Source organism: Pseudomonas izuensis, assembly GCF_002356535.2.
Taxonomy (GTDB): domain Bacteria; phylum Pseudomonadota; class Gammaproteobacteria; order Pseudomonadales; family Pseudomonadaceae; genus Aquipseudomonas; species Aquipseudomonas izuensis.
Genome location: NZ_AP017423.2, coordinates 6,585,571 through 6,642,961 on the forward strand (window position 1 = coordinate 6,585,571; position 57,391 = coordinate 6,642,961).

Annotated in this window: 53 protein-coding genes (2 of these 53 running past the window's edge); 20 read left to right on the top strand and 33 right to left on the bottom strand. The window is 58.7% G+C overall.

Annotated features, from left to right (window positions below):
* Positions 1–126 carry the 3' portion of a RidA family protein gene (locus LAB08_RS29585; protein WP_003229509.1) on the top strand. 255 nt of this gene lie to the left of the window's left edge, so the window shows 126 of its 381 coding nt (coding positions 256–381); the start codon falls outside the window, past its left edge; it ends in the stop codon at positions 124–126.
* A 67-nt stretch (positions 127–193) separates the two neighbouring features.
* Positions 194–934, top strand: a complete 741-nt coding sequence (locus tag LAB08_RS29590; protein ID WP_096514227.1) for a hypothetical protein — start codon at positions 194–196, stop codon at positions 932–934.
* A gap of 139 nt (positions 935–1,073) precedes the next feature.
* Here the strand turns inward: LAB08_RS29590 and LAB08_RS29595 are convergent, their stop codons facing one another.
* Positions 1,074–1,931, bottom strand: coding sequence for an SDR family oxidoreductase (locus LAB08_RS29595; protein WP_096514226.1), 858 nt, complete (start codon positions 1,929–1,931; stop codon positions 1,074–1,076).
* A 189-nt stretch (positions 1,932–2,120) separates the two neighbouring features.
* On the opposite strand from LAB08_RS29595, the gene exbB reads away from it, so the two are divergent.
* From exbB to LAB08_RS29635, 8 genes are all read left to right on the top strand, one after another.
* Complete coding sequence (gene exbB, locus LAB08_RS29600) at positions 2,121–3,083, top strand: tonB-system energizer ExbB (RefSeq protein ID WP_096514225.1); 963 nt, start codon at positions 2,121–2,123, stop codon at positions 3,081–3,083.
* Positions 3,084–3,089: 6 nt separating this feature from the next.
* The gene (gene exbD / locus LAB08_RS29605; RefSeq protein ID WP_008018275.1) at positions 3,090–3,518 is read left to right on the top strand and encodes a TonB system transport protein ExbD; all 429 of its coding nucleotides are present in this window, start codon (positions 3,090–3,092) and stop codon (positions 3,516–3,518) included.
* Positions 3,515–4,264: an energy transducer TonB family protein gene (locus tag LAB08_RS29610; protein WP_096514224.1), complete on the top strand. Its 750-nt coding sequence runs from the start codon at positions 3,515–3,517 to the stop codon at positions 4,262–4,264. Before exbD ends, LAB08_RS29610 begins: the two co-directional genes overlap by 4 nt.
* Before the next feature lie 267 nt (positions 4,265–4,531).
* Complete coding sequence (locus LAB08_RS29615) at positions 4,532–5,461, top strand: hydrogen peroxide-inducible genes activator (protein WP_096514223.1); 930 nt, start codon at positions 4,532–4,534, stop codon at positions 5,459–5,461.
* A gap of 9 nt (positions 5,462–5,470) precedes the next feature.
* Positions 5,471–7,546: an ATP-dependent DNA helicase RecG gene (recG, locus tag LAB08_RS29620; RefSeq protein WP_096514222.1), complete on the top strand. Its 2,076-nt coding sequence runs from the start codon at positions 5,471–5,473 to the stop codon at positions 7,544–7,546.
* A gap of 78 nt (positions 7,547–7,624) precedes the next feature.
* Complete coding sequence (locus LAB08_RS29625; RefSeq protein WP_096514221.1) at positions 7,625–9,025, top strand: aminoacyl-tRNA deacylase and HDOD domain-containing protein; 1,401 nt, start codon at positions 7,625–7,627, stop codon at positions 9,023–9,025.
* 224 nt (positions 9,026–9,249) lie between these two features.
* Positions 9,250–9,507 carry a hypothetical protein gene (locus LAB08_RS29630; protein WP_096514220.1) on the top strand — a complete coding sequence of 86 codons (258 nt, stop codon included), beginning with the start codon at positions 9,250–9,252 and terminating at the stop codon, positions 9,505–9,507.
* Positions 9,504–10,268 carry a Fic/DOC family protein gene (locus tag LAB08_RS29635; protein ID WP_096514219.1) on the top strand — a complete coding sequence of 255 codons (765 nt, stop codon included), beginning with the start codon at positions 9,504–9,506 and terminating at the stop codon, positions 10,266–10,268. Before LAB08_RS29630 ends, LAB08_RS29635 begins: the two co-directional genes overlap by 4 nt.
* A 48-nt stretch (positions 10,269–10,316) precedes the next feature.
* Here LAB08_RS29635 and LAB08_RS29640 read toward each other — a convergent pair whose 3' ends face one another.
* On the bottom strand, positions 10,317–10,700 hold the full coding sequence (locus LAB08_RS29640) for a helicase (RefSeq protein WP_096514218.1): 384 nt from the start codon (positions 10,698–10,700) through the stop codon (positions 10,317–10,319).
* On the opposite strand from LAB08_RS29640, the gene LAB08_RS29645 reads away from it, so the two are divergent.
* Positions 10,699–10,857 (top strand): hypothetical protein, encoded by a 159-nt coding sequence (locus LAB08_RS29645; protein ID WP_157755750.1) that lies wholly within the window; start codon positions 10,699–10,701, stop codon positions 10,855–10,857. The genes LAB08_RS29640 and LAB08_RS29645 overlap by 2 nt on opposite strands.
* On the opposite strand, the gene LAB08_RS29650 is transcribed toward LAB08_RS29645, so the two are convergent.
* The 16 genes from LAB08_RS29650 to tssA form a co-directional block, all read right to left on the bottom strand.
* Positions 10,845–11,855: a serine/threonine-protein kinase gene (locus LAB08_RS29650; protein ID WP_096514217.1), complete on the bottom strand. Its 1,011-nt coding sequence runs from the start codon at positions 11,853–11,855 to the stop codon at positions 10,845–10,847. The two genes, LAB08_RS29645 and LAB08_RS29650, sit on opposite strands and share 13 nt — an antisense overlap.
* Positions 11,852–12,580: a PP2C family protein-serine/threonine phosphatase gene (locus LAB08_RS29655; protein WP_096514216.1), complete on the bottom strand. Its 729-nt coding sequence runs from the start codon at positions 12,578–12,580 to the stop codon at positions 11,852–11,854. Before LAB08_RS29655 ends, LAB08_RS29650 begins: the two co-directional genes overlap by 4 nt.
* On the bottom strand, positions 12,580–16,083 hold the full coding sequence (tssM, locus tag LAB08_RS29660) for a type VI secretion system membrane subunit TssM (protein ID WP_096514215.1): 3,504 nt from the start codon (positions 16,081–16,083) through the stop codon (positions 12,580–12,582). Before tssM ends, LAB08_RS29655 begins: the two co-directional genes overlap by 1 nt.
* Positions 16,083–16,976, bottom strand: a complete 894-nt coding sequence (gene icmH, locus LAB08_RS29665) for a type IVB secretion system protein IcmH/DotU (RefSeq protein WP_096514214.1) — start codon at positions 16,974–16,976, stop codon at positions 16,083–16,085. Before icmH ends, tssM begins: the two co-directional genes overlap by 1 nt.
* 5 nt (positions 16,977–16,981) lie before the next feature.
* A complete protein-coding gene (gene tssK, locus LAB08_RS29670) occupies positions 16,982–18,313 on the bottom strand; it encodes a type VI secretion system baseplate subunit TssK (protein ID WP_096514213.1) in 1,332 nt (443 codons plus the stop codon).
* Positions 18,314–18,315: 2 nt separating this feature from the next.
* Positions 18,316–18,816: a type VI secretion system lipoprotein TssJ gene (gene tssJ / locus LAB08_RS29675; RefSeq protein WP_096514212.1), complete on the bottom strand. Its 501-nt coding sequence runs from the start codon at positions 18,814–18,816 to the stop codon at positions 18,316–18,318.
* A 5-nt stretch (positions 18,817–18,821) separates the two neighbouring features.
* A complete protein-coding gene (gene tagH / locus LAB08_RS29680; RefSeq protein WP_096514211.1) occupies positions 18,822–20,012 on the bottom strand; it encodes a type VI secretion system-associated FHA domain protein TagH in 1,191 nt (396 codons plus the stop codon).
* A 17-nt stretch (positions 20,013–20,029) separates the two neighbouring features.
* The gene (locus LAB08_RS29685; protein ID WP_096514210.1) at positions 20,030–20,170 is read right to left on the bottom strand and encodes a type VI secretion protein; all 141 of its coding nucleotides are present in this window, start codon (positions 20,168–20,170) and stop codon (positions 20,030–20,032) included.
* A 76-nt stretch (positions 20,171–20,246) separates the two neighbouring features.
* Positions 20,247–21,764, bottom strand: coding sequence for a sigma 54-interacting transcriptional regulator (locus LAB08_RS29690; protein WP_096515618.1), 1,518 nt, complete (start codon positions 21,762–21,764; stop codon positions 20,247–20,249).
* 10 nt (positions 21,765–21,774) lie between these two features.
* Positions 21,775–24,372, bottom strand: a complete 2,598-nt coding sequence (tssH, locus tag LAB08_RS29695; protein WP_096514209.1) for a type VI secretion system ATPase TssH — start codon at positions 24,370–24,372, stop codon at positions 21,775–21,777.
* 3 nt (positions 24,373–24,375) lie between these two features.
* Positions 24,376–25,392 (bottom strand): type VI secretion system baseplate subunit TssG, encoded by a 1,017-nt coding sequence (gene tssG, locus LAB08_RS29700; RefSeq protein ID WP_096514208.1) that lies wholly within the window; start codon positions 25,390–25,392, stop codon positions 24,376–24,378.
* Positions 25,356–27,140, bottom strand: a complete 1,785-nt coding sequence (tssF, locus tag LAB08_RS29705) for a type VI secretion system baseplate subunit TssF (RefSeq protein ID WP_096514207.1) — start codon at positions 27,138–27,140, stop codon at positions 25,356–25,358. Before tssF ends, tssG begins: the two co-directional genes overlap by 37 nt.
* A gap of 15 nt (positions 27,141–27,155) precedes the next feature.
* The gene (gene tssE / locus LAB08_RS29710; protein WP_096514206.1) at positions 27,156–27,566 is read right to left on the bottom strand and encodes a type VI secretion system baseplate subunit TssE; all 411 of its coding nucleotides are present in this window, start codon (positions 27,564–27,566) and stop codon (positions 27,156–27,158) included.
* 13 nt (positions 27,567–27,579) lie between these two features.
* On the bottom strand, positions 27,580–29,052 hold the full coding sequence (tssC, locus tag LAB08_RS29715; RefSeq protein ID WP_096514205.1) for a type VI secretion system contractile sheath large subunit: 1,473 nt from the start codon (positions 29,050–29,052) through the stop codon (positions 27,580–27,582).
* Positions 29,053–29,081: 29 nt separating this feature from the next.
* Positions 29,082–29,585: a type VI secretion system contractile sheath small subunit gene (tssB, locus tag LAB08_RS29720; RefSeq protein ID WP_096514204.1), complete on the bottom strand. Its 504-nt coding sequence runs from the start codon at positions 29,583–29,585 to the stop codon at positions 29,082–29,084.
* A gap of 32 nt (positions 29,586–29,617) precedes the next feature.
* A complete protein-coding gene (gene tssA / locus LAB08_RS29725; RefSeq protein WP_096514203.1) occupies positions 29,618–31,174 on the bottom strand; it encodes a type VI secretion system protein TssA in 1,557 nt (518 codons plus the stop codon).
* Positions 31,175–31,658: 484 nt separating this feature from the next.
* Between tssA and tssI the strand changes: the two genes are divergently transcribed.
* Positions 31,659–35,123: a type VI secretion system tip protein TssI/VgrG gene (gene tssI, locus LAB08_RS29730; RefSeq protein ID WP_096514202.1), complete on the top strand. Its 3,465-nt coding sequence runs from the start codon at positions 31,659–31,661 to the stop codon at positions 35,121–35,123.
* Positions 35,116–35,787: a DUF2931 family protein gene (locus LAB08_RS29735; RefSeq protein WP_096514201.1), complete on the top strand. Its 672-nt coding sequence runs from the start codon at positions 35,116–35,118 to the stop codon at positions 35,785–35,787. The genes tssI and LAB08_RS29735 overlap by 8 nt, the downstream gene beginning before the upstream one ends.
* Positions 35,788–35,930: 143 nt before the next feature.
* Here LAB08_RS29735 and LAB08_RS29740 read toward each other — a convergent pair whose 3' ends face one another.
* From LAB08_RS29740 to LAB08_RS29750, 3 genes are all read right to left on the bottom strand, one after another.
* Positions 35,931–36,206, bottom strand: coding sequence for an HU family DNA-binding protein (locus LAB08_RS29740; RefSeq protein ID WP_003195589.1), 276 nt, complete (start codon positions 36,204–36,206; stop codon positions 35,931–35,933).
* Positions 36,207–36,400: 194 nt separating this feature from the next.
* Entirely contained in the window at positions 36,401–37,549 is a 1,149-nt protein-coding gene (locus tag LAB08_RS29745) for an NAD(P)/FAD-dependent oxidoreductase (RefSeq protein ID WP_096514200.1), read from the bottom strand.
* 18 nt (positions 37,550–37,567) lie between these two features.
* Entirely contained in the window at positions 37,568–37,738 is a 171-nt protein-coding gene (locus LAB08_RS29750) for a rubredoxin (RefSeq protein ID WP_096514199.1), read from the bottom strand.
* Positions 37,739–37,938: 200 nt separating this feature from the next.
* Here LAB08_RS29750 and LAB08_RS29755 point away from each other — a divergent pair, with 200 nt between their 5' ends.
* Positions 37,939–38,502: a chorismate--pyruvate lyase family protein gene (locus tag LAB08_RS29755; protein ID WP_096514198.1), complete on the top strand. Its 564-nt coding sequence runs from the start codon at positions 37,939–37,941 to the stop codon at positions 38,500–38,502.
* Complete coding sequence (gene ubiA, locus LAB08_RS29760) at positions 38,502–39,392, top strand: 4-hydroxybenzoate octaprenyltransferase (RefSeq protein ID WP_096514197.1); 891 nt, start codon at positions 38,502–38,504, stop codon at positions 39,390–39,392. The genes LAB08_RS29755 and ubiA overlap by 1 nt, the downstream gene beginning before the upstream one ends.
* An 88-nt stretch (positions 39,393–39,480) precedes the next feature.
* On the opposite strand, the gene LAB08_RS29765 is transcribed toward ubiA, so the two are convergent.
* Positions 39,481–39,864: a COG4315 family predicted lipoprotein gene (locus LAB08_RS29765; protein WP_096514196.1), complete on the bottom strand. Its 384-nt coding sequence runs from the start codon at positions 39,862–39,864 to the stop codon at positions 39,481–39,483.
* Between the two features lie 153 nt (positions 39,865–40,017).
* On the opposite strand from LAB08_RS29765, the gene phoB reads away from it, so the two are divergent.
* From phoB to LAB08_RS29780, 3 genes are all read left to right on the top strand, one after another.
* A complete protein-coding gene (gene phoB, locus LAB08_RS29770) occupies positions 40,018–40,707 on the top strand; it encodes a phosphate regulon transcriptional regulator PhoB (protein ID WP_034149326.1) in 690 nt (229 codons plus the stop codon).
* A gap of 82 nt (positions 40,708–40,789) precedes the next feature.
* On the top strand, positions 40,790–42,076 hold the full coding sequence (gene phoR / locus LAB08_RS29775; protein ID WP_254007557.1) for a phosphate regulon sensor histidine kinase PhoR: 1,287 nt from the start codon (positions 40,790–40,792) through the stop codon (positions 42,074–42,076).
* Positions 42,077–42,200: 124 nt separating this feature from the next.
* On the top strand, positions 42,201–43,541 hold the full coding sequence (locus LAB08_RS29780) for a hemolysin family protein (RefSeq protein WP_096514194.1): 1,341 nt from the start codon (positions 42,201–42,203) through the stop codon (positions 43,539–43,541).
* A gap of 172 nt (positions 43,542–43,713) precedes the next feature.
* Here the strand turns inward: LAB08_RS29780 and LAB08_RS29785 are convergent, their stop codons facing one another.
* From LAB08_RS29785 to LAB08_RS29820, 8 genes are all read right to left on the bottom strand, one after another.
* Entirely contained in the window at positions 43,714–44,610 is an 897-nt protein-coding gene (locus LAB08_RS29785) for a peptidoglycan DD-metalloendopeptidase family protein (RefSeq protein ID WP_096514193.1), read from the bottom strand.
* 209 nt (positions 44,611–44,819) lie between these two features.
* Complete coding sequence (locus LAB08_RS29790) at positions 44,820–45,731, bottom strand: response regulator (RefSeq protein ID WP_096514192.1); 912 nt, start codon at positions 45,729–45,731, stop codon at positions 44,820–44,822.
* 168 nt (positions 45,732–45,899) lie between these two features.
* Positions 45,900–46,661: a phosphate signaling complex protein PhoU gene (phoU, locus tag LAB08_RS29795; protein WP_008030696.1), complete on the bottom strand. Its 762-nt coding sequence runs from the start codon at positions 46,659–46,661 to the stop codon at positions 45,900–45,902.
* 109 nt (positions 46,662–46,770) lie between these two features.
* Positions 46,771–47,604, bottom strand: a complete 834-nt coding sequence (gene pstB / locus LAB08_RS29800; RefSeq protein WP_096514191.1) for a phosphate ABC transporter ATP-binding protein PstB — start codon at positions 47,602–47,604, stop codon at positions 46,771–46,773.
* Positions 47,605–47,788: 184 nt separating this feature from the next.
* Positions 47,789–49,459 (bottom strand): phosphate ABC transporter permease PstA, encoded by a 1,671-nt coding sequence (gene pstA / locus LAB08_RS29805; protein WP_096514190.1) that lies wholly within the window; start codon positions 49,457–49,459, stop codon positions 47,789–47,791.
* 15 nt (positions 49,460–49,474) lie between these two features.
* On the bottom strand, positions 49,475–51,757 hold the full coding sequence (locus LAB08_RS29810; protein WP_096514189.1) for an ABC transporter permease subunit: 2,283 nt from the start codon (positions 51,755–51,757) through the stop codon (positions 49,475–49,477).
* A 165-nt stretch (positions 51,758–51,922) separates the two neighbouring features.
* Positions 51,923–52,924 carry a phosphate ABC transporter substrate-binding protein PstS family protein gene (locus LAB08_RS29815; protein WP_096514188.1) on the bottom strand — a complete coding sequence of 334 codons (1,002 nt, stop codon included), beginning with the start codon at positions 52,922–52,924 and terminating at the stop codon, positions 51,923–51,925.
* Positions 52,925–53,144: 220 nt separating this feature from the next.
* Entirely contained in the window at positions 53,145–54,443 is a 1,299-nt protein-coding gene (locus LAB08_RS29820; RefSeq protein WP_096514187.1) for an MFS transporter, read from the bottom strand.
* A gap of 362 nt (positions 54,444–54,805) precedes the next feature.
* Here LAB08_RS29820 and LAB08_RS29825 point away from each other — a divergent pair, with 362 nt between their 5' ends.
* Both LAB08_RS29825 and LAB08_RS29830 read left to right on the top strand, forming a co-directional pair.
* Positions 54,806–55,210, top strand: coding sequence for an acyl-CoA thioesterase (locus tag LAB08_RS29825; RefSeq protein WP_096514186.1), 405 nt, complete (start codon positions 54,806–54,808; stop codon positions 55,208–55,210).
* A 69-nt stretch (positions 55,211–55,279) separates the two neighbouring features.
* Complete coding sequence (locus tag LAB08_RS29830) at positions 55,280–56,179, top strand: D-hexose-6-phosphate mutarotase (RefSeq protein ID WP_096514185.1); 900 nt, start codon at positions 55,280–55,282, stop codon at positions 56,177–56,179.
* A gap of 115 nt (positions 56,180–56,294) precedes the next feature.
* On the opposite strand, the gene LAB08_RS29835 is transcribed toward LAB08_RS29830, so the two are convergent.
* The 3 genes from LAB08_RS29835 to LAB08_RS29845 all read right to left on the bottom strand — a co-directional run.
* A complete protein-coding gene (locus LAB08_RS29835) occupies positions 56,295–56,831 on the bottom strand; it encodes a DUF3299 domain-containing protein (protein WP_096514184.1) in 537 nt (178 codons plus the stop codon).
* 87 nt (positions 56,832–56,918) lie between these two features.
* Complete coding sequence (locus tag LAB08_RS29840) at positions 56,919–57,164, bottom strand: GlsB/YeaQ/YmgE family stress response membrane protein (protein ID WP_008030708.1); 246 nt, start codon at positions 57,162–57,164, stop codon at positions 56,919–56,921.
* 111 nt (positions 57,165–57,275) lie between these two features.
* Positions 57,276–57,391: the 3' portion of a 5-(carboxyamino)imidazole ribonucleotide synthase gene (locus LAB08_RS29845; RefSeq protein WP_096514183.1), read on the bottom strand. 967 nt of this gene lie beyond the right edge of the window; only the last 116 of its 1,083 coding nucleotides appear in the window; its start codon lies beyond the right edge, outside the window; the stop codon is at positions 57,276–57,278.

The following is a 57,391-nucleotide window of genomic DNA, read 5'->3' on the forward strand; positions in this document are numbered from 1 at the left end:
GCCAAGGTCAACGAGATCATGGGCAAGTACTTCGACCAGCCTTACCCAGCCCGCGCCGCCATCGGCGTAGCGGCCCTGCCAAAGGGTTCGCAGGTTGAAATGGATGCCATCCTGGTCATCGAGTAATGTGTCCGGCGCAGCCTAGGGCTGCGCCGACTGCTCTGCTGTAAAGAAAGCTTGAAAGGATTCCACCATGCGCAAAGCGCTTGCTCTCTCGCTGCTCGCCCTGCTTTTGGGCGGTTGTGCCAGCAACCCTGCCGACCGAGATATCAGCGGCACCTGGATCAATCAGGTGGCGATCGATGCTGCCTCCAAGGGCGTCCCCCTGCGTGAAGCACTCCAGGCCTATGGTCCGAACCTGGAATGGGACGTCAACACCAAGGCCGGTCAGGCCCGTTACACCAATGGTTTTGAAAATGTCGACGGCAAGTTGCTGGGCGAAGAGTCCGGCGCCTGGAAAATCGACTTTTACGGCAGTTCCGGCAGTGAGCTCAAACGCGCTGGCAAACAATTGAACCAGGCCGCGAGTGAAAACGAGCCCGCCCAGGTCTTCGATCGCGCATTGATCCCGGTACCGGATGGCGCGCCGATCGGTGCCAGTTTCGAACGCGCGCTGTACTCGGCCTACATGGGCGGTAGCTGGAAAGTCATCAGCGGCCCCGGCGAGGGCAATACCGTGCAGTTCCAGGCTGATGGCCAGGTGAGCGGTTTGCCAGGCACCGACCGTTATGCCCTGTGTCTGGCGGGTGACTGCGCCTCGATGAGCGGTGGCAATGACAACATGTGGCTGCAACTCAATGGGCAAGGCAACGCCTGGATCTTTACCCGCAAAGGTAAGGCGCTGGAAATTTTCCAGACCGTGAATACGGCGCTGGCGGACGAACAGCCTCAGTTCACACCGGGTGATCGCAAGTGGTTGCTGGAAAAGCAGTAATCCGGATCTAACTGCAAAGAAGATCCCATGTGGGAGCGAGCCTGCTCGCGAAAGCGGTGTAACACACGACAAATTTGTTGAATGTTACGGCCTCTTCGCGAGCAGGTTCGCTCCCACAGTTGTTATGGGTGATTGGGAGTCAGCAGCGTCCTTCAAGGATCGCCGCATAGCCTTCGCGGAAGCTCGGGTACTTGGGCACCCAACCCAACGCCTTCGCCCGCGCATTGCTGCAACGCTTGCTGCCCGTGCGGCGCACGCTGGCATCGTCCGCCCATTCGGTCACACCCAGATATTCGCGCAACCAGCCCACCACATCCGCCAGTGCTGCCGGGGCGTCATCGACGCCAATATAGATGTCGTCCAGCGCCACGCCACGCCGATCCGCCTCAAGCAGGCACGCCATCAAGCCGGCGGCGTCGTCGGCATGAATCCGGTTGGCGTACAACGGTGGATCGACCACCACGCGGTAACCCTGGCGCACCTGAGTCAACAGCCACTCTCGACCGGGCCCGTAGATACCGGTCAACCGCACGACGCTCGCCGGGATGCCGCTCTTCAGGGCAATCTGTTCGGCTTCGAGCATCACACGCCCTGAATAACCCGCCGCCACGGCCGGCGAAGTCTCGTCGACCCACTCACCCTCCTGCTGACCGTAAACACTGCTGCTGGAAACGAACAGCAGGCGGTCAGGCACCTGCCCATAGTCGTCCAGCCACTCCAGCACATGCTGCAGGCCCTGGATGTAGGCGGCGCGGTAACCGGCTTCGTCGTGATCGGAGGCGGCCGCGCAATACACCAGGTAATCCACCGCACCGATTGGCCAGGTCTCTGGACAGTCTTTGCTGAACAAGTCGCCAGCCACGCCAATCACGCCTTCGGGCAGGCGCGAAACATCGCGCCGCAGGCCATGAACCTCCCACCCCGCAGCCAACAATTGCGTGGCCAGGCGACTGCCGACATCACCACAACCGGCGATCAAAACAGAAGGCGCGGACATCAGAAAACTCCTCTTGGAAACGGACAGACTAGCGCTGGCAATGGACGAGCGGCTAGCAATACAGGAAAAAAAGAGACTCTATTACTTTTGTTAACAAGAATTACTTGCAATAATGCGCCCCACTTTTGTTCTCGGGCTTCGAGGCCTGGAAGAACAGCAATCGTTTTTTTCTCTCAGGTCCGGCCCAGCATGACACGTAATCAACTCTCCGCTTCGCCAACCAAACGACCTCGCGCCTGGAGCGCGGTAGCCGCCGTGTTGCTCAGCTTGATGCTGGCACCCACCGCGGCGTTCGCTGACGCCCAAGCACCCGCCACCCCGGCCGCCACCGCACCGGTCGCAGCTGACCATGCCGTTCCGGCAGCGACTGCACCAGCCCAGGCAGCACCTGCTCAGGAAGGCCTCGGCGAAGACGTTCCTGAAGTCCTCGAAGCCGACAACAGCCTGGGCATGGCTCACGACCTTTCGCCGTGGGGCATGTACAAGAATGCCGACATTATCGTGAAAATCGTGATGATCGGCCTGGCGATCGCATCGATCATCACCTGGACCATCTGGATTGCCAAAGGCTTCGAGCTGATGGGCGCCAAGCGTCGCCTGCGCGGTGAAATCGCCAACCTGAAAAAGTCGGCCTCCCTTAAAGAAGCCAGCGTCACCGCGGCGAAGGAAGGCACTCTCGCCAACTTGCTCGTGCACGACGCTCTCGAAGAGATGCGCCTCTCGGTCAACAGCCGCGAGAAAGAAGGCATCAAGGAACGCGTCAGCTTCCGCCTTGAGCGCCTGGTGGCCGCCTGCGGTCGCAACATGAGCAGCGGCACCGGCGTGCTTGCCACCATCGGTTCCACCGCGCCGTTCGTCGGCCTGTTCGGTACCGTGTGGGGCATCATGAACAGCTTCATCGGCATCGCCAAAACCCAGACCACCAACCTCGCTGTCGTGGCCCCCGGCATCGCTGAAGCCCTGCTGGCGACCGCACTGGGTCTGGTCGCGGCGATTCCTGCGGTGGTGATCTACAACGTGTTTGCCCGCTCCATCGCCGGTTACAAGGCGCAGGTGTCCGACGCGTCGGCCCAAGTCCTGCTGCTGGTCAGCCGCGACCTCGATCACCAGCCTGAGCGCAGCTCGCAACCGCACATGGTGAAAGTGGGGTAATCGGCCATGGGCCTGCATTTGAAAGAAGGGGCAGACGACGATCTGTCCGAAAACCACGAAATCAACGTCACGCCGTTCATCGACGTGATGCTGGTGCTGTTGATCATCTTCATGGTGGCGGCTCCGCTGGCCACCGTGGACATCAAGGTCGACCTGCCTGCGTCCACCGCCAAACCGGCGCCGCGGCCAGAAAAGCCGGTGTTCCTCAGCGTCAAGGCTGACCAACGCCTGTTCCTGGGCGAAGACGAAGTGAAGGCCGAAGCACTCGGCGCCACGCTCGACGCCAAGACCCAGGGCAAGAAAGACACGACGATCTTCTTCCAGGCCGATAAAGGCGTGGATTACGGCGACCTGATGAGCGTGATGGACAACCTGCGCTCGGCCGGTTACCTGAAGGTGGGGCTGGTCGGTCTCGAGTCGGCAGTCAAGAAATGATCACGACGCGCCATAAGCTGACGCGTTACAGCGGTAGCCTGGCCGTGGTGCTGGGCGTTCACGCGCTGGCCATCGCGCTGGCCGTGAACTGGACGGCCCGTCCGCCCATCCAATTGCCGCCCCAGGCAATGATGGTCGAGCTGGCACCGGTTCCAGCCCCGCCACCCCCGGCACCGCCGAAGGTCGTCACCCCACCGCAGCCGCCGACTCCGGTTGAAGAACTGCCGATACCGAAACTCGCCGAAGCGCCGAAGGCCGAGATCGCCGTTCCGAAACCGGTCAAGCCCAAGCCAAAGCCTCAACCGCCCAAGCCTGTGGAGAAAAAGCCGGAGCCGCCGAAGGAGAAACCGTCCGAGGCCAAGCCGAGCGAAGCGCCGCCGACGCCCGCGCCGACCGAGAAATCCGCCGCGCCTGCGCCTGGCCCCTCTGCTGCTCAAGTAGCCGCCAAGGCCAGTTGGGAAGGCACCCTGCTCGCGCACTTGCAGAAGTACAAAAAGTACCCGGCCAGTGCACAGGCACGGGGCAAGGAAGGCATGAACCGCCTGCGTTTCGTGGTGGATGCCGACGGTAACGTCTTGTCATTCGAGCTGGTGGGCGCCTCAGGCACTGCCGATCTGGATCGGGCCACCCTGGACATGATCCGCCGCGCCCAGCCGCTGCCAAAACCACCGGCGCACATGCTCACCAACGGCTCCATCGAAATCGTTGCACCCTTTGTCTACTCGATAGACAAACACCGGCGTTAAGCAGAACACAGGACCCTGTGGGAGCGAGCCTGCTCGCGATAGCGGTATGACAGCCGACGAAGATGTTGAATGTTATGGCCAAATCGCGAGCAGGCTCGCTCCCACATAGGTTCTCGCACCACCCAAAAGGCACCGAAAGGTGCCTTTCGCATATCTGCCAGCGGCAAACCCACATTGCCCGGTGTCACCCGACACATACCTTCTGATAACGTGCGTCTATCGATTGCAGCCGGTATGCTTGGCTCGCATCTTCATGGACGCTTTGCTATGACCCTCACAGAATTACGCTACATCGTTACCCTCGCCCAAGAGCAGCACTTCGGCCACGCGGCCGAGCGTTGCCACGTCAGCCAGCCAACCCTGTCGGTGGGCGTGAAAAAGCTTGAAGACGAACTCGGTGTGCTGATTTTCGAGCGCAGCAAAAGCGCCGTGCGCCTGACTCCGGTCGGCGAAGGCATTGTGGCCCAGGCGCAAAAAGTCCTGGAGCAGGCCCAGGGCATTCGCGAACTGGCCCAGGCCGGCAAGAACCAGCTGACCGCGCCGCTGAAAGTCGGCGCGATCTACACCGTCGGCCCGTACCTGTTTCCACACCTGATTCCGCAACTGCACCGGGTCGCCCCGCAGATGCCGTTGTACATCGAAGAAAACTTCACCCATGTGCTGCGCGACAAGCTGCGCAACGGTGAACTCGACGCGATCATCATCGCCCTGCCCTTTAACGAAGCCGATGTGCTGACCCTGCAACTCTACGACGAGCCGTTCTACGTCCTGATGCCGGCCCAGCACCCGTGGACGCAAAAAGAGTCCATCGACGCCAACCTGCTCAACGACAAGAGCCTGCTGCTGCTCGGCGAAGGCCACTGCTTCCGCGATCAGGTGCTGGAAGCCTGCCCGACCCTGACCAAAGGCAACGACGGCGCCAAGCACACCACGGTGGAATCCAGCTCACTGGAAACCATCCGTCACATGGTCGCGTCCGGCCTCGGCATTTCGATCCTGCCGCTGTCGGCGGTCGACAGCCATCACTATGCGCCCGGCGTGATCGAAGTCCGGCCGCTGTCGGCACCCACGCCCTATCGCACCGTGGCCATCGCCTGGCGCGCGAGTTTCCCGCGGCCCAAGGCAATTGAAATCCTCGCTGACTCCATTCGCCTGTGCTCGGTGGCCAAGCCGTCCGCGCAGGTGGTGGCGGGCTAAGCAAGCGTCATGACCGAGTTGTCGCAAGTGTCCGTGACGGCACTCAAGGGTGTCGGCGAAGCCATGGCCGAGAAGCTGGCCAAGGTCGGCCTGGAAAATCTCCAGGACGTGCTGTTTCACCTGCCGCTGCGCTATCAGGACCGCACCCGCGTGGTCCCGATCGGCGCCCTGCGCCCAGGCCAGGATGCCGTGATCGAAGGCACCGTCAGCGGTGCCGACGTGGTCATGGGCCGGCGCCGCAGCCTGGTGGTGCGCCTGCAGGACGGCACCGGCGGGCTCAGCCTGCGCTTCTACCATTTCAGCAACGCGCAGAAAGAAGGCCTCAAGCGCGGCACGCGGATTCGCTGCTACGGCGAAGCACGGCCCGGTGCATCGGGACTGGAAATCTACCACCCGGAATACCGCGCCATTACCGGCGACGAACCGCCGCCCGTGGATGAAACCCTGACCCCGGTGTACCCGCTCACCGAGGGCCTGACACAACAGCGCCTGCGCCAGCTGTGCATGCAAACCCTGACCTTGCTCGGTCCCTCCAGCCTGCCCGACTGGCTGCCGAACGAACTGGCCCGCGACTACCAACTGGCGCCGCTGGCCGATGCGATCCGCTACCTGCACAACCCGCCGGCCGATGCCGACGTCGATGAGCTGGCCCTCGGGCATCACTGGGCACAGCACCGTTTGGCGTTCGAAGAACTGCTGACCCATCAACTGTCCCAGCAACGCCTGCGCGAAAGCATGCGTTCGCTGCGCGCGCCGGCCATGCCGAAAGCTACGCAACTGCCGGCCAGATATTTGGCCAACCTCGGGTTCGACCCCACGGGTGCACAGCAACGGGTCGGCAACGAAATCGCCTACGATCTCAGTCAGCACGAGCCCATGCTGCGGCTGATTCAGGGCGACGTCGGCGCGGGCAAAACCGTAGTCGCCGCCCTCGCTGCGCTTCAGGCCCTGGAGGCTGGCTATCAAGTGGCGCTGATGGCGCCCACCGAGATTCTCGCCGAGCAGCACTTCATCACCTTCAAGCGCTGGCTCGAACCGCTGAGCATCGAGGTCGCGTGGCTGGCCGGCAAGCTCAAGGGCAAAAATCGCGTGGCCGCGCTGGAGCAGATCGCCAATGGCACACCGATGGTGGTCGGCACCCATGCGCTGTTCCAGGACGAAGTGCAGTTCAAGAACCTGGCGTTGGCGATCATCGACGAACAACACCGCTTCGGCGTGCAACAGCGGCTGGCCTTGCGGCAGAAAGGCGTCGGCGGGCGGATGTGTCCGCATCAGCTGATCATGACCGCCACACCGATCCCGCGCACGCTGGCCATGAGCGCCTACGCCGATCTCGACACCTCGATCCTCGACGAATTGCCGCCCGGCCGAACCCCGGTCAACACCGTGCTGATCACCGACACCCGACGCGTCGAAGTCATCGAGCGGGTGCGCAGCGCCTGTGCCGAAGGGCGCCAGGCCTATTGGGTGTGCACCCTGATTGAAGAGTCGGAAGAGCTGACCTGCCAGGCCGCCGAAACCACCTATGAAGACCTGACCGCCGCCCTTGGCGAGTTGAAAGTGGGGCTGATCCACGGGCGCATGAAGCCCGCCGAGAAAGCCGCGGTGATGGCCGAGTTCAAGGCCGGCAATTTGCAGCTGCTGGTGGCGACCACGGTGATCGAAGTCGGTGTGGACGTGCCAAACGCCAGCCTGATGATCATCGAAAACCCGGAACGCCTGGGCCTGGCGCAACTGCACCAGTTGCGCGGCCGCGTCGGCCGGGGCAGCGCGGTCAGCCATTGCGTGCTGCTCTATCACCCGCCGCTGTCGCAGATCGGCCGGCAACGGCTAGGGATCATGCGCGAGACCAACGACGGTTTTGTCATTGCCGAAAAAGACCTCGAACTGCGCGGCCCCGGCGAAATGCTCGGTACGCGGCAGACCGGCCTGCTTCAATTCAAGGTCGCCGACCTGATGCGCGATGCCGACCTGCTGCCCGCGGTTCGCGACGCCGCACAAGCGTTGCTGGAACGCTGGCCGGACCACGTCAGCCCGTTACTCGACCGCTGGCTGCGTCACGGGCAGCAATACGGCCAAGTGTGAGCACCGTCGCAGTTTCTGGAGGATGGGTTTGAGCAAGCTGGGTATACTCCTGCAATTGTTTTAGTCCGGATACAGACCATGACCGAAGTTGCCCTCGCACCCGCCTCCCCGCACGCTCCGTCGGTTATTCGGCTGCTGCTGGGCAAACTGGGCATTGCCTTTGAAGAAGTCCTCGACCATCACGGCTTGAACCCGGCGCGCAAGGTCCAGGCCGTGCTGCTCGATGATGCCGTCGGCGCGCTGATGGTGCTGTTCCCGCAGAATCAGTTGCTCGACCTCAACCGCCTCACCGAACTCACTGGCCGTCGCCTCACCGCCGTGCCGACCGAGCGCCTGGTCAAGATGCTCGGCAAGCACAGCCTGAGTTTGCTGCCGGGTCTGCCCACCCTCACCAGCTCGCCGTGCCTGTATGAAGAAAGCCTGCTGCGCGAGCCGACGGTGCTGGTCAATTCGGGCGAGCCGGGCGTGCTGCTGGAAATCACCAGCGAAGCCTTCAAGTCCATGCTCAACAAGGCCAGCGCCGCCAACTTCGGCGAAGCCCTGAGCAGCATCCGCCCCAACCTCGACCGCCCCGACGATGACCGCGAGGAAATCACCCAGGCCGTTCAAGCGTTCACCGCGCGGCGCATCCAGCAACGCCTGGAAGCGACCATCGAAATACCGCCGCTGGCCGAAACCGCACAAAAGATCATAAAGCTGCGCGTGGACCCCAACGCCACCATCGACGACATCACCGGCGTAGTCGAAACCGACCCGGCGCTGGCCGCGCAAGTGGTGAGCTGGGCCGCGTCGCCGTACTACGCCTCGCCGGGCAAGATTCGTTCAGTGGAAGACGCCATCGTGCGGGTGCTGGGCTTCGACCTGGTGATCAACCTGGCACTGGGCCTGGCCCTGGGCAAAACCCTGAGCCTGCCCAAAGACCACCCGCAACACAGCACGCCGTACTGGCAGCAATCGATCTACACCGCCGCCGTCATCGAAGGCCTGACCCGCGCCATGCCGCGCACCCAGCGCCCGGAAGCCGGCCTGACCTACCTGGCCGGCCTGCTGCACAACTTCGGCTACCTGCTGCTGGCCCACGTGTTCCCGCCGCACTTCTCGCTGATCTGCCGTCACATGGAGGTCAACCCGCACCTGTGCCACAGCTACATCGAGCAACACCTGCTGGGCATCAGCCGCGAGCAGATCGGCGCCTGGCTGATGCGCTTCTGGGACATGCCCGATGAACTGGCCACCGCACTGCGCTTCCAGCATGACCCGGGCTACGACGGCGACTACGCCGAATACCCGAACCTGGTGTGCCTGTCCGTGCGCCTGCTGCGCAGCCGCGGCATCGGCTCGGGCCCGGACGAAGACATCCCCGACGCCCTGCTCGACCGCCTCGGCCTGACCCGCGCCAAAGCGGAAGACGTCGTCAGCAAAGTCCTCGAAGCCGAAGTGCTGCTGCGCGAACTGGCCTCGCAATTCAGCCAACCCTAAAAAGCTTCGCGAGCAGGCTCGCTCCCACAGAGGTTAGGTATTCCCTGTGGGAGCGAGCCTGCTCGCGAAGAATTCAACCCGGTCTGACTGAAAGACCTCAGCCTCGGCCTTCCTCGGCGTACGCACCGGAAGGCACGCTCGCCCCCTGATCGTCGGCCACGAGCCACCAAGGACAATAATCAGGCGCCCTGCTATGATTTGACTGCAAACAGAGGGCTTTCCCGATGACTCAAACAGCAGCTGGCAGTGTTGAAAATCAGGTTCGCAAGCTTGCCAAAGATCACAGGGTCACTGCCGATCCTGACGGCATGAGCCGTATGGCCGTGATCATTACCCGCATGGCGGGCGATGTCGTCGAGCTGGATGGCGTCGAGCAATTGCTCGTGAACCTCAAGAAAAAAGGCATTCTGAGCAAGTCCGAGACCCTCGCCCTCCAAGGACGCTACCTTCAGGAAAGGCGTTCACAGAATCCTGGCGCATGACTTTCGATCCGTTCGGCGACTTCGAAGCTGCTGGATATCTTCAGAATTCGCTGCAACTGAAAGACCCCACCGAAGTAAAAGAGTCAGAGCATCTTTCGTTCGAATTGAGCATCGAGGATGCCCTCGCCTATTTGGCCAAAAAGAAGCCAATCGACTACCAGGCCGTGCTCAAGGTCCACGAAATCCTGTTCTCCGGCTTTTATCACTGGGCAGGCAAAGACCGGAACGCACTTGTACCTCACCTGGCCGTCTTCAAGGGCTCATACGACGATCCCCGAAGTACCATCTTCGAGCACCCGCACTCCATCAAGATGTCTGTCGACTATGCGCTTGAACTAGCAGCCGATAAAAAGCGTTTCAAAGAACAGCCCGGCAGAGTGATGGGCCAACTGGCTTTCGCACACCCCTTCCTAGACGGCAACGGGCGCACGATCCTGCTGGTCTTCATGGAACTCTGCTACCGCGCCAAATTCGCCATCGACTGGTCCAGGACGAACAAGGATGACTACCTGCGGGCACTCAGCGACGAGATCCGGGAGCCTCGCGAGGGGAATCTCGATAGCTACCTAAAACCATTCATTGTTGATATTTCCAGTCGTGACGAGTGGCCAGAGACCATCAGCGGCATCAAAGGCCTGGATGGCCTGGACAAGGAAGGCATCACCTACGAGAGCCTGGACAACCCGCAAGTCCAGCAGATCTACAAGACCTACCGGGCCAAGCCTCTCGACACCGGAAAGCCTCCTGAATCGAACGACTGAGGCGGCGCACTGGCTCCTTCGAAGAACCCGTGCGCGACCTGGACAACCTCAAGCCTTGGGCTTGGCCTTCTTCGGCTTCAAATACTTGGTCAACCCCTGAAACCAGATCACCAGCGCCGGGTTACCCTTGATCTGAATCGACTTGTCCTGAATCCCCGTCATGAACGCCAATTGCTTGTTCTTCGCCTGCATCGTGGCAAAGCCATACGCGGCATCTTTAAAGGCAATCGCAAACGCCGGCTCGGCATACACGCCTGACTGGCTGGTGATGCGCTGATCCTTCACCCGGAAATGCCGAGCCACTTTCCCGTCCAGGGTCTGCAGCTGAAACACCAACTCCTTGTCACCCAACTGCTGCTGAAACGCAGGGTTGGTCCGACTGGCCTTGCCCATCAACAAGCCCAGCATCCACAGCAGAAAACGAAATTTCATGCGCAAGCCTCAAAAGAAAAATGAACGGCTGGCGCAGTTTAGCGACTTAAAGCAGGAACGCCACCAACGAGTTGCGTTAGAAGAAGATCAACCCTATTACCTGCATGATGACTACCAAGTCATAATTTTCACGGACCCCACTGATCATCTGGCTTGATTAAGGGCTAACCAGCGCCGCAGCCACGACGGTTGCGTGTTGATGGCGTCATACAGCTCCTGAGCCGTGATAGTGCGTTGCGCCTCGTCAAAACTCAGGGCCGCTCTTAACGCGGGCCAACAATGCTTCGGCAAATGCCGTGGCGCGCGCAATTCACGGTCCATTTGCTCATCCCGTGCACGGGTTGAGAGCCAACGGCGGAACGGGTGTTTGCCACACGCCAATTCATACAACACACAGCCCACCGCATAGATGTCCGCTGCGGCGGTCAGCGGTTGGCCTTCAAGCAATTCGGGGGCGGCATAGCCTGGGGTCCAGGCATTGAAGCGGCGGCGACTCAGCTTTGGCAGTCCCGGCATGATGCACTCCTCGGCTTGGCCCAGACCGAAATCAAACAGTCGAACGCCCTCTTCACCGCACATCACGTTGCTTGGTTTCAAATCGCCGTGCAGAACACCACGGCTGTGGGCATGGACCAATGCGTCAAGCAATGGAAGCGCAACATCCCGCAGCGCTGGCCACGGTAACCCCAGAGGCTGGTCGCAGAGCACCTTGTCCAGGGTCAGGCCACTCATCAGCTCCATGGTGATGAAGGCTTGTCGGCAACGCGTATCCACTTCAAAGGTGTGCAAGCGCACCACGTTCGGATGACGTAAGCGCCGGGTAAGGGCGAACTCGCTGTAGAGCAAGGCACCGGCATCCTGGGAGTTGGCGAGTTCTTCACCGAGCATTTTCAGCGCGACATAAGTTTCACGGTCACCGAACTGTTCGTGCAACAGATCCCGTGCGCGGTATACCACGCTCATTCCACCAGCACCGAGCAACCGCTCGATCCGATAACGCCCCACTAACACATCTTGCAACTTAATGACGCGAGCCTGGAACGACATGACATCACGGAATGCGTCAGCTGGCTTGGCGAAAGCGAAATAGGTCAGATCGGCAGCGTCCTCATCGCTGCTCGGCAGCTTTTCGGGCACTGGTACAGGCTCACTCATTGACGGATCACTACACCGGTCAGGTTATCCCGCGCGGGACCACACAAGGCTCCCTCGAACAAACGTGTCAACGCCATTACCGGTGCGCTCAGGCTCAAGGCATTGCCCAGCTCGTTGCTGCTGAGGCACTGGTATAAACCGTCGCTGCACAGCAAAAACGCATCGCCGGGATACACCGTCAACTCCAGCACTTCGAGCGTCAGTTCTTCGCTGGCCCCCACCGCCCGGGTCAACGCACCAGCATGGGGTTGTGTACTGGCTTGTCCAGCGCTCATTAGTTGTTGGTCCATTAGCTGCTGCATCAGCGAATGATCCTTGGTCAGTTGGTACAAGCACTGATCGCGCCACAAATAACATCGGCTGTCTCCAGCCCAGACGCAGGCTGCGCGACTGCCGTCCACCAGAAGCACTACCACAGTGCTGCCAATGATGGTGTCCTGGTGTTCGGCAATGACAGTCAACTCCTGACCAAAGCGACGATTGAGCCAGTGCAGGCATTGACGCACGCCTTTGAGACGCTCATCGAAGTTTTTTTGTACCGGCAACTCCGCCAGGCTGGCGACAATCAACTGACTGGCGATGTCGCCTCCTTGATGCCCTCCCATGCCATCGGCGACCACCCAAAGCCCCTGCTGGGGACAATCGAGAAAAGCATCCTCATTGCGCAACCTGACTTTGCCTGGGTCGGTACGTGCAGCGCTGCGCCAGGAACTGACCATTGGCATCAGAGCTGCACCGGCATGCGGAACGTTCGCAGCACACTCATATCGAACGGGTTCGGCGTGCGCTGGCTCGTTAGCAAGTAATTGGCGCGCAGGCCACCCAGATCGGCTTTGAGTACGATTACATCGCGACCGATCAGGTATTCGGTCTGCATGAGGTCCAACAGACGGAACAGCGACCATGGACCGCTATTCTTTTCGATACCGATCGGACGGTCGGCCATTCTGTCGAGTACCAGGCTGGTGCGACCGTCTTCGGTATCAGTCGGCCATTTGAAGGAAGCCGCTACGATTGGGCCGTGGCGGTATTCCAAAGCCTTGTCGCCAAAGCGGAACTCGGAACGGCTTACCGATGGATCGAGGGTGTATGGCTCCAGCTTGAACTGTACGTGAGGCTCGGCGGAACTATCGACAAAGAAGCTCTGGCGGATCATATGGGCCGAAGCCATCTGATCGAGGTAGGCCCGAGAAACGGGCAGACTTTGACCATCGACACTGCGCAGGCGGTAGCTACCCGGGACGCCGCCGACAAAAGGACGCAGGTAGTTGTCGAAGAAGCGGTCACTGATGCCCTGGGCCTTGAAAAACTCACGAAAATCGCTGATTGCCACGTCACTGGCACTGTGTGCACTGAAGGGATAACGCTGGTTTATCGCCTTGCCGTAGAAACTGTACAGCTCACTCTGATAACGCTGATTCAGATACTGATAGGCTTCGTTGAGTACCAAACGCCAGGTGTCGTCGGCCAGTGCGCTAAACCAGGCACCGACCGGACGCGGCAAGCGACCTGCGGCCATGCGCAAGTGACTCAGCGCATCACGCTGGCTGGCCATGCGGGCTTTGGCCAGGTCATACGCCGCCTGATCAGGTGCGTTAGCACGAGCCAGGCTCGACAGTTGCAGTTGAAGTTCATTGAGCGCCTGCAATACCGGGGTCAAATCAGCGCCCGGACCATTATGTTCATCCAGCAAACGATGCAGGGGTTCAAAGCGACGTTGCAGGGCTTTCCTTGCAGTGTCTGGCAGATTATTGGCCAGCACGCTCGAAGCTTTTTGTGCCGCAGCGGTGACGAGTTGGCCAGATTTTCCTCCCTTCTCTGCGAACGCTTGCGCAGCTGTTGCTACTTCATCCACGCCATCGGCAACAACCGCGAAGCGAGTGTGCTCGCGAACTTGTACAAGTAGTTGCAGCACTGGTGAGTTGGCAGACGTCAGACCGGCCAGTTGATCTACCCCTTCAGCAGCGTGATGGGTGGGCTGCAATGCAACACGATCCATCGCATTGCCCCATGCATTGGCGTAGTCACGAAAATACAGTTGCTCCAGTTCGACCATCAGGCGCCGCAAGTCCATGGCACTGATATCCGAGCCCTCGCCCAATACCCAGTTATCACGCAGGATGTCAGAGACGAGTGCAGCGCCCCGGACCGAGAAATATTGCTGATATCCCTGCTGGGTGTAGAACCCCGGCATTACATGATCGGTGCCAATCAATAACGCACCCTGTGGCCCCAAGTGCTGGCTCAAACGGTATTCAGGGAGATTGCGGGCCTGCTCGCGAAGCATCCGGTAAACCACATTGGCCAGGGATTCGCTGCGCAAAATCTGGCGCGCCTGAGCCACCAGTTGATCATTAAGCGGGTAACGGAATGGCAACGCGAACAAACGTTCGGCATGGGCATTCAATCGCTCTTGCATCGAAGTGTTTCCCGCGTATCGCAGGGACCACTCGGCAGCAATACGCTCTTTCAACCATGTGGCGTCGCGGTGATCCTGTGTGCTCAACATCAGATACGCACGCAAGCTGTTGAGCAAACGCTCACGGTCTTTCATGCTGGCGCGAATCTGCCCCTCCAGCAGTGTCGCGAGGCGCGGCAAAAGGTGCCCTTCAAGCTCAAGCTCGTAGGCGCTCTTGATCACCGGATTAGCTGCTACACCTTGATACAACCCCCCGCGCTGGTGGAAAGAGACTTCGCCCTTCTCAGGGAACAACTGAGTTGCCGCGTAACTGGTGTCCAGGGGGGCGAGCACAGCCGGCCATTCATCCCCCACGACCGTGGCCGAACGCTGCTGGGTCCAGGTTTGTGCCAGTGTGCGCAGCTTATCCAATCGCTCATGGTTGGCCGAGAAGCTACCAGCCCACCAAAAACCAAACAGACTCAGGGTAGCAAGCGCTCCCACGTACAGAGCACGCTGACTCCAATTTAGGCGGCGACGCTCGCGCTTGTTCAGTTCGACAAGGCCGGACTCGGGGAAAATGACCCGACTGAACAAATGAGGGATAAACCGCGAGTACCCGGTATGCCTGACTGCCGCATCCCCCTGCCTGACACCTGCGCCAGCGTCTGTTTGGTGATCCGGCGGCTTGCCTGAGTAAATGGCACTGGTGAAGTAGAAACCGCGCAACTGGCCCGTGCGCGGGTTGTGGTTACCGGGGAATGTCTTCTCGACGAATTGACACAGCCCTTCGCCGATCAGCCCAAATTGATGCGCAAACTCGAGAATTCGGCTTCGACGCAGAGGATCGCGCTCCTGATGCATGCGCATGATCACTTGGCTGTTGAGTCGCTGAAGCAGCGCTTCGAATTCAACACGTGCCGCGGTAGCGTCAGACGTCCCTGACGTTTGACTCAGACTGGCGCCCAGCACCTGATCCCTTTCCTCTTGGGTCAGCTGATCGAAGAACTCGTGAAAGCCCGACTGTTCATCCGTTTTGCTTAACACCAGATAGATCGGCAGGTCGACGTGCAGCCTTTGCTGTACCTCTTGCAAACGTGAACGCACGTGTTTCGCCAGTGTGTCCAAAGTCCCCTGATCATGGCTGGACAAGGTTTGCACTGGGAGCGTCACCATTACGCCATTGAGCGGTCTGCTGCGATGTCGTTTTTGCAACAGGCCGAGCAAAGAGCTCCAGCCACTGGCATCGACTTCGACGTTTGATTGGGTCAGGTAGCGACCGGCCGTTTCGAGCAACACACCGTTCTCGGCGAAATACCAATCGCAATATTCAGTACCTGGGGACCCATCGCTAAGCTTGCGATCGAATGAATTGAGCGGAAACTCCAGGCCCGAGCGCTCCAGCAAACTGGTTTTGCCACTTCCTTGAGGTCCGATCAACAAATACCACGGTAATTCACGACGCCCGCGATAGAGACTCGAAGTCCTGAGGGTGGCAAGGGCGCTCTTGAAGCGCACTCTCAGCTCCCTGCGTTCTTGATTGATCTGTTGATGGCGGAGCAGACTTGCCTGACCGTCTTCGGAGCTTTCCAGTAGCTGCTCGCGTATACCGGCGCGCCAACTGACGAACACCATGGTCAGGCCCCAGACCAGAAACAACACGCTGATGCTCAGCAGCCGCGAAGTGGGACTTTCCCAGAATCGGTAATCATCCACCGCCAACAGCGGTCCGACGCGCCACACCAGCAGCGCGACAAGCAATACCGTCAGGAGGCTCCAGAGCCACGTCTTTTGCAGGAGTGCGCTGGCTCCTCTGAAGAGTTTGATCATCACCCGCGCCCCTTCAAATGCTGCGATTGCGATTGAACCGCTGCCTGATCAATTTGCTGGAACGGTTTTAAAACCGAATCGCGCTGCTCACCCAATACCCAGGCGAATCCTGAGTACATAACCACAAGGCATACCACAGTAATCAGCGCCACCATCCACCCCGGCACAATCCTTACGAGTCTGTGTCGCCGACCTTCGTCGAGGGCTTCCCTGCGAGGTGAAAGTTCACGCGGAATATCTGCACCTGACTGACGAATCTGCCGATAAAGGGCATCACGTAGATTTTCAAGTTCCTGATGACCCCGCGGCTGGATTCGGTACTTGCCCTCGAATCCAAGCGCGAGGCAGAGGTACATCAGCTCCAGCATCGGCAGATGCTTGACCGGGTTTTTCGAAAGGCGATCAAGGAACTGGAAGAATCTTTCACCGCCAGATGTCTCATTGTGGAATGTGCTGAGAAGGCTCATTCGCGACCACTCGCTCTCCTTACCCCACGCTGTGGTCACGACTGCCTCGTCGATAACTGTGCACAACACATAACGTGCCGTTGATACCTGACTACTTTCGACACCTCTGTTTAGCGCGCGATCGACAAAGTGGTTTAGCGCCGTACTCAGTCGCTTGTTAAGGGCTGGTAAATCTTCACCGGTTGCGCTCTGCTTGAGCCGCACCACTTCAGATAGCAGGCCAGACGCCGCCGCCACCAGTGAGTTGAGACTGATACTGAAAGTGTGCTCCGGCCGCTGTCGAGCGGCGTAAATCATGCGATCTTTCAACTGCTCGAAGCGCGGTGGCGCGACGGAGTCGGTCAGGTTCCCCTGTGCCGGGTCATGACCCAAACGATCGAGCAGCACGGTTTTGTCGTCCTGAAGGTGTTCCATGTCCTTGATCATGTCGCTCAGTTCCTGATGGCCCAGAATTTCAGATCGAGCTCGGCGAATTCACCGGAGACATGGAACGCGAAGCCGCCAGAGCGTTCGAGTTGTGCCTGATCTTCGGAGCTGAGGTCGAGGATGAAATAGGTTTTGCTGGCGTGGAACGCGATCTGTCGCGGGGCAACCGGTAGCGGCCTGACTTTGATACCGGGCAAATGAAGATTGACCAGTTGACGGATGCTCTCCACTGGACCGACCTTGAGGTGTGCGGGCAATCGATGGCGCAGTTCTTCGCTGTCGCATTGAGCACTGGCGGCCAGCACGAACGAGGCCGAGCCCAACAATTTATGGTCGTGCAATGGCGAGACCATGATTCCGTACTGACGCGTCTGTATCGGCAATTCAATGGCATGCTGCTCAAGAACCATCGACAACACCTGACGAATCGCCTCCATGACTTTGAGGAAACTTTTGCCTTGGTCACTGTGTTCGTAGCGACTGCCCGGACTCGGGCGTTTGCTTTCGCTGGAGAATGTAGCCAGTTCTCCCAACAGGGTCAGCAGCGTGCAGTACAGTTCCTGAGGATGAACCTGCTCCCTGGTGAGGTAATGGCGCAACAGTGGTTCGGTGCGGTTGATCAATTGCAGCATCATGAAGTCGCCTACTTCTGCCCCTCCCACTTTGCCAGTAGAGCGAATCCGCTCGGCAATGGCGTCGCCCCGATGTCCGAGCATACTGATGACCTCTTTCAGACAAGAGAGCAGAAAACTGGAAGAATGCACCTGCAGGTACGTCGCGACGTAATCCGGGTCGAGGCTGATCACGCCGTCGGGAGTGGTGTCGAGGACTTCGCAAATCTTCAGCTTCACACAGGCTTGATCGCTGTGCTCCTCGCCAAGCAGTAATCGGAAGTCCGGACGGGCACAACTGACTGCGCTGGTACAACCGTCCCCCGCATTGGAGTCGGCGACCTCCATTTCATAGGTGATGTAACGCGCAAGCACGTCGCACTGTTCCGGACGACGAGATTCGACATGGTTGCCAGTCACCAACGGCAACGCTAGATAGACGGATGTGTTGCCGGTATTGGCAGGTACATCCAGAGCCAAGGGCCTGGTGCTGCCTCCTACTTCGAAAAGGCTGCCGTCCGGCAGGACTCCCGACGCACTGTTGATAACCACTTTTCCCATATTGAGAAACTGCAAATCGATCTCCAGGCCAAGAAAACCCCAGGTGTAACCGCCCAATAACTGGGTGCGGGCTTTCAACTGATGGTCGTAATAGCGATCGTTTTGCTGGAGGTGCTGCGGACGCAGCAACATGCCCTCTTGCCAAATGACTTTATGGGTATGCATGTTCAGTCACCTGCCTTGGCGAGTACTTCATTGCTGTTGCGAATACCGGACTGATCAAGCTTCAGGTCCGTGTTGGTGACGCCCCGCGGAGTGAGTGACACGGTGTAGCGCCATCTGGTTTCGGGCAGGTCGCGGTAAGCGGCGAGGATGCCAACATACCGACTCCCTTCTTGCACACTGAGCTTGAGCTCTACGGTTTCACCTGGACGCAACTGCAGCTCTTCACTGGTTACCAGATCCGGCGTCAACGATTTCCCGGCACGCTCATAGAGGCTGAAAAAGTCGGCATTTTCGAACGCAACCGGGTGCTTGAGCTCCAGCAGGCGCACGACTATCGGCGACGGGCGCCCATGAAGGTCCGGATTCAGTTGATCGCTGGCAGTCAGCTTCAAATTGAGTTTGGTCACGCTTGAAAACGGCGATAGCACCGAGCAACCAGTCAGTAAAACCAGTGCCACAAGACCGGTAAGTACATTGATAGAAACAGTCCAACGGCGAGACATAGGCATCACCCCTGAAGGTCAGTGTGGAGGGTGGAGATCAGGCGAATCTGCTCTTCGTAGGCCCGGGCGAAGTCACGCGTCAGCAAGCGATCGCTCCAGTCGTCATCTTGGAGCAGGGTTTGGTGAAAGCGGCCGTAGGCTTTCCAACGACTGCCCGCTGTGGAAAACAGCGATTTGTTGTCACGCTCGAATCGCAGCGTCAGTTGTCGTGGTGAGCAGTGTTCCAGAGCCCCTCGAACCGCCGCGCGACTGCCAGCCAGCAAGGCCACCTGATGCGCCTGTAGATCACGAAATGCGCTGGAGATCGCTTGTTCTGCTGATAATTGACCTGGTTTGTTGGTCAGCAACATGCTCAACGCCTCTGCTGGACCGACAGCGATTTTGAGCGGATTTGTATGCAGACCTTGTACGGTCGTATGGGCCAGTCGCAGTTCGTTCTTCAGCTCGCTACGGGTACGTAGACTTTGCTGCAAGCCGCCAGCGCACTGCTTGAGTAACCGCGCAGCATCGAGCGCCACTGCTTCGCAGGCAGCAGGGTCGAAGCCTTTAAGATCCAATCCAAGCGTTGCACCGAAGCGCTCCCAGAAATCTTCATGACGTGGTTCGGCAATCTCAGACCTGACGAGTGCAGGTTCAACCGTAGGCTCAAGCAGCTGCGGTACCGTCAGATTTTCCATGTCGATTCGCGCATAGTCCGCGCGTTGGAGGGGTGCTTGAAACACCCCATCAAAGTCGCTCAGCTCGTCGAGCCCATAGAAAGCAGGCTCCTGCTGATCAACGGCCTTCAATGGGTCAAGTTCGAGGAGTACATCATCAGGAATGATGTTGCCCGTCTTGTGCGTACGGCAGGCTTCGGCATCGAAGGATGACGAGCCATGGCTCAATTGCGCGCGGATCTCGAAATCACCGAGACCATAAATGCCGCCGTTTTCGATACGTAGAGCCTCACCCTTGATAAGACGGGAACCACCGACAAGATCGTGGATACCGTTGTTGCTGATATCGGTCATGTAAAACGCGCCTTCGCAGTAGTTGATTTTCGCGTGGAGGCCGGAGACATGACGCTTGCGGTCTGGAATGACCCAGTCACACTTCTTGCTCCGGCCGATCACTCCACCGGACTCTGTGAAGGTTTTCCGGCTCGAATCTGTTGGCACGAACTGCTTGCTGCTCAGCATTTCGAAAACCAGTTCCATGTTGATGCTCCTTGCAGTTACTTGCCGCGATTGACCGCCTGCGGATCACCCAAGGGGCGATAGGTGTTGTCGTTGAATTTGTAGTTACCGCCACAGCCACCGACGCCGCATAGAACGACGAGTGCCAACAAAGCGGCCTGCCAGTGACGAACAGGCATGCGAGGTTCTCCAAAGGAAAGAGAGATTGGGTGGAGATGAAACAGATGCAGGAAATCTGTCATCGGTTGCCAGTGATTAACCATTGAGGTCTCCTGGCTTGATGTTCAAACGCCCGAAGCGATACAGCAGTGTGCGGCGTGGGAGCCCTAGTTCTCGGGCTGCCAGCGTTTGGTTGCCATTATTTTTACGCAGGCAATCAATCACCAGACTGCGCTCGAACTGCTCCACGCGTTCGCGCAAGTGCAGGCGGCTGTCTTGCTCAAACACGTCCTGTGGCAGAGAAAAATGCTCGGTCAATAATTCTTCGCCCTCACACAGCAACACCGCACGTTCGACCAGCCCTTTGAGCTCACGTACGTTGCCGGGAAAGGTATAAGCAGCCAATTGGCTCAATGCCGCCTCAGACCAACGCACGTTATCCCGTTGCAGGAATGTGCAGGCGTTGTCAGCGAAATGCCGGGCCAGATCCAGGATGTCTCCGGCACGTTCGCGCAGGGCCGGCAGCTCGATGGGAAACTGCGCAAGACGGTAATACAGGTCCTCGCGAAACTTGCCTTCCCTGACCAGCGACGCCAAATCACGGTGAGTCGCCGCGATTATGCGCACGTCGATCTTGTGGGTGTCGTTACACCCCACGGGCCGGATCTCACCCTCCTGCAAAACACGCAGCAATTTGGCTTGCAGGGATAACGGCATATCACCGATTTCATCCAGCATCAGGGTGCCGCCATTAGCCGCATCGAACAGTCCGACGCGGTCACGGTCGGCACCGGTAAAGGCACCTTTGCGGTGGCCGAACAGTTCACTTTCCAGGAGATTTTCGGCGAAGGCTGCACAGTTTTGTACGATGAGTGGCCGAGACCGCCGCGGGCTGCCCTCGTGAATCGCTCGAGCGATCACCTCCTTGCCAGTACCTGTCTCACCGTGCAGCAATATGGTGTATGGACTATGCAAGACCTTACTGATCAGCGAATAGGTTTGGCGCATAGCCGGGCTTTTACCGATCAGTCCAAAGCCACTGGCACTCGGGACGCTGATCAGTGCAGATCGCGCATTGCCAGCCGGCCGATGCAGGCGTTGCAACAGTTGAAGCTGGCCAAGTACGAACGAGCCCAATTTACCGAGGGAATCGGCGTGCCCTTGCAGGTCGATATGCCGGCGGCTGGCACAAAGCACCAAACCATTAACCACCTTTCGATTACTCAGCAGCGGCACACACAATAGCGATTGCCAAGGTTTGGCCTGAGGCGGCAAAAAACCGATTTCGTACAGACTGCCACTCAAGGAGTCGATACTCACTACGCGGTTCTGGCGCAGGGCGAATTGCAGCAGTTGCGCATCGTTGTAATCCGCCGGTGAACCCGCCATATCCCGAGGTTGCAAGATGCCATTGAGGTATTCGGTACTCAGTCCGAGGCAGCCGTGGTTCGCATCGAGCAAATACAATTGCGCCAGCTCACAATCACTGAGTTGCGCCACCCCACGAAGGAAGTCACCCAGCAACGCAGCGCTGTCCGTCGCTTGCGACAAGCTGGCGAACTGCCCCAGCAAAGCTTCGGTATAGGCTAATGGCTGCGACAGTTGAGGGGACATCGCACCCATCTCAAGCGAACTCGCAGATGACACAGGCGTCGCCATCCAGCGTCGCATGAACGCGTGTGAAGTGCTCACCAGACGCCATCGCGTCAAGCAATCGGTCAGCCACCTGGGGCAACACATGCAGATCCAGTAATTGGTCAATCAGACGGGCACCGCTATCGCTTTTAGCGCAGAGCCCGGCCAAGTGATCGACGAGGTTTTGGCTGTAGCTGAAGTCCAGCTGACGTCGGAGCAGGCGCTCTCTCAAACGGCCAAGTTTGACCTCGATCAGCTCGAGTAGAACGGGGCCACTGACCGGGTAAAACGGCACGATGCGCATACGCGCCAACAATGCCGGTTTGAAGTGTTTGATGAGGATCGGGCGAATGGCCGCTTCAAGATCCTCCATAGATGGCTGCGCAACGCTTTCGCACAGTTCGCTTATCCGCTCGCTCCCCAGATTGGAGGTCATCAAAATGAGCGTGTTGCGAAAATCGATCTGGCGCCCTTCCCCATCGTTGGCCACGCCCTTGTCGAAGATTTGGTAGAAGAGGTTGAGTACGTCCGGGTCAGCCTTCTCGACCTCATCAAGCAACACGACGGAGTAAGGCTTCTGACGTACGGCTTCAGTGAGCATGCCGCCCTCGCCGTAACCGACATAACCAGGTGGCGCACCGATCAAACGCGAAACGGTATGCTTTTCCTGGAACTCCGACATATTGATTGTGGTGATGAAACGATCACCGCCGTACAGCAAATCCGCTAAGGCCAGCGCGGTTTCGGTCTTGCCGACGCCGCTAGGGCCGACTAGCAGAAACACACCAACCGGCGCATCAGGTTTGTTGAGGCCGGCGGCCGTTGCGCGCATCGAGCGATCCAGTGCCTGAATGGCTTGTTCCTGACCACGGACACGATTGCGCAGATTGGCGGCAAAACTGGTGACCTTAATATTGTGCTCACGGGCCAATTGCGCCAACGGTACACCCGTCCATGCGCTGATCACTTCGGCCACCAGGCGCGGGCACACTTCAAAGCTCACCAGACGTTGCTTGACTTGCGTATCGGTCAAGACGCGATGGGTTTCATTGAGTGCGGTTTCCAGAACTTCGATACCAGAAGCGTGCTCCCCGGGTTCAGCGATGGCCGCTCCCCGGGCCTTGGCCAGTTGCTGACGCAGCTCCAGCAGCCGTTCTGCCAGTTTCCTTTGTTGTGTCCACAGGAGTTCCAGTTCGGCCTTTTTGTTCTCCACCAAGACAAGATGCTCTTGCAAGGCGGCCAGCGTATCGCGATCAATCGGTAATCCGGCTTCAGTATCCCGACACAACGCCTGGCGCTGGCGGTCACCCTCAGCCAGTTCACCTCGCAAACGCTCCAGACTTTCCGGCGCCGCGGCCAGGCTGATACGCACACGGGCACATGCCGTGTCGAGGACATCAACGGCCTTGTCCGGCAGCTGACGACCTGTCAGGTAGCGAGCAGACAACTCGGCAGCTGCCACCACAGCATCATCACGCAGGTAAATGCCGTGGCTCTTCTCGTACACTGGAGCTAGCCCGCGAAGAATAGTCACCGCTTCGTTGATGGTTGGCTCACGCAATTGCACAGGTTGAAAGCGCCGGGCTAATGCCGGGTCTTTTTCAAAGTATTTCTTGTACTCCGTCCAGGTCGTGGCGGCGATCGTTCGCAATTCGCCACGGGCCAATGCCGGCTTGAGCAGATTGGCCGCATCGGAACCACCGGCATTGCCTCCCGCGCCAATCAGCGTATGGGCTTCATCGATGAACAGGATCACTGGATTCGGCCTAGCCTTGACCTCGTCGATCACGCCTTTGAGGCGCCGCTCGAATTCACCTTTGACGCTCGCACCGGCCTGCAATAGCCCCATGTCCAGAGACAAAAGCTCTACATCTTTGAGCACTGGCGGTACTTCACCGGCAGCGATGCGCAAGGCCAACCCTTCGACAAGGGCTGTTTTCCCGACGCCCGCGTCACCAACCACAATCGGATTGTTCTTGCGGCGACGGGCAAGGATGTCGACCATCTGCCGGATCGCCACGTCACGGCACAACACCGGGTCCAGTTGGCCGTCACGGGCCTGTTGAGTCAGGTTGTGAGTGAAGCGCTCCAGCAGCGACTCACCTGCTACCAGAGACTTGCCGGTGGCCGGCGGTTCTATCCGGGACAACGCAAACTCTTTCAGTCGCTCGATGTTCAGTCTGGCAAGCAGCAACTGGTATCGACTACCGGCGTAGCGCAACGGATTACGCAGCAACGCGAGGATCAACGCGGCTTGCCCAATCACACTCTGACCCAACTCGAGGGTCGCCAACAGCAAGGCGTCCTGCAGCCATTGCAACAGTTCCGGAGCGAACACCGGATTGTGTGAGGCGGTGTCCTTGACTTGCAATTGCAACGCAGCCGCCAGTTCTCCGGTATCTATTTCGGCATCTTGCAGCGCACGAGCGAGCAAACCTTGAGGGAGCTCCAACAATGCCAAAAGAAAATCCTCGACGAGGATCTTGCTGCCGCCACGGGCGATGCAGCGCTCGGCTGAACTTTCCAGACCACGACGGCTTTCGGCGTCCAGCGTCTGGATAAGTTGTTGCAGGTCCACATTGATCATTGCTCACATCCTTAATGAGTTTTTGCTACTCAGGGTTACCACGCCGTCGGCATGCTCGCGTCCCAGCCAGCTGGTCCAACCCAGAAGGCAATGGTTCTTCTCACCGATGTACAGCTCGCGGATTTCTTCCCGACGCAGGACCAGACAAATGTCGTAATCGAGTGGATCTCGCAGGGTGAACTGCACCAGCGCACACAATGGTTGATAACCGAAACCGTTCGGCAGGAACTCATGAAAGCGTTGCCAGTCGAGCTTACGAATATGAATCCGAAATTTTCCGCTGCGATCACGAACGTTCTCGCCCAGCACCAGGTCTTCACCGAGGCAGCTGTTGCTATGCCCAAGGCAATTGCGTTGCTCTTCGAGAATGTCTACACGACGCTCGATACATTGCTCTATCAGCAGCTCGGCGTGCTTGAAGTAATAACGTAGAACAGCCTCGATCAATGCCGCCGAATGTGCCCGTAGACTGAGCAGGCCGAGGTACGGCAGCAGACGCTTCCAGTTCAGCTCTCGCGCCTTGCGAATCTCTTCGCCACCAAGCCCTATCAGGGCAAACAGCTGCGAAGAAAACGAGTCCAGTGCACCAATCTGGAACCCTGCGTGATATCGGTATTTGCGCCAGATCGGCCACATCAGCCGCTGTAACCGGTGATGGAATAGATCGAGGAAATGGCGGGTCGGATTGCTGTCTTCGCTGTCGCTGGAAGCCTGTTCGGCATAAAACGCCGGCAGCGGTGAACCGGCCCCCACCAGGCTCATCAGATTGAAGCGCAACCGCGCGCGCATCTGCCCGCGCTCTTCAAAAAACTCCACACGGTCCACGTCACAACCTGGAAAACCCAGGCTTGGATTGGCCTGGAACTCCAGTTGGTCATACAGATCATCTTCGCTCAGATGTGGATGTTTCTCGCGCAGCCGATCAATCACCAGTCGCACGGCCTGAAACAGCGAGTACTCACGTATTGCCCGGCTCAGCCCGCTCAAAGCAGGGGCTGAAGCCCCATGCGCGGCGTCCATTGATAGACCTCTCCTTGTGTGCTGATTACCCGTAGCTCGTGATACGAATTGAGGCTCGCGTAAAGTGCAAAAAACTCGTTGAGTACCGAAGCGAACACGAACAGGTCGCCCTCGCCGATGTACCCTTGTGGGTCGATTATCAGTTCGGTTCGCAAGCCTCGTACCGGCAGTCCGCGGTGCAATCTGTCGACGTGCCGATGCTTGATCGACTTCAGTCCGCCAAGTAGATTTTTGCTGACTTTTTCAGCCTGCTGATCGTAGTAGCGCGGCAAGTCGTATGTTTCGAGGATCAGCTTCAACGCATTGATATCCGCCAGGGACAGATAGTTGAGCGACATGTTGCTTATCAGCTTCCAGAGGAAGTCCTGATTGAGCGGCGGCGCAAAGCATGGCGTGACCGAAGTGATGTTGCGAAAACTCAGAAGCTCCGGCGTCTGCCTGCAAGACTGGGTGATGTCACCGGGCTTTAAATCGCGCGGCAGGTTCTGATTCGTGCACATCAACTCGATCGAGAGTGTTTCCTGCACCTCGGCGTGTTGAGCTCCGAAGCTCAGATAAGTATCGAGACCGCCGTGTAGCAAGGATGAGCGCTGGCGAACGCTGTAATGAGGACGGCTGACCGGTACATCGAAACTTGGATCGTGCTCGAATGATTCGAACGGCACATACTCCCGATAACCCAAATCACTCCTCCATCCGGTGACGTTTTCTACCGAGAACACTCCGCAGTGTTCCAGGCTGTACTCGGCAGGCAGGAGCAAGTGTTCATCCTGTTTTCCATCAAGTCGCACTGGCAGTGCGTCGTGCGTGAACAGGTTTACGATCGGTGTACAGTGGAGCTTTATGTTGTCCAGAGTCGGGCGCAGTCTCTGCAGTGCGCTCTTGCGAATATCAAAACGCAACTCCAGGCCTCGCACCTGCGTCATGCTGTCTGCAGATATAGTCTTGAGCAGGTCGAGTCCGTTGATATCGATAAACAGGAACTTGTCCTGAAAAGCGAAGTACTCCTGCAGGTAGCGATAACCACGGAAGGTATTCAACGGGTACGGCACCAGTGCTTCTTCTTCGGCAAAACCCACCGGCTGCACGCGATCGCCAGATAACCGGAGTGCCAACGGCATGTCATTCACCCCGGCGATCGGCTTCCCGGCGCTATCCAGAGGAATGAGCTCGATACCTTGCAGATGACGCAACAGGCTCAGGTAAAGCATCTGGCTGATGTACCGTTCACCGGTAAAATGCAGACGCAAACGATTCAACGCCAGCTCACCAAAATGGCCATCAGTGCTCATTTCCAGTCGCAGACTCAAAAGCGAACCATCGCCCTTGGGCGAATAATCCAATCCGACAAGATTCAGCGCCGTGACTTCAGTTGAGTAGCACGTACGGAAACGGCAACGCACGCCTTCGATTGGCACACTTTCCACCGGTGTATCGCGATCGACCACAAATGCCGGCTCCGAACGCAACAACGGGGAGAACTGCAAAATGCTGAACGCCGGCAGCGGCCGCATATAGTTGGGCCACAGCAACTGCATCAACGAGTGGCTCAACTCAGGCAATTCGTCGTCGAGCTTCTGCCGCAGGCGCCCGGTCAAAAATGCGAAGCCTTCAAGCAACCGCTCCACATCCGGATCACGGCCGGGCTGGCCCAGGAAAGGTGCCAAAGCAGGATTACGCTCGGCGAAACGGCGACCCAGCTGGCGAAGTGCGGTCAGTTCGCTCTGGTAGTAGTGGTTAAAGGACATGGAAAATTCCGTTTGTCATTGGCTGACCTTGACTTGGCCGCTGCCATCCAGGCATGCGGAAAAACTGACTTGGCATTTGAGGCCGTCGATTTCCAACAGACCTTCAATGCTGAAAGACAGACGAAGCTGATCGTCGCCTTGCGGCCCTGGAAAAACATGTACTTTGCTCAGACGAGGTTCGTAGGCCTCGATGAAGCGTTCGATGGCCAAACGCGCCTGACTCAGGGAGTCGTGCAGACTCAGGCGCATGTCATTGAGATCGGGTAGCCCGTAATCGGGTAGCGTCTGCACACTGCCCGCACGGGTACTCAACATCTTGGCCAGATGGGCAGCCACAGAGGCCAAGGCGGAGTTTTCGCGACTCCAACCCACACGCTTTTCCGCATCACCACCCAGGCGTTCGAAGAGGCTGCCGTATCCGGTCATGAGTCAGCTCCGCTTACTCTTTGTCCAGCTTGCCGACCAGGGACAGGGTGAAATCCGCGCCCATGTACTTGAAATGCGGACGCACCTTCAGGCTTACGCGGTACCAGCCTGGCTCACCATCGACATCACTGACGATGATCTGGGCCGCGCGCAGAGGTCGGCGACCACGGACTTCGGCGCTCGGATTTTCCTGATCGGCCACGTATTGACGAATCCACTTGTTGAGTTCCTGCTCGAGGTCCGTACGTTCCTTCCATGAACCCAGTTGTTCGCGCTGCAGTACTTTCAAATAGTGGGCCAGCCGATTGACGATCATCATGTAAGGCAGTTGAGTGCCGAGCTTGTAGTTCAGCTCTAAAACCTTGCCTTCGGCACTGATGCCAAAACTTTTCGGTTTCTGAACGGAACTGGCAGAAAAGAATGCCGCGTTGTCGCTACCCTTGCGCATCGTCAGTGCGATGAATCCCTCTTCCGCCAGCTCGAATTCACGACGGTCAGATACCAGCACTTCGGTCGGAATCTTGGTTTCGATTTCGCCCATGCTTTCGAAGTGGTGCAACGGCAAGTCTTCAACCGCGCCACCGCTCTGCGGACCGATGATGTTCGGGCACCAGCGGAACTTGGCGAAGCTGTCGGTCAGTCGGGTACCGAATGTGTAAGCGGTGTTGCCCCACAGATAGTGCTCGTGGCTATTGGCTACGGTTTCTTTGTACACAAAGGATTTCACCGGATTTTCTTCCGGATGGTAAGGATTGCGCAGTAGAAAGCGCGGAACGGTCAGCCCCATGTAACGCGCGTCTTCCGACTGGCGGAAACTCTGCCACTTCGCAAATTGCGGGCCTTCGAAGTGATCTTTCAGGTCTTTCAGGTCCGGCAAACCAGTGAAGCTCTCCAGTCCGAAAAATCTCGGACCGGCTGCGGCGATGAACGGCGCATGGGACATGCAGGCAACGCTGGACACGTACTGCATCAACTTCACATCCGGCGAGCTCGGGGACAGGAAGTAATTGGCAATGATCGCCCCGACCGGCTGTCCACCGAACTGACCGTATTCGGCGGTATAGATGTGCTTGTATAAGCCAGCCTGCATCACCTCTGGCGAATCTTCGAAGTCATCCAGCAGGTCTTCTTTGGAGACGCTGAGGATTTCAATCTTGATGTTCTCGCGAAAGTTGGTGCGATCGACCAACAACTGCAGACCGCGCCACGAGGACTCCAGTGACTGAAAGTCGGGGTGGTGGAGTATTTCATCCATTTGGTGACTGAGCTTGGTATCGATCTCGGCGATCATCCGGTCGACCATGGCCTTCTTGACCGGCTCACCACTGTTCTGTGGTTTGAGTAACTCTTCGATGAACGCCGACACGCCGCGTTTGGCTATGTCATAGGCCTCGTCTTCTGGGCTCAGACGGGTTTCGGCGATGATGCTATCGAGAATGCTGTATTCACTCTCGTTGTTATGTTGCTGCGCTGCATTCGTGTTCACGCTATTGGATTCCTTGACTGATGGCAGATTCAGGCGGATTGGGCTACGGCGATCAGTCCTAATTCACTCAGTACGCGACTGCGGGATTCGTCGTCTGCCAGCACACTTTCAATGGCTTTGCGGAACGCAGGTGCATTACCGAGCGGCCCCTTGAGTGCCACTAGAGCGTTACGCAGCTCCATCAGTTTTTTCAGTTCAGGTACTTGCTCGACCAGGCTGGCCGGATTGAAATCCTTCATGGAATCGATGTGCAGATCCACGACCAATTCTTCACTACCGCTATCACCCTGCAGTCGGTTCGGTACACTCAATGTCACTTGTAGTTCCTGCTTGGCCAGCACTTCGTCAAAGGTCATCTTGTCGATGCTGATCGGCTTGCGATCTTCAACTTTGCGTTCGTCCTTGCGTTGGGTGTAGTCACCGATTGCCAGTAGTTTCAGCGGCAGTTCGATCTCTTCCTGAGCGCCTCCGGTGGCAGGTTTGAAAGTGATGTTGATGCGTTCCTTGGGGGCTACCGAGCCTTCTTTGGCCATGGCGATTCTCCTTGCGGTTGTGGCCCTGGGGCCTAGTCGAGTGCCACTTCAAGATCGAGGTGGCACAGCCTGCGATAAATCTCTTCCTTGCATTCGCGCACTGCATGGTTCTGCGGCAACAAATCGCAGCAGCTATGCAGTAGTTGGAGCACTTGCAACGCCAGGTCCGGCTCCCAGGTGTGCAGGCCCGCGTCCCTCAGTGTCAGGTCAAGAGTCTCAAGTTGGGTCTTGGCCAATTCGTATTTCCTGGCCATGAAACACAGGCGAGCGAGCGCGAACTGCCAGAGAAATCGCGCACGTGCACCTTGGGCACTGCGCAGGCCCTGCTTGAGAATCTGCACGGCAGCCTTGAGGCCGTCCTTGCGCAGAACTGGCTGAACATCTTCCAGGGCCTGCTCCCAGGCGGGTTGGGTTTCAAGTGCTTCGACAGGACGTGATGCATGGGGATTTTGCAGATGCGGCATGACTTGGGCATTGATCCACGCTCGGGTGGCCGGGTCGGCGAAAGGAGTGCCGTCGTGAAAACGTAACTCGAGAATCCCGGGCAGACGTTGAATCAACAGTGCGAAGTGGACTTCCACTTCACGCATGGCCGTTTCTGCATTCAGCCCCTGGAGACACTCCCAGACCATTCGCTGGCCATCAAACCAGAATGGCGCCTTGGACAGGCTGGGCTCCAGCTCCACCAGCAAATCGGCGTATCGGGCTTGATCGTAATGCTCCTGAAAGAGTTGGAGCCTTTCGACAGGTAACCCGCGCAGTACTGTGATCTGTTCGGCATTTCGTTCAGGCAAAGTGTCGACAGGTAGCCAGAGCAGCGTACGGTTGAGGCGCAATGCCCGCAGATCGGTGACCTTTTGCTTGAGCCACCAGGCACACAGCGGCCGCGCACTGTCCTGCTGAGCACGCAAGGCTTTATGGGCATCTTTTTCGTTATCGATAGGTGCGCAGGGGCTGAACAGCTGCGTGGCAACCTGTTTGACCTGAGCTACAGCAGACTCCACGACACCTGGCGTCGGTTGATGATCGACGGCTCTCTGCACGAGGTTTTTCAGGCGACGGGAAATCGGTAGCAACAAAGGCGCGTCGTCACTGAGGTGTTCCGCGCAAATGGCGTCGAGCCCTTCCAGATGCTCCACCAGGCGACGGAACAGTTGCAGTTGCTCTTTTATCGCGACGTCTTCAGTGAGCACCTGCTCAAGACGCGATACCAGCCAGTTGATAGCGGCAGCGCGGGTACGGGGTTTGTTCGGGTAAATGTCGGCCCAGCGACATTGACACAAGTGATGCAGCATTCCGAGACCGGCCAACAGTCCCTGGAAGGATTCACACTGGTACAAGGCCCATGTCAGCCAGGCACTGACCCGTAAATCCTTGGACTTGGTCCGCAGCAAGTTCTCGCAGCTCTCGCGAACTTTAGGCCAGTCGATCTGACTGCATTCGTGTATGGATTGGGCTTTGCCCAGCTCGCATTCCAGCGCTTCATATTCATTCGAAAAGCGAACATCCTCGCCCGCGAAACTCTCATTGGAAACAGAGACTTTAGCGAGTTCAAGGTAATGAGCGGAAAGTTTGCTTGAGTAAGACATCCATGGCCTTTTCAATAGTTATGGTCATCGGCAATCTGAGCTTCAATGACTCCGGCCCCCTGTAATCGAAGCCGACACAAAGCATGGCAAAAATAAAAAAAGAAAAATGTAGGACGCTTCCGAAAATTCACGCGAATGAAAGCTTCCAGCTAAAAACTGTCGTACTAATGACAATTTATTGTAGGAATATTTACCGTCGTATATTTCCAACGATGTCTCACGACACATCATTAATTAGTTTAGCAACAACACTTGAAATTAAAGCACTAGGCTTAAGCCATGCCCGACTTGCCCTTATGCAACATTAAGAAATATGAGAACTTTCTGGCGAAGATAAGAGAGCTTTCCTACATAAATACCACCAACGCCTTGTTAGCGTGTTTCAGCATTTAACACAGTTTCAATCCCGACTCAGCAAGCGCCTCACATTTCGTTTTCTCATTCGGCTCAAGGACGAGCCACGGAAAAGCAAAAGGATAAGCGTATGTTCGCTCCGGCCAATGCAGCCCATTTCACGCTCGAAATCCCTTCCGTTCACAACGACTTCAAAGTGCTGGCCTTTGAAGGCACTGAGACCATCAGTTCGTTGTACTCGATTGTCGTCGAGCTGGTCAGCGAGTACCGCGATATCGATCTGGAGGGCCTGCTTGGCCAACCGGCCTTTCTGCGGTTCGGACTTGGTGGCGAAGGGTTGCATGGCCATATCGAAGGGGTGGGCGCCCATGAGGTCGGCCAGCGCCTGAGCCGTTATCGCGTTCATCTGGTGCCGGCGCTCCACTACTTGCAGTTCAGCCGCGATCAGCGGATTTTTCAGGACCTGACGGTGCCGCAAATCATCGCTCAGGTGCTCAAGCAGCATGGCATCCAGGCAGACACTTATCGCTTTCATGTGCGAACCAGCGCCAAACGCGACTATTGCACCCAGTACGGGGAAAATGATTTTGAGTTCGTCCGGCGCCTATGCGCCGAGGACGGCATCGCGTGGCATCACCAGCATTCCCGCGAAGGTCATCTGCTGGTGTTTACCGACGACCAATCTTTTTTCCCAAAATTGAGCGAAACCCCGTTTCTGGATGACTCCGGCATGGTGGCGGAGCATCCGGTCGTCAGTCATTTCTCCCTGCGTTTCAACACGCGTACCAGCAGTACCACACACCGGGAATACGACCTGAAATGCCCGAGCCATTTGCTGGAGAGTCGCTACAGCAGCTCACTCAATCCTTCGCTTGAGGACTATCGTTATCCGCTGTTCAGCGAGAGCGAAAAACACGGTAAACAGCTCGCCCGGCAGGCATTGGAACGGCACCGCGCCGACTACCAATTAGCCGAAGGCAAAAGCGACCAACCGAACCTGCGCAGCGGCCATCTTTTCGGTCTGACGCAACACCCACGTAAATCCTGGAACGATCTATGGCTGCTGCTCAGTGTGACCCACACGGGTAAACAGCCTCAGGCCTTGGAAGAGGCATTCACAGGTACCACCGAGCCTGAGGACGGATTTACCCAGGGTTACCGCAACAGCTTCAGCGCCATCCCCTGGGACGTGTTTTATCGACCACCGCTGCATAGGCAACGAACACCGCTGGTTTGCCAGACCGCCCGTGTCACCGGGCCTGCCGATGATGAGATCTACTGCGATGAGTATGGTCGGGTGAAAGTCGAGTTCCATTGGGACCGCGCCGAACTCAACAACGAACACAGTAGTTGCTGGCTACGGGTTTCCACCGGCTGGGCGGGCCAGGATTTCGGCGCGGTGACCATTCCGCGCATCGGCATGGAAGTGGTCGTCACCTACCTGGAAGGCAATCCAGACTATCCGTTGATCACCGGATGCTTGCCGAACAAGCGCACGCCGGTGCCCTACCCTTTGCCCGCCAATAAAACCAAAACCGTACTGCGCAGCCACAGCTCACCGCACACCGGCGGCTACAACGAACTCTCCCTCGAAGACCGCGCCGGACAGGAGTTGATCCACCTGCGGGCGCAACGGGATATGGAGCAGAAGATCGGACACGACAGTCGGCTTGAAGTGGGCAATGAGCGTCGAGTCACCATCAAGGGCAACAGTATTACGGTGCTGGAGGCTGAAGAGCACCTCACTGTCATGTCGGATCGCAAGGTCGAGGTCAATGCCAACGACTACCTGCATGTCGCTGGCGACCGCCATACAAGAACAGATGGAACGTCGGTCGTCGAAGCCGGTGAGCACGTGCACATCAAGGCAGGTACACACCTAGTGATCGATGGGGGTGAGAGCCTTTGTATCAAGGTCGGCGGTCAGCACATCGTGCTCAACGCCGAGGGTATTTTCAGCAGTACCAAGATTGATCTCGGCGGTGCTCCGATGCCGGGTACGGTTGCGCATACATTACTGAAGGGGACAGCGGCGGGCGTGTTGGTATCCGTCGCGCCTGCGCCTGCTCCTGCTCCTGCTCCTGCTCCTGCGGAAGAAGATCAAGCGTCGGATGAACTGGAGGAAGAGGAAGAAGAAATCGAGATAGAAGGTATCACGCTGCGAATCGGCGTTTTTTTCGATGGCACGGGGAACAACAAAGCCAATAGCGAAACTGTAGCAGCCTGCTACGCCCCGGATGCTGACCTGGCTGAAGCCGCCGAGGAAATACAGAAGCATTGCGCAGCCTATGGGTACGACGGCAATGGAAGTTCGCCGGATAATAGTTATGGGAATGATGTGAGCAATATTGTGAGGCTGCACAGTCTCTACGATGACCAAACAGACGCAACCATCTTGCCAGACGCAACAATGACTTCAATCGCCGTCTATGTGGAGGGCATCGGGACCACAAGCGGTGGTGAAGACTCGCTCTACTCGCAAGCAACTGGACTTGGCGAAACAGGTGTGGCCGCTCGCGTTGAGCAGAGCCCGACGCTCATTGGAGAGCAAATACGTCAGCTAAGAGCCCGTAACCCGGAACTGATCATCAAGCGAATTGAATTCGATATTTTCGGATTCAGCCGAGGAGCAGCTGCGGCGAGGCACTTCGCGAATGAAGTGCTCAAGGGCCGACACAGCATTCTGGCCAAAGCTCTGCCAGCCGGCTCTCCAGTCCTGTCCAGCAGTTTCAACTGGCGACTCAAATCGGAAGTCAGCATTAACTTCATCGGCCTGTTCGATACCGTCGCCTCAATCGCCAACCCATGGCTGTTCGATTTCACGGGTGCCAACAGCAGAAACCCTTTCATCAATCTCAAACTGCCCGATGACTGCGCCAAAAAGGTGGTGCATCTGGTTGCCCGTGACGAATTCCGTGAAAACTTCGCCCTCAACAGCCTGGGTAGCCTGGATTTGGTCTTACCGGGCGCGCACTCGGACCTCGGTGGTGGCTACCTGCCACGAGCCAAGGAAAAGCTTCTGCTGGGTAAACCCGTTACTAGCCAAGTCAGCCTAAGCACGGAGGCGACCCGTAGCACCGCTTACTTTACCGCCGAAAAGGAAGTGCGCGCTTTGTACAACAAAGGCGTGATCGGATTCGACGGCTCTACCACCGAGCTGAGAGTGACGCTCTGGGAAAAACCCGTACCCCAAACAATCGAAGAGCGAAAGTCCAACACCGCTCCCCAAAAAAAGGTTATTGCGGCTGCAGCCATTGAACGTTCCGTACAGGGCGAACTCTCGTTGGTATATTTGCGCATCATGCGCGAGCTGGCGATCAGACATGATGTTCCGTTCAAGCTTATCCCAAATGTCCCGGCTCTACGGTTGCCCGAAGAGCTGGAGCCTATCCACAAGAAACTCCAGGCATACGCATTGGGAGAATCATCCGTCGAGGGACTTACGAGCGAAGAAACGGTTTTGTTACGCACCCGCTATATCCACCTTTCCGCTAACTGGAACGCGGCCAAAGACTTGAACAGCAGTGAGATGAGCGTCGTTTTTATCAATCGGCCTGCCGAAAAAAATCAACGAGTGGTGCATCCAAATGAATAACGTTGCCTGCCTTATCAAAAGATGCGCAGGCCTGTTTTCAGGATTACTGTTGGCTGGCTGCACACAAAGCTTCGCTCATACGAGCAATGACTTGCCTTGGTTCCTGGCTTTTTCCGCACCGGCCTACATGGAGGTCTGGATCGAAACCGCGGACGTTGTGGATGTCCGGGAGCGAGTGTTTCGTGGGGCGGGAGGCGGTATCGCCTCTGTTCCGAATCCCTCAAACAATCGAGGTATTGCCCGAGGATGGGTCAGCAGCAATGGTAGCGGTAAAGGCAGGTATGTCACTGGTGCCGATTTGCCTAGACTGGTCTACGTGCGCTGGCAATCCTTGGCCGAACCACAAACCTATGAGGCCTATATCGTCATCTCCGAATCGGCACGGGAGATCATGCGCAAACCGGAGAAGGCCTTTTGCGAAGCAGACGGCAAGTGGATTACCGAGTCCCGCGACAACATGGGCATTGGCCTGGCGCCGGGCGGCATTGCCAAGGTTTGGCTTGGTGGTGCCTGCCTGAGTGCTGTTGAGATTACCCGGGTAGTGGGCACCATCAACAAGCAAGGACCCTCTCAGGGTAAAAATGAGGGGCGATATGCCTTGCCTCTTTCACCTGAATCCCAAGCCTATGTAGATAAATTCGGCATCCCCTTTGGAAGTTGGTAAGGAGTGCCAACATTACCGGTACCCGGCGCACAGCGGGAGCACATGAACGACCAGTATTTCAGGCACAAAAAATGGGCACCCAACCCTGGTTGGCGTGCCCATTCTTTTTCCCACTCCCCCGCTACGCGGGTTGGGGATAAGTATTACGGATTAACGCTGTCTTTCAACGATTTGCCCGGCTTGAACGCAACGGTGTTGCTGGCCTTGATTTTGACGGGCTCACCGGTTTGCGGGTTTTTGCCGGTGCGGGCGCCGCGGTGGCGTTGCAGGAAGGTGCCGAAGCCTACCAGCGTGACGCTGTCTTTGCGGTGCAGGGCGCCGGTGATTTCTTCGAGAACGGCGTTCAGGACGCGGTTGGCCTGTTCTTTGGTGAGGTCTGCTTTTTCAGCAATTGCTGCGGCGAGATCTGGTTTGCGCATGTTAGTGAAGCCCCTTTGACGGTTTTTTGTTGTTATGTCCGTGCTGCTCTCTGTGGAGCAGCGCCCAAAGCGCCGCAGGTGCTCTACTCTGCGGCAGACGGGAGTGAGGATGGCACGCACGGAAGAGCCGCGCCAGTATTGGCGCGGCCTTTATAACGTCAACATGGGGGTGATTCCGACAGAACGACCGGTATTTACGCCAGGAGTGCCGGAAGCTCTTTGTTCAGGGCCAGTTTTTCCATCACGGCCGTGCCTGTAAGGGCATAACCGAGCAGTTTGCCGCTGGCATCGCGGCATAAGACCTTGATGTCGGCGCCCTGCCCTTCGACCGTCCACACGCCTTCGGAACCCCGTGGTGGCGGGGAGACCACCAGCGGGCACACCGGTGTTTTGACGGTGATGGGCATCGGGCCATAGGTGACCGCCGTCGGGTTGCCGGCCAGGGTCTGGGCCAACGCTCGCGCACAGCTCATCAGGGGCATCACGTACAGCAGGTTCAGGCCATCGACCTCGGCGCAGTCGCCCAGTGCGTAGATGTTGGCGTGGGACGTTTTCAGGTGACGATCGACCATCACACCACGATTGATCTGCAAACCGGCGGCAGCGGCCAGGTCGATGCGCGGGCGCAGGCCAATGGCCGAGACCACCACGTCGCACAGGATGACCTGGCCGTCGGACAGGTGCGCTTCCAGGCCATCGGCGACGCGTTGCAGGCGATTGAGCACCGGCCCGAGGTGGAAGCGTGCGCCGAGGCTTTCCAGCCCGGCCTGAACTGCAGCGGCCGCCGCCGGGTGCAGCAGGGTCGGCATGACCTGCTCGCACGGTGCAACCAGTTGCACTTCATAGCCGCCCAGCGTCAGGTCGTTGGCGAATTCGCAGCCGATCAGGCCAGCGCCCAGCAACAGAACCCGACGCTTGCCGGCCGCTGCGGCGCGAAAACGTGCGTAGTCTTCCAGGTCGTTGATGGGGAATACGCAGTCCGCCGCGTCACCTTCGATGGGCACCCGCACGGTTTCTGCGCCCCAGGCCAGGATCAGGTCGCGGTAGTACACCGCTTCTTCACCGATCCACAGGCGCTTGTGGCCTGGGTCGATACCGCTGATGCGGGTGTGGGTGCGCACTTCGGCCTTCAACTGCTCGGCCATCACGCCCGGTTCGGCCATGCTCAGGCCGTCGGCGTCTTTGTTTTTACCGAAACCCGTGGAGAGCATCGGCTTGGAGTAGGAGCGCCCGTCATCGGCGGTAATCAACAGCAGCGGGGTTTCAGTATCGAGTTTGCGAAACTCCCGGGCCAGGTTGTAGCCAGCCAGGCCGGTGCCGACGATCACGACAGGTGCGTTCATTCCTTACTCCTCAGTTTTTTAAGCAGCGATTTCGATCATTTCAAAATCCATCTTGCCCACACCGCAGTCCGGGCACAGCCAGTCTTCCGGCACGTCTTGCCACGGGGTGCCCGGTGCAATGCCGTCATCCGGCCAGCCCTCGGCTTCGTTGTAGATCAGGCCGCAGACCACACATTGCCACTTTTTCATTTAGGTACTTCCTCAGGGTTCAGGCTTCTACTGGCGCGAACGGTCGATGGTTGCAGCGTTGCCGTCCGGCTCAGTGCGTTTTGTACTGATGGGGCCGGGCAGTTGCAAGCCTGTTCGGCGCAACGGGCGGCCAGATCACTCAAATTTATGAGCTGACATGTTAAGCTCGCCGCCTCCTTTGCTGCCAATAATGACTCATTGTGCAACACACAAATCCCCCTCGTTCGGCCCCTCTCTGGCGCTCTCAAAGCTTGCTGACGCCCCTCCCCGACCCGTCTACCCTCGATTGGTTGTTCGACGAAGGCTCGCTGACCCGACGCCTGACCCGTCTGTCGAATGACGGCTTCAGCGTCACGCCGCTGTTCGAAGGCTGGCAGACCTTGCGCACCGATGAATGCGCCGCGCTGGACCTGGCCGAAGGCAGTGAAGGCTGGGTGCGCGAGGTGTATTTGCGCGGGCATGGCCAGGCGTGGGTGTTTGCCCGCAGCGTCGCATCGCGCAGTGCATTGCAGGGCGACGGCTTGCACATGGACGAACTGGGCAGCCGCTCCCTGGGGGAACTGCTGTTTTGCGACCACGCGTTCCAGCGCCGCGCCATCGAGGTTTGCCACTATCCTCAAGCGTGGCTGCCGACGGAAGTTCAGGCCCCTGAGCTGTGGGGCCGCCGCTCGCGCTTCGACCGTGGCACCTTGAGCGTGCTGGTGGCCGAAATTTTCCTGCCGACCCTGTGGAGCGCTGCCCGCGCCCATCCGGAGAACTGCTGATGTACCAGAGCCTGCTCAAGTCCTTGAACCGCTTGAACCCACGGGCCTGGGATTTCATTCAACTGACGCGTATGGACAAGCCGATCGGCATTTATCTGCTGCTGTGGCCGACGTTGTGGGCGCTGTGGATTGCCGGCAAGGGCTCGCCGTCGCTGGCCAATATCGTGATTTTCGTCCTCGGCGTGGTGCTGACCCGCGCGGGCGGTTGTGTGATCAACGATTGGGCGGACCGCAAGGTCGACGGCCATGTGAAGCGCACCGAACAGCGGCCGCTGCCGAGCGGCAAGATCAGCTCCAAAGAGGCGCTGGTGTTCTTTGCGTTGCTGATGGGCGTGAGTTTCCTGCTGGTGCTGTGCACCAACGCAGCAACGGTCTGGCTGTCGTTCGGTGGCCTGGCGCTGGCGTTCAGTTATCCGTTCATGAAGCGCTACACCTATTACCCGCAAGTGGTGCTGGGTGCAGCGTTCTCCTGGGGGATGCCGATGGCGTTCACCGCCGAAACCGGCGAACTGCCGGCTGCGGCCTGGTTGCTGTGGATCGCCAACCTGCTGTGGACGGTGGGTTATGACACGTATTACGCCATGACTGACCGTGACGACGACTTGAAGATCGGCGTGAAATCCACGGCGATTCTGTTTGGCGAAGCAGACCGGGCGATCATCCTGGCCCTGCAAGGGTTGGCGTTGGGCTGCCTGTGGCTGGCCGGCTCGAAATTCGAGCTCGGTGGCTGGTTCCATCTAGGCCTGGCGGTGGCGGCGGGCTGTTTCGCCTGGGAATTCTGGTACACCCGAGGCAAGGACCGCATGCGCTGTTTCAAGGCGTTCTTGCACAACCACTGGGCCGGGTTGGCGATTTTCGTTGGGATTGTGCTGGATTACGCGCTGCGTTGACCGTTGAAAAAGATCGCAGCCTGCGCTCGCTCCAACAGGGGATGGAGCCAGCGCAGGCTGCGATCTGATTACGGCGCAGGCGAATCGCTTATTTATGCTCGTGCACGACGTGCCAGACGTCCTTCATGTTGTCGCCTGCCATGTCACCTGGTTTTTTGTCCTTCATGAAGGTGTAAAGCGGCTTGCCGTCATAGGCCCACTGCATCTTACCGTCGTCACGCTTGATCGTGCTCCACTTGCCTTCGGGCTTGGCACCCGCCGGCGCCATCATTGGCGGCCAGTATTCAGCGCACTCGCCGTTGCACGTCGACTTGCCGCCCGAGTCCTTGTCGTACGTGTACACCGTCATGCCTTTGTGATCGACCATCATCCCGTCTTTCATCATCGCCGGCTCGGCGGCGAAGGCCATTGCCGGCAGCGTTAGTGCAGCTGTAACGAGCAGAGCCTTCCAGGATTGAGCAATGTGTTTCATGGAAACCTTCCTTTGTGGTTGTCAGGATTCGGAGAATTAGAGCTTAGTTCAGGTTCGTGACAATCGCCGGGCGGCTAAAATACTGTCACACGACTGCAATAATTCCGTTATCTAATGCGGCGCAAGACAGTTAAATGACAAGAGGATTAAGGCATGGTTGGCAGGAGCATTCTGATCGTCGACGACGAAGCGCCCATTCGCGAAATGATCGCCGTTGCGTTGGAAATGGCCGGCTACGACTGCCTGGAGGCGGAGAACTCCCAGCAGGCCCACGCCATTATCGTCGACCGCAAACCGGACCTGATCCTGCTCGACTGGATGCTGCCCGGCACTTCCGGCATCGAGCTGGCCCGCCGCCTCAAGCGCGATGAGCTGACCGGGGATATCCCGATCATCATGCTCACCGCCAAGGGTGAAGAGGACAACAAGATCCAGGGCCTGGAAGTGGGTGCCGACGACTACATCACCAAACCCTTTTCCCCCCGCGAACTGGTCGCTCGCCTGAAGGCCGTGCTGCGCCGCGCCGGCCCGACTGATGGCGAGGCGCCGATTGAAGTCGGCGGCCTGCTGCTCGACCCGATCGGCCACCGCGTGACCATCGATGGCAAGCCCGCGGAAATGGGACCGACCGAATACCGACTGCTGCAATTTTTCATGACCCACCAGGAACGCGCCTACACCCGTGGCCAGCTGCTGGATCAGGTCTGGGGCGGCAACGTCTACGTTGAGGAACGCACGGTCGACGTGCACATCCGGCGCCTGCGCAAAGCCCTCGGCGATGCCTACGAAAACCTGGTACAAACCGTGCGCGGCACCGGTTATCGCTTTTCTACGAAGGCCTGATCCGGACTTTTCCCCGCTTTAGAAGTAGACAAGGACGCGCGCTCAAGTGAACCAAAACTGGCATGGCACCCTGATTCGCCACATGCTGCTGCTGGTCACCGCCTGCCTGGTGATCGGTTTGATCACCGGCTACTACGGCTGGAGCCTCGCTGCGGGGTTGGGTCTTTACCTGGCCTGGACCCTCAAGCAACTGCTGCGCCTGCATGAGTGGCTGCGCCTGCATACGCCCGATGAAGCGCCGCCCGATGGCTACGGCCTGTGGGGCGAGGTGTTCGACAGCATCTACCACCTGCAACGTCGTGACCAACGGGTACGCGGACGCTTGCAAGCGGTGATCGACCGCGTTCAGGAATCCACCGCGGCATTGAAAGATGCCGTGGTCATGCTCGACAGCGATGGCAACCTGGAATGGTGGAACCGCGCCGCTGAAACCCTGCTGGGCCTCAAGACCCCACAAGACAGCGGTCAACCGGTGACCAACCTGGTGCGTCATCCGCGCTTCAAGGAATACTTCGAGCAAGACAGTTACGCCGAACCGTTGGAAATCCCCTCGCCCACCAACGACCGGATGCGTATTCAGCTGTACATCACCCGCTACGGCAACAATGAGCATTTGATGCTGGTGCGTGACGTGACGCGCATCCATCAGCTGGAGCAGATGCGCAAAGACTTCATCGCCAACGTGTCCCATGAACTGCGCACGCCGCTGACGGTGATTTGCGGCTACCTGGAAACCCTGCTCGACAACGTCGAGGACGTGAACCCGCGCTGGACCCGCGCCCTGCAGCAAATGCAGCAACAGGGCGGGCGCATGCAAACCTTGCTCAACGACTTGCTGTTGCTGGCCAAGCTGGAAGCCACCGATTACCCGTCGGACAACCAGCCGGTGGCCATCGATGGCTTGCTGCAATCGATCAAGAGCGATGCGCAGCAGTTGTCCGGGCAGAAAAACCAGCAAATTACCCTTGAAGCCGATCCGACGATTTTGCTCAAGGGCAGCGAAGCGGAATTACGCAGTGCGTTTTCCAATCTGGTGTTCAACGCGGTGAAATACACCCAGGCCGAAGGCAACATCCGCATTCGCTGGTGGGGTGATGAGCAAGGCGCGCACCTGAGCGTGCAGGATTCCGGGATCGGCATCGACGCCAAACACCTCCCGCGCCTGACTGAACGCTTCTATCGCGTCGACTCAAGCCGCAATTCCAACACCGGCGGCACCGGGCTGGGCCTGGCGATCGTCAAACACGTGCTGTTGCGCCATCGCGCGCGCATGGAGATCAGCAGCGTACCGGGCCACGGCAGTACGTTTACCTGCCACTTCGCCCCTGCCCAGGTCAGTAAATCCCGGGTTATCAGCACTGCTGACTGATACCGGCCAGCACGCGCCACTAGGCAATCGCACAGTCAGCCGCTACATTGGCTGACTTGCGTCTGCTTTTTCAGGTGCACTTTTTTCTTTCCATTCGAATACACGGAACCCGCAAAACTCCATCATGGACCCTTCCCCTGGCTTGACCCTCGCAACAATATTCGCCGACTTCGGCATGATTCTTTTCGCTCTGATCCTGGTTTTGCTCAACGGCTTTTTCGTTGCGGCGGAATTTGCCATGGTCAAACTGCGCTCGACCCGGGTCGAAGCCATCGCTGAACAGCACGGCTGGCGCGGGCACATCCTGCGCACCGTACACAGTCAGCTCGATGCTTACCTGTCGGCGTGCCAATTGGGTATCACCCTCGCCTCCCTGGGCCTGGGCTGGGTCGGCGAACCGGCGTTCGCGCACCTTCTGGCCCCTGTGCTGAGTGCCGTGGGCGTAGATTCCAACGAAGTGGTCAAGGCGATTTCGTTCTTCACCGCGTTCTTCATCATTTCGTACCTGCACATCGTGGTCGGCGAACTGGCGCCCAAATCCTGGGCCATCCGCAAACCCGAGCTGCTGTCGCTGTGGACAGCGGTGCCCTTGTACCTGTTCTACTGGGCCATGTACCCGGCCATCTACCTGCTCAACGCCAGCGCCAACCAGATCCTGCGCATCGCAGGCCAGGGTGAACCCGGCCCGCACCACGAGCACCATTACAGCCGCGACGAGCTCAAGCTGATCCTCCACTCCAGTCGCGCCAGTGACCCCAGCGACCAGGATATGCGCGTGCTGGCATCTGCGGTGGAAATGGGCGAGCTGGAAGTGGTCGACTGGGCCAACTCACGCGAAGACCTGGTCTACCTCAACAGCACGGACAAGCTGGAAGATGTGTTCAGCCTGTTCCGCCGCCACAAGTACAGCCGCTTCCCGGTGTACGACGAGGAAACCGGCAGCTTTATCGGCCTGCTGCACATCAAGGACCTGCTGCTGCAGCTGTCGTTGCTGGAGATGCTGCCGTCCAAGTTCAATCTGACCGAGCTTCTGCACCCGCTGGAGCGGGTGACCAAGCACATGCAGCTGTCCAGCCTGCTGGAACAGTTCCGTCAGGGCGGCGCGCACTTTGCCCTGGTCGAAGAGGCCGACGGCAAGGTGATCGGCTTCCTGACCATGGAAGACGTGCTGGAGGCCCTGGTTGGTGATATCCAGGACGAACACCACAAGGCCGAGCGCGGGATTCTCGCGTATCAGCCGGGCAAACTGCTGGTGCGCGGCGATACTCCGCTGTTCAAGGTCGAGAGGTTGCTGGGTATCGACCTGGATCACGTCGAAGCCGAAACACTCGCCGGGCTGGTCTATGAAAGTTTGAAGCGCGTGCCGGAAGAGGAAGAGGTGCTGGAAGTCGAAGGCCTGCGGATCATCATCAAGAAGATGAAAGGACCGAAGATTGTGCTGGCCAAGGTGTTGATGCTCAATTGATCAGGAGCCGGAAGGCTTTGGTGGCGAGGGAGCTTGCTCCCGCTGGGCTGCGAAGCGGCCCCAAATACTGCGATAGTGGATTGTCTGAAAGAACTGGTTGTCTGGTTTTACGACTGCTGCGCAGCCGAACGGGAGCAAGCTCCCTCGCCACAGTGAATCGCAGTGCTTCGGCCTATTGCTTGCCCAACGCAAAGTTGGGCAATGCCCCCACCGGTTGATTGAACCGGTACGGAATCGATACCAGTCCCATCCCGGTATTGCGCTGCACCACGAAGTGCAGATGCGGCCCGCTGCTGTTGCCGGTATTGCCCGACAGCGCCAGCGCACTTCCCACCCCCACCCGCTGTCCCTCACGAACGCAGACCGAGCCTTTTTTCAGGTGCAGGTAAACGCCCATGGTCCCGTCATCGTGCAGCACCCGCACGAAGTTGCCCGACGGGTCGGTGCCGCGGCCGGTCTGGCTGTTTTCGGTTTTCACCACGATCCCGCCACGGGCCGCGATGATCGGCGTGCCTTCCGGCATGGCGATGTCCATCGCATAACGGTTTTTCGGCCCGTAGTGGCTGTATTGGCCATTGGCCCCCTGACTCAGACGAAACGGGCCGCCTCGCCAGGGCAGCGGGTAGCGATAGGCCATGGCGGTCCCTGACGGGTCGCCCAGGGAGTATTCGAACCTTGGGGTATACACCAGCGGCTTTCCGGGCTTCGAGGCCTTGAGCAGCGCCAGGCGAATACTGCTGCGTGCCGGCATGACCCGACGGATCGGCCGACTCGGCGCGCCGCTGACATTGTTCAAACCGGTGAAACTCAATTCGATCTCTACCGGCGCATACAGGTCGTTGCGTACAAACACGCTGTCCATGCCTTTGAGCTGCTTGATGTCGAGGTACACCTGGCGCTCCAGGTGTTCGACCATGCGATCGCGAAAAACAAACACCTGCGAGCCCTGGGTGGGGCGATCACTGTAGGAGACCACGCCATTTGCATCGGTGGACGTGTAGATAGTCATGGCCACGGCCGAGGTGGAGGCCATGAAAAGACCACAGGAGAACAGCAGGCGCGGGAGCATGGGCAGGGTTCTGTCGAGTAAGATCTGGGAAGGAGCCTAGCAGTGGGAATTGACCTGCGTAGTCGACAGATGTTTCAAGATGGGTGGGTCAGGGTGATGTGTGGTGTAGATGATGATCTCGTCGCGAGCAGGCTCGCTCCTACCGTTGAAACGCATTCCAATGTGGGAGCGAGCCTGCTCGCGAAGGCGGACTGACAGGCGATACGTAATCAAGCGCCAGGAATGAAGTGCTTCTGCGCTGTCCCGCGTGCAATCAATCGCGAAATGTAATCAAGCTTCTGCGCATCCTGATCGACGAAGCGGAAGGTCAGTTGCAGCCATTCGCTGTCGGGCTTCGGCTCGTGGGCGACGATGGCATGCAGGTAGCCGTTGAGGCGGGCGGTTTCGGCGTTGTCGCCCTGTTCAAGGTCGAGTACCGCGCTGTCGAGCACTTGCGGCAGGGTGTCGTTACGCTTCACCACCAGCAGCGCTTCCTTGAGGCTCAGGGCCTTGATCACGCATTGCTGAATGCCGTTCGGCAAGCGCAGCTGACCCTGGCCACGCCCTCCCCCGGCTGCCGCCGCAGCTACCGGCGCCTTGACCGGTGGGCTGTTGAGCAAGCCACCACGGGCTGGGGCAGCGGGCGCAGCGACAGTCGGCGCCACCACGGGCGCCTTGCCTCCGGTCAACGCATTCAACGAATCGTTGGCGAACGCCGGAACGGTTTTGGTGCTGGCCGTGTTTATCAAGGCGTCGAGCTTGCCGACCTTGTGCAGCGCCTGCTTGACCTTGGTGATCAGTTGCTCGTTGGTGAATGGCTTGCTGACGTAGCCGGAGACCCCGGCCTGGATCGCCTGGACGACGTTCTCTTTGTCGCCGCGGCTGGTCACCATGACGAACGGCATGCCCTTGAGGCTGTCTTGCTCGCGGCACCAGGTCAGCAGCTCCAGCCCGGACATTTCCGGCATTTCCCAGTCGCACAGGACCAGGTCGAACGCTTCCCGTGCCAGCAGGGCCTGGGCCTTTCTGCCGTTGACTGCGTCTTCGATCCGCATGCCCGGGAAATAGTTACGCAGGCATTTTTTCACCAGGTCACGAATGAACGAGGCATCGTCCACGACCAACACACTGACCTTACTCATCCATAACCCCTTTAAAAAATCCCGGCTAGCATACCGTCTTACTGATGGCACTTTGCCAAAAACCTTCAGTCACGCCGGGACTTTTCGTTCGCGGGTGCTGCTTTTCGAATTCGTAAGCCGCAAACGAAAACGCCCGGCCAAAGGGCCGGGCGCTTCTCTGGGGCAATCTTACTTATCGTCAACTTTGCCCGGAACATTAGCGGTTTCACCGCTTGTTCCTTCAACTTCTTCCTTCATGCGCTTGAGGCCCAGGTGACGCACGTCAGTACCGCGCACCAGGTAAATCACCAGCTCCGAGATATTGCGCGCGTGGTCGCCGATACGCTCCAGCGAACGCAGCACCCAGATGATGCTCAAGACCCGCGAGATAGAGCGCGGGTCTTCCATCATGTAGGTCGCCAGCTCACGCAGGGCGGTCTTGTATTCGCGGTCGATGATCTTGTCGTACTGCGCCACCGACAGCGCCAGATCGGCGTCGAAACGGGCAAACGCGTCCAGGGCATCACGAACCATGTTGCGCACCTGGTCGCCGATGTGGCGCACTTCGACGTAACCGCGCGGCGCTTCGCCTTCTTCGCACAGCTGGATGGCGCGACGGGCGATCTTGGTCGCTTCGTCACCGATGCGCTCCAGGTCGATCACCGATTTGGAGATGCTGATGATCAGGCGCAAGTCGGACGCCGCCGGCTGGCGACGGGCCAGAATGCGCAGGCATTCTTCGTCGATGTTGCGTTCCATCTGGTTGATCTGGTCGTCGATCTCGCGCACCTGCTGGGCCAGGCCGGAATCAGCCTCGATCAGTGCGGTCACTGCGTCGTTGACCTGCTTCTCGACCAGCCCGCCCATGGCCAGGAGGTGGCTGCGCACTTCCTCGAGCTCAGCGTTGAACTGCTGGGAGATGTGGTGGGTTAAGCCTTCCTTCGAAATCATCTTTTGCTCCGCGATAGCTGTGAGCTGCAAGCTACAAGCTGCAAGCTGTTTTGTGTCGTACTCGAACTGCTCTTACTTGCCGCTTTAAGCTTGCGGCTTGCAGCTGTTTCTAGCCGTAACGACCCGTGATGTAGTCTTCGGTCTGCTTCTTCGCCGGATTGGTGAACAGGGTGTCGGTGTCGCCGAACTCCACCAGTTTGCCCATGTACATGAACGCCGTGTAGTCGGAAACCCGCGCGGCCTGCTGCATGTTGTGGGTCACGATCACGATGGTGAATTTGGATTTCAGTTCGTAGATCAGCTCTTCGACTTTCAGCGTCGAGATCGGATCGAGTGCCGAGCACGGCTCGTCGAGCAGCAGCACTTCCGGCTCCACGGCGATGGTGCGGGCAATCACCAGACGTTGCTGCTGACCACCGGACAGGCCCAGTGCCGATTCGTGCAGACGGTCTTTGACTTCGTCCCACAGCGCCGCGCCTTTCAACGCCCACTCAACGGCTTCGTCGAGCACGCGCTTTTTGTTGATGCCCTGGATGCGCAGGCCGTAGACCACGTTTTCGTAGATGGTTTTCGGGAACGGGTTAGGCTTCTGGAACACCATGCCGACGCGACGACGCAGCTCGGCCACGTCTTCGCCCTTGCGATAGATGTTGTTGCCATACAGGTTGATCGCGCCTTCGACGCGGCAGCCATCCACCAGGTCGTTCATGCGGTTGAAGGTCCGCAGCAGCGTGGATTTGCCGCAGCCGGACGGACCGATGAAGGCGGTCACGCGCTGTTTCGGGATATTCATGCTGACGTCGTACAGCGCTTGTTTCTCGCCGTAGAACAGGCTCAGGCCCGGCACTTCAATGGCCACGGTTTCCTGCTCGAGGTTCAGGCTCTGTTTGTCGCGACCCAGGGCCGACATATTGATGCCGTGGGTATGTGCTTCGTGCTGCATGGGAGGCTCCCTGTGCTAACAAATTCGGTTTGTTTAACCACTGGCTTGGCCAATGGGTTACTCAAAATCTGTGGCTTGCGCCGACCCTTGTGGGAGCTGGCTTGCCAGCGATGCAGGCGACTCGGTCTGCCAGTAGCACCGCGGTGATGCCATCGCTGGCAAGCCAGCTCCCACAGGGTTTGTCTTAGCTATCCAGCGCCTTGTACTTCTCGCGCAGGTGGTTACGGATATAGACGGCTGACAGGTTCAATGTCGCGATCACCAGCACCAGCAGCAGCGCCGTGGCGTACACCAGCGGCCGCGCGGCTTCGACGTTCGGGCTCTGGAAGCCGACGTCATAAATGTGGAAGCCCAGGTGCATGATCTTCTGGTCCAGGTGCAGGTACGGGTAGTTGCCGTCCACCGGCAGCGACGGCGCCAGCTTCACGACACCCACCAGCATCAGCGGCGCCACTTCACCGGCGGCGCGGGCCACGGCGAGGATCATGCCGGTCATCATCGCCGGGCTGGCCATCGGCAGCACGATCTTCCACAAGGTTTCAGCCTTGGTCGCGCCGAGGGCCAACGAGCCTTCACGCACGGTGCGAGGAATTCGCGCCAAGCCTTCTTCGGTGGCCACGATCACCACCGGCACCGCCAGCAGCGCCAGGGTCAACGAAGCCCACAACAGACCGGGCGTACCGAAGGTCGGCGCCGGCAAGGCTTCAGGGAAGAACAGACGGTCAAGCGAGCCACCCAGCACATAGACGAAGAAGCCCAGACCGAACACGCCGTACACGATGGCCGGAACGCCCGCCAGGTTGTTCACCGCGATACGGATCACGCGGGTCAGGGTGTTCTGCTTGGCGTATTCACGCAGGTACACCGCCGCCAACACACCGAACGGGGTCACGATCATTGCCATGATCAGGGTCATCATCACGGTGCCGAAGATCGCCGGGAAAATCCCGCCTTCGGTGTTCGCTTCACGCGGGTCGTCACTCAGGAATTCCCAGACCTTGCTGAAGTAGAAACCGAGCTTGGTGAAGGTGCCCATGGCGTTCGGCTGATAGGCGTGAACCACTTTACCGAGGCTGATTTCGATTTCTTTGCCGTTGGCATCACGGGCGGTCAGGCTGTCGCGGTTGAACTGCGCGTGCAGATCACCCAGACGTGCCTCGATGTCCTGATAGCGGGCATTGAGTTCGGCACGCTCGGATTCCATGTCCGCTTGTGCGGCCGGGTCGAGCTTGCCTTCCAGTTCCAGCTTGCGACCATGCAGACGGATACGTTCAAGACCGGCGTTGATCGCACCAATGTCGGACTTTTCCAGGGTCTTGAGTTGGGTAGCCAGCTGGTTCACGCGGTTGATCCGCGCTTGCAGTTCAGGCCATGCCGCTTCGCCTTCGGCAATGACCTTGCCGTCCTGTTTGACGTTGACCAGGTAGCCGTAGAAATTGCCCCACTCGCGACGCTCCAGCGCCATCAGTTCGACCGGGGTTTTCTGGTTGGTCAGCCACTCGCCAACGGTCCAGGTGAAGTCGTTGCCGTTCAGGTCACGGTTGCCGACCTTGATCAGCTCGCGGGTCATGAATTCCGGACCTTCGTCCGGCACCGGCAAGCCAGCGCTTTTCAGACGCGCACGCGGCACTTCTTCCTTCTGTACCACTTCGCCGATGACCAGCTGATTGGCCTGGCCCGGCACGTCATAGCTGGCGTGCATCAAATCCGCCGGCCAGAAGTGACCCAGGCCGCGCACGGCAATCACTGCCAGCAGGCCAATCGTCATGATGACCGCGATGGACACCGCGCCACCGCTGATCCAGACGCCTGGGGCGCCGCTCTTGAACCATCCATTCAGGGAGTTCTGTTTCACAGACTTCTACCTTTCTTAAAGCGACGAGTATTTCTTGCGCAGACGCTGACGAATCAGTTCCGCGAGGGTGTTCATGATGAAGGTGAACAACAGCAGCACCAGCGCCGAGAGGAACAGCACGCGGTAGTGGCTGCCGCCGACTTCCGACTCCGGCATTTCCACCGCGACGTTGGCGGCGAGGGTACGCAGACCTTCGAACAGGTTCATTTCCATGACCGGGGTGTTGCCGGTGGCCATCAGCACGATCATGGTTTCACCGACCGCACGGCCCATGCCGATCATCAGCGCCGAGAAGATGCCCGGGCTGGCGGTGAGGATCACCACACGGGTCATGGTCTGCCATGGCGTGGCGCCGAGGGCCAGGGAACCGAGGGTCAGGCCACGTGGCACGCTGAACACGGCGTCTTCGGCGATGGAATAGATGTTCGGGATCACCGCAAAGCCCATGGCCAGACCGACCACCAGTGCGTTGCGCTGGTCGTAGGTGATGCCCAGGTCGTGGGAGATCCACATGCGCATGTCACCGCCGAAGAACCAGTTCTCCATGTACGGGCTCATGTACAGCGACAGCCAGCCGACGAAGAGGATCACCGGGATCAGGATCGCGCTTTCCCAGCCATCGGGCACTTTCAGGCGAACGGACTCAGGCAGGCGGCTGAAGGTGAAACCGGCGACAAGAATGCCGATCGGCAACAGCATCAGCAGGCTGAAGATGCCCGGCAGATGTCCTTCCACATACGGGGCCAGGAACAGACCGGCGAAGAAACCGAGGATCACCGTCGGCATCGCTTCCATCAGTTCGATCACCGGCTTGACCTTGCGGCGCATGCCAGGGGCCATGAAGTACGCGGTGTAGATCGCAGCGGCGACGGCCAGTGGCGCGGCCAGCAGCATGGCGTAGAACGCGGCTTTCAGGGTGCCGAAGGTCAGCGGAGACAGGCTCAGTTTCGGTTCGAAGTCGGTGTTGGCGGCGGTCGATTGCCAGACGTATTTAGGCTCGTCGTAGTTCTCGTACCAGACCTTGCTCCACAACGCGCTCCACGACACTTCCGGGTGCGGGTTGTCCAGCAGCAAGGGTTGCAGCTTGCCGCCGGCTTCCACGATCACGCGGTTGGCCCGTGGCGACAGGCCGAACAGGCCCTGGCCTTCGACCACCTGATCCACCAGCAAGGTGCGGTGCGCGGTGCTGTGGAACACGCCGAGCTTGCCGGATGCATCGAGGGCAACGAAGCCTTTGCGACGTTCTTCGGCGGTGATTTCAACGATCGGCGTAGTGCCCATCTGGAAGGTGCGAATCTGCTTCAGGCGCTGCTCGCCATCGTGATCGCGAGCCATGAACCATTGGGCCAGGCCACCTTTGGAGTCGCCGATGATCAGCGAGATACCACCCACAAGCTGGGTACTGGCGGTGACTTGGGCTTCACCGTCTTCCAGCAGTTTGTAGCGACCGTTAAGGCTCTTGTCGCGCAGGCTGAAAACATCGGCCTGGGCGCGACCGTTAACCACGTAAAGCCACTGCTGGCGCGGGTCGACGAAGATGTTCTTCACCGGCTCGTTCATTTGCGGCAGGTCGATACGCTTCTGCTCGTTGGTGACTTCGCCGGTCATCATGTTTTCTTCGCTGGTCAGCGACAAAACATTGAGTTGCGAACCGGTGGCACCGACCAGCATCAGGGTCGAATCGTTGGCGTTGAGGCTGACGTGTTCCAGCGCACCACCGGCTTCGTTCAGCGCAATCGGGGTCTCGCCGTAAGGGTATTCAATGGCGGGAGAGATGGTTTTCTTGCCGTCCGGATAGCTGACTTTATAGGTGTGACGGAACACCAGGGCCTGACCGTTGGACAAGCCCACCGCCACCAATGGGTGACCTGGCTGGTCCTCGCCGATGGACGTTACGGTGGTGCCGGCCGGTAGCGGCAGATCGACGCGCTTGAGTTCAGCGCCACTGTCGATGTCGAAGAACAACGCCAGGCCCTTGTCGGAAACGCGCATGGCGACCTGGTTTTGCTCTTCCAGGGAGATCATCAGCGGCTTGCCGGCGTCTTGCATCCAGGCTGGCGTGATGGCGTCCTTGGCGGTCAGGCTGGCACCCTGGAACAGGGGCGCGACGACATAGGCAAGGAAGAAGAAGATCAGCGTGATCGCACCCAGCACAGCAAGGCCGCCAACGAGGACGTACCAGCGGGTCAGGCGATCTTTGAGCGCACGAATGCGGCGCTTGCGTTGCAGCTCAGGCGTATTGAAATCAATTCGCTTGGGGGGATTAGTAGTCATGTTGGAATTGGCCAGATCATTCATTCGCACACCCTAGCGATCCTGTATGACAGAAAGATGACAGTGCAGTGACGCAACAAATCCGCCGCCGGCGTAACCAGCAGTGGATAAAGGAATCAGAAGTGGATGGGGGCAGCTCCTGCCGCCCCCAAGGTGAGTCCGCCGGGGTTGCCCCCCGGACTCAATTTGTTACTTTTTTGCGACTTCAGCGCCGCCTTCCGCCAGACCCAGGTCAGCCAGTGCTTTTGCAGCAACCTTGGCTGGCAGTGGGATGTAGCCGTCTTTCACCACAACTTCCTGGCCCTGTTTGGACAGAACCAGTTTCACGAACTCGGCTTCCAGCGGGGCCAGAGGCTTGTTCGGGGCTTTGTTGACGTATACGTACAGGAAACGGGACAGCGGGTACTTTCCGTTCAGGGCGTTTTCTTCGGTGTCTTCGATGAACTCGGTGCTGCCTTTCTTCGACAGGGCAACGGTTTTCACGCTAGCGGTTTTGTAGCCGATGCCCGAGTAACCGATGCCGTTCAGCGAGGAGCTGATCGACTGCACGACCGAAGCCGAACCTGGTTGTTCGTTGACGTTTGGCTTGTAGTCGCCTTTGCACAGGGCTTCTTCTTTGAAGTAGCCGTAGGTGCCGGATACCGAGTTACGACCGAACAGTTGAACCGGCTTGCTGGCCAGGTCGCCGGTCACACCCAGGTCGCCCCAGGTTTTCACTTCGGTTTTAGCGCCGCACAGACGAGTGGACGAGAAGATCGCGTCGACTTGTTCCATGGTCAGGTGCTGGATCGGGTTGTCCTTGTGTACGAAGACAGCCAGGGCGTCCACGGCAACCGGGATTGCGGTTGGCTTGTAGCCGTACTTCTGCTCGAAGGCAGCCAGTTCGGTGTCCTTCATCTTGCGGCTCATCGGGCCCAGGTTGGAGGTGCCTTCAGTCAGCGCAGGTGGCGCAGTGGCGGAGCCAGCGGCCTGAATCTGGATGTTTACGTTCGGGTATTCTTTTTTGTAGTTCTCAGCCCAGAGGGTCATGAGGTTGGCCAGGGTATCGGAACCGACGCTGGACAGGTTGCCCGACACACCAGTGGTCTTGGTGTAGCTCGGGATAGCAGGGTCAACAGCGGCAACCGCGTTGGCAGTCGCAACGCCAGCAGCGACAAAAGTCATTGCCGCCATCAAACGCTTCAGTTTCATGCCTTACTCCTAGCAGATAGGGTGTGTTATTCGGGGCCAAGTATCAGCAGGCCGTGTGAACACTCTATGGCTGAAATATGACAATTGGATGAAAGGCCAGTATTCCGTGTTTCAACGTATTACCGCGTTATCGTTCATCGCCAGCAAGCCGGCTCCTACAGTTGATCGTTATCGTTACACAACCCTTGTAGGAGCCGGCTTGCTGGCGAAGAGGCCGGAACTAGCGCCCCTTCCTCCAGAGATAAGCACCCACCAAAATCCCGACCCCGCACAGCACCGCCACATAATAAGCAGGCCCCATCGGGCTTTCCTTGAGCAGCAGGCTGACGATCATCGGCGTCAGGCCACCGAAAATCGCGTAGGCGACGTTGTAGGAGAATGACAGGCCGCTGAAACGCACCACCGGTGGGAATGCCTTGACCATCACGTACGGCACCGCGCCAATGGTACCCACCAGCAGGCCGGTCAGGGCGTACATCGGGAACAGCCAGTCCGGATGCTCGGCCAGGCTGTGGTAGAAGGTCCAGGAACTGGCCAGCAACGCGGCACAGCCAAACACGAAGACTCGCCCCGCCCCAAAGCGATCCGCCAGGGCACCGGAAATGATGCAGCCAAAGCTCAGCAGCACAATGGCCACACTGTTGGATTGCAGAGCAGTCGTTGGCGAGAAATGGTAGACCGTCTGCAACACGGTCGGGGTCATCAGTATCAGAACCACAATGGCGGCGGACAGCAGCCAGGTCAGCAGCATGGAAATGGCAATCGCGCCACGATGGTCACGCAGCACAGCACGCAGCGGCACCTCTTCGGCCAGGGCCTTGCGCAGTTGCAGTTCGGCGAACACCGGGGTTTCGTGCAGCCAGCGGCGCAGGTACACCGAGAACAGGCCGAAAACACCGCCCAGCAGGAACGGGATCCGCCAGGCGTAATCCGCCACTTCCACCGGGGTGTAGAGGCTGTTGATCGCCGTGGCGACCAGAGAACCCAGCAAGATACCCGCCGTCAGGCCGCTGGTCAGGGTGCCGCAGGCATAGCCGATATACCGTTGCGGCACATGTTCGGAGACGAAGACCCAGGCGCCCGGCACTTCACCGCCGATCGCGGCACCCTGGATCACCCGCATCAGCAGCAACAGGATCGGCGCCCACATGCCGATCTGCGCATAAGTCGGTAGCAGGCCCATGATCAGGGTCGGCACCGCCATCATGAAAATGCTCAGGGTGAACATCTTCTTGCGCCCCAGCAGGTCGCCGAAGTGCGCCATCACGATGCCGCCCAGTGGCCGCGCCAGGTATCCGGCGGCAAAGATGCCGAAGGTCTGCATCAAGCGCAGCCATTCGGGCATGTCCGCCGGGAAGAACAACTTGCCCACCACCGTGGCGAAAAACACGAAAATGATGAAGTCGTAAAACTCAAGGGCGCCGCCCAGGGCCGACAGCGATAGCGTCTTGTAGTCGTGGCGGGTCAGCGGACGTGCAGGTTGGGAAGGCTGCGCGATACTCGAGGGCGCTGTGGTCATGGCAAGGGCTTCTCTTATAGTCAGGTCTGCCGCCCCAACAACGCTGGCAAGGGCTCGGGCAGGTCCGGCACGATAGCAAATTGTTCGAAAAAGCACATAGAGGCGCGTATTTGACAGTCAAAATGAGAACCGGACGGTCGTATCGGAGTCTACCGACCGATATACTCGCAATTGTGCAATAGCTTGCAAGGGTTGCTGTGCGAAAACGCCTGTCAGGTTCATAGGCGATTTCGCAGAGTTTCCCTTTAGGCGCCTTACGAAAAACGTGACGAACGTAGTATGTTCGGGGCTGAATCGTTTTTCCGAGACGGCTATTCACCCGCTATATATACGAAGAGTCACGGGTCAGAGGCACCCCCGGCATGATAGAGCTCGAACAAGAAGATCCGATCCCGCAAGGCGACCTGGCCCTGCAAATCACCGCACTTCCCCGCGAAACCAACGGCTTTGGCGATATTTTCGGCGGCTGGCTGGTGGCGCAGATGGATTTGGCGGGCACCGCCATGGCCAGCAAGGTAGCCGGTGGGCGCGTGGCCACGGTTGCGATCGACCGCATGGCATTCCTGGTGCCGGTGGCGGTGGGCGCTCAGCTCTCCTTCTATACCCAGGCACAGGAAATCGGCCGCAGTTCGATCAAGATGATGGTCGAGGTCTGGAGCGATGATCCGCTGTCGAGCGAATGGCGCAAGGTCACCGAAGCGGTGTTCGTGTTCGTGGCCATCGATGGCAGTGGCCGCACTCGCTCGGTGCCGCCTCGCGCCCGTTAAAGAGCCTCGTTAAACCCGGAGACCGTTTTACGGTCCATTGCAGTCCTGTTACTGATCGAGAGCTGTCCCATGAACACGCCCAACGTTGAAGCCGTGAAACTGGATGAACTGAACTGCTGGCGCATCCGCCATGGTCAGGCCGAATTGCTGGTGGCCCAGCAAGGCGCGCACATCCTCAGTTATCAATTGGCCGGCGAACCGCCAGTGATCTGGCTCAACGATGAGGCAGTGTTCAAGACCGGCAAAAGCATCCGTGCCGGTGTACCGGTGTGCTGGCCGTGGTTCGGCAACTTCGCGCGCAACCCGCAGAGCGTGCAGGCGATGCGCGTCGGCAACGAGCCGCCCAGCGCCCATGGGCTGGTGCGGGCGATGGACTGGGAACTGGGCGGCATTGAAGCCGAGGGCGAAAGCCTGAAGGTCGAATTCCTCCTGCCCTACCCCGAAGGTGGCCTGCCAGGCTGGCCGCATCAGGTGGACTTGAAGTTGAGCATTCGTCTGGATGAGCAACTGCACATCAGCCTGACCAGCCACAACCAGGGCACCGATTCAGTCACTATCAGCCAGGCGCTGCACAGCTACTTCGCCGTGAGCGATGTGCGCAACGTGCATGTCGAAGGCGTGGATGGCTTGAATTACATCGAGACGCTGGACGACTGGAAAACCGTGACCCAGTCCGGCGACCTGCGCTTTACCGGCGAGACTGACCGCATCTACCTCGATCCTCCGGCGAAACTGAGCATCGTCGATCCGACATGGGAACGGCGGATCGAGCTGACCAGCAGTGGTTCGCGCTCGGCGGTGATCTGGAACCCTTGGATCGACCGCGCCGCGGCATTCAGTGACATGGCCGACGATGGCTGGCAGCGCATGCTGTGCATTGAAACGGCGAATGTGATGGAGGATGTGGTGGTGTTGGCGCCGGGTGCCAGCCACACCCTGGGCGTGAGCATCGCCAGCAAACCTCTGTAACACCACAAAACCAAAGTGGGAGCGAGCCTGCTCGCGAAGGCGGCCTGACAGTCAACATTGATGTTGGATGTTATGGCCTCTTCGCGAGCAGGCTCGCTCCCACAGTTTTGAATGCCTACAAATCCGATTCCTTGACCACCCGCACCTTCGCCGCATCCAGCGCATACGCCGCGTCCGCCAGGTCGTTGCTGACCTTCTCGATCTTCAGCGTGCCGGTGACCCACAGCGGCGTGTAGATATCATTGAGCTTCAAGCCCTTGGGATAACGTACCAGCACCAGTTGATTCGGTGGCGGTGGCGGCACATGGATGCAGGCGCCTGGATACGGCACGAGGAAGAACAACGTGCTGTGGCCCTTTGCATCGGTTTCCAACGGCACCGGATAACCGCCCAGGCGGATGTTCTTGTCGTTCATCGATGGCACGGTCTTGGTCGAATACATCACCGCCGGCAGGCCTTTGCTCTGCTTCATGCCGCCTTTATCGGTAAAGGTGCCATTGGCTTCGGGGGAGTTGTGGTCGATCTCGGGCATGGCCTCGAGGGCCTTTTGGTCCGACTTTGGCATCAGTTCGAGCCAGTCGGTTTCCGGCAGTTCGCCAGCGTGGGCAAGGCCCGCGCCCAGGAAAAGAAGCGGTAAAAGAAAACGGCGCATGGAAGTGCTCGGTAAAGGAAGGACGATTGATCGCCGAGCATTCTAGTCCTCCCGGACTGCGCAGCCGAGAGGACTTCGTCGCTTGAGTCAGTTCTTTTTGATCAGGCCGTAGATCACCAGCAATACCACGGCGCCGACCAGCGCACCGATGAAGCCGGCCCCTTGGCCCGCCTGGTAAATGCCCAGGGCCTGGCCGCCGTAAGTGGCCGCCAACGAACCGCCGATACCGAGCAGGATGGTCATGATCCAACCCATGCTGTCATCGCCCGGTTTCAGGAACCGCGCCAGCAGGCCGACGATCAAGCCGATAAAGATGGTTCCGATAATTCCCATGGCATTTCCCTCTGAATGAAGTGGCTATGCGAAAGCCTAGTCAGACTTTCGCATCCTGCCATGAGAGAACGGCGGTCCCGCATTGGTTCCGCCGCTGCCACATGAAACTATTTACTCGGCAATGAGCGCTTCGACCTTGAGGATCTGCGCGGCCAGCGTCTCGCGGTCCGCACAACGCAGGTTGGCGTGACCGACCTTGCGGCCGACTTTGAACGCCTTGCCATAGT

Excerpts from the sequence above, each read along its gene's own strand:
- tssJ (WP_096514212.1), bottom strand. The coding sequence starts at position 18,816 with ATGTCTCGCCGTTGGACTGTTTCTATCAATGTACTTACCGGTCTTGTG.
- exbD (WP_008018275.1), top strand. The coding sequence starts at position 3,090 with ATGGGCCTGCATTTGAAAGAAGGGGCAGACGACGATCTGTCCGAAAAC.
- LAB08_RS29690 (WP_096515618.1), bottom strand. The coding sequence starts at position 21,764 with ATGTCCCCTCAACTGTCGCAGCCATTAGCCTATACCGAAGCTTTGCTG.
- recG (WP_096514222.1), top strand. The coding sequence starts at position 5,471 with ATGACCGAGTTGTCGCAAGTGTCCGTGACGGCACTCAAGGGTGTCGGC.
- LAB08_RS29785 (WP_096514193.1), bottom strand. The coding sequence starts at position 44,610 with ATGCTCCCGCGCCTGCTGTTCTCCTGTGGTCTTTTCATGGCCTCCACC.
- LAB08_RS29735 (WP_096514201.1), top strand. The coding sequence starts at position 35,116 with ATGAATAACGTTGCCTGCCTTATCAAAAGATGCGCAGGCCTGTTTTCA.
- LAB08_RS29625 (WP_096514221.1), top strand. The coding sequence starts at position 7,625 with ATGACCGAAGTTGCCCTCGCACCCGCCTCCCCGCACGCTCCGTCGGTT.
- LAB08_RS29610 (WP_096514224.1), top strand. The coding sequence starts at position 3,515 with ATGATCACGACGCGCCATAAGCTGACGCGTTACAGCGGTAGCCTGGCC.
- LAB08_RS29815 (WP_096514188.1), bottom strand. The coding sequence starts at position 52,924 with ATGAAACTGAAGCGTTTGATGGCGGCAATGACTTTTGTCGCTGCTGGC.
- icmH (WP_096514214.1), bottom strand. The coding sequence starts at position 16,976 with ATGATCAAGGACATGGAACACCTTCAGGACGACAAAACCGTGCTGCTC.
- LAB08_RS29650 (WP_096514217.1), bottom strand. The coding sequence starts at position 11,855 with ATGAGTGAGCCTGTACCAGTGCCCGAAAAGCTGCCGAGCAGCGATGAG.
- tagH (WP_096514211.1), bottom strand. The coding sequence starts at position 20,012 with ATGGAACTGGTTTTCGAAATGCTGAGCAGCAAGCAGTTCGTGCCAACA.
- LAB08_RS29765 (WP_096514196.1), bottom strand. The coding sequence starts at position 39,864 with ATGAAACACATTGCTCAATCCTGGAAGGCTCTGCTCGTTACAGCTGCA.
- LAB08_RS29590 (WP_096514227.1), top strand. The coding sequence starts at position 194 with ATGCGCAAAGCGCTTGCTCTCTCGCTGCTCGCCCTGCTTTTGGGCGGT.
- tssB (WP_096514204.1), bottom strand. The coding sequence starts at position 29,585 with ATGGCCAAAGAAGGCTCGGTAGCCCCCAAGGAACGCATCAACATCACT.
- exbB (WP_096514225.1), top strand. The coding sequence starts at position 2,121 with ATGACACGTAATCAACTCTCCGCTTCGCCAACCAAACGACCTCGCGCC.
- LAB08_RS29655 (WP_096514216.1), bottom strand. The coding sequence starts at position 12,580 with ATGCCAATGGTCAGTTCCTGGCGCAGCGCTGCACGTACCGACCCAGGC.
- LAB08_RS29780 (WP_096514194.1), top strand. The coding sequence starts at position 42,201 with ATGGACCCTTCCCCTGGCTTGACCCTCGCAACAATATTCGCCGACTTC.
- LAB08_RS29825 (WP_096514186.1), top strand. The coding sequence starts at position 54,806 with ATGATAGAGCTCGAACAAGAAGATCCGATCCCGCAAGGCGACCTGGCC.
- LAB08_RS29595 (WP_096514226.1), bottom strand. The coding sequence starts at position 1,931 with ATGTCCGCGCCTTCTGTTTTGATCGCCGGTTGTGGTGATGTCGGCAGT.
- LAB08_RS29615 (WP_096514223.1), top strand. The coding sequence starts at position 4,532 with ATGACCCTCACAGAATTACGCTACATCGTTACCCTCGCCCAAGAGCAG.
- LAB08_RS29830 (WP_096514185.1), top strand. The coding sequence starts at position 55,280 with ATGAACACGCCCAACGTTGAAGCCGTGAAACTGGATGAACTGAACTGC.
- LAB08_RS29840 (WP_008030708.1), bottom strand. The coding sequence starts at position 57,164 with ATGGGAATTATCGGAACCATCTTTATCGGCTTGATCGTCGGCCTGCTG.
- tssG (WP_096514208.1), bottom strand. The coding sequence starts at position 25,392 with ATGGACGCCGCGCATGGGGCTTCAGCCCCTGCTTTGAGCGGGCTGAGC.
- phoR (WP_254007557.1), top strand. The coding sequence starts at position 40,790 with ATGCTGCTGCTGGTCACCGCCTGCCTGGTGATCGGTTTGATCACCGGC.
- LAB08_RS29645 (WP_157755750.1), top strand. The coding sequence starts at position 10,699 with ATGCGCAAGCCTCAAAAGAAAAATGAACGGCTGGCGCAGTTTAGCGAC.
- LAB08_RS29790 (WP_096514192.1), bottom strand. The coding sequence starts at position 45,731 with ATGAGTAAGGTCAGTGTGTTGGTCGTGGACGATGCCTCGTTCATTCGT.
- LAB08_RS29630 (WP_096514220.1), top strand. The coding sequence starts at position 9,250 with ATGACTCAAACAGCAGCTGGCAGTGTTGAAAATCAGGTTCGCAAGCTT.
- LAB08_RS29835 (WP_096514184.1), bottom strand. The coding sequence starts at position 56,831 with ATGCGCCGTTTTCTTTTACCGCTTCTTTTCCTGGGCGCGGGCCTTGCC.
- tssI (WP_096514202.1), top strand. The coding sequence starts at position 31,659 with ATGTTCGCTCCGGCCAATGCAGCCCATTTCACGCTCGAAATCCCTTCC.
- phoU (WP_008030696.1), bottom strand. The coding sequence starts at position 46,661 with ATGATTTCGAAGGAAGGCTTAACCCACCACATCTCCCAGCAGTTCAAC.
- tssF (WP_096514207.1), bottom strand. The coding sequence starts at position 27,140 with ATGTCCTTTAACCACTACTACCAGAGCGAACTGACCGCACTTCGCCAG.
- ubiA (WP_096514197.1), top strand. The coding sequence starts at position 38,502 with ATGTACCAGAGCCTGCTCAAGTCCTTGAACCGCTTGAACCCACGGGCC.
- tssM (WP_096514215.1), bottom strand. The coding sequence starts at position 16,083 with ATGATCAAACTCTTCAGAGGAGCCAGCGCACTCCTGCAAAAGACGTGG.
- tssE (WP_096514206.1), bottom strand. The coding sequence starts at position 27,566 with ATGACCGGATACGGCAGCCTCTTCGAACGCCTGGGTGGTGATGCGGAA.
- tssH (WP_096514209.1), bottom strand. The coding sequence starts at position 24,372 with ATGATCAATGTGGACCTGCAACAACTTATCCAGACGCTGGACGCCGAA.
- LAB08_RS29635 (WP_096514219.1), top strand. The coding sequence starts at position 9,504 with ATGACTTTCGATCCGTTCGGCGACTTCGAAGCTGCTGGATATCTTCAG.
- LAB08_RS29820 (WP_096514187.1), bottom strand. The coding sequence starts at position 54,443 with ATGACCACAGCGCCCTCGAGTATCGCGCAGCCTTCCCAACCTGCACGT.
- tssK (WP_096514213.1), bottom strand. The coding sequence starts at position 18,313 with ATGCATACCCATAAAGTCATTTGGCAAGAGGGCATGTTGCTGCGTCCG.
- pstB (WP_096514191.1), bottom strand. The coding sequence starts at position 47,604 with ATGCAGCACGAAGCACATACCCACGGCATCAATATGTCGGCCCTGGGT.
- phoB (WP_034149326.1), top strand. The coding sequence starts at position 40,018 with ATGGTTGGCAGGAGCATTCTGATCGTCGACGACGAAGCGCCCATTCGC.
- LAB08_RS29745 (WP_096514200.1), bottom strand. The coding sequence starts at position 37,549 with ATGAACGCACCTGTCGTGATCGTCGGCACCGGCCTGGCTGGCTACAAC.
- LAB08_RS29740 (WP_003195589.1), bottom strand. The coding sequence starts at position 36,206 with ATGCGCAAACCAGATCTCGCCGCAGCAATTGCTGAAAAAGCAGACCTC.
- tssA (WP_096514203.1), bottom strand. The coding sequence starts at position 31,174 with ATGTCTTACTCAAGCAAACTTTCCGCTCATTACCTTGAACTCGCTAAA.
- LAB08_RS29685 (WP_096514210.1), bottom strand. The coding sequence starts at position 20,170 with ATGCCTGTTCGTCACTGGCAGGCCGCTTTGTTGGCACTCGTCGTTCTA.
- LAB08_RS29750 (WP_096514199.1), bottom strand. The coding sequence starts at position 37,738 with ATGAAAAAGTGGCAATGTGTGGTCTGCGGCCTGATCTACAACGAAGCC.
- LAB08_RS29810 (WP_096514189.1), bottom strand. The coding sequence starts at position 51,757 with ATGAATGATCTGGCCAATTCCAACATGACTACTAATCCCCCCAAGCGA.
- LAB08_RS29640 (WP_096514218.1), bottom strand. The coding sequence starts at position 10,700 with ATGAAATTTCGTTTTCTGCTGTGGATGCTGGGCTTGTTGATGGGCAAG.